The sequence below is a fragment of the Nonomuraea sp. NPDC004354 genome (assembly GCF_053602555.1).
The window spans coordinates 1-56207 of the sequence record NZ_JBSGDV010000021.1; the positions used below are offsets into that span (position 1 = coordinate 1).

The 56207-nt window shown below is 71.9% G+C and carries 50 protein-coding genes, 1 tRNA gene and 1 rRNA gene (1 of these 52 running past the window's edge); 25 read left to right on the forward strand and 27 right to left on the reverse strand.

Annotated elements, in window-relative coordinates:
- Positions 1-84 (forward strand): 5S ribosomal RNA (gene rrf / locus ACWENQ_RS38165); the annotation flags it as partial.
- 200 nt (positions 85-284) lie between these two features.
- Positions 285-1532, forward strand: coding sequence for a trypsin-like peptidase domain-containing protein (locus ACWENQ_RS38170; protein WP_452418616.1), 1248 nt, complete (start codon positions 285-287; stop codon positions 1530-1532).
- A gap of 403 nt (positions 1533-1935) precedes the next feature.
- On the opposite strand, the gene ACWENQ_RS38175 is transcribed toward ACWENQ_RS38170, so the two are convergent.
- Positions 1936-3405, reverse strand: a complete 1470-nt coding sequence (locus ACWENQ_RS38175; protein WP_452418617.1) for a phosphodiester glycosidase family protein — start codon at positions 3403-3405, stop codon at positions 1936-1938.
- 209 nt (positions 3406-3614) lie between these two features.
- Between ACWENQ_RS38175 and ACWENQ_RS38180 the strand changes: the two genes are divergently transcribed.
- Both ACWENQ_RS38180 and trpS read left to right on the forward strand, forming a co-directional pair.
- Positions 3615-3764, forward strand: a complete 150-nt coding sequence (locus ACWENQ_RS38180) for a hypothetical protein (RefSeq protein WP_354922942.1) — start codon at positions 3615-3617, stop codon at positions 3762-3764.
- A 180-nt stretch (positions 3765-3944) separates the two neighbouring features.
- Positions 3945-4907, forward strand: a complete 963-nt coding sequence (trpS, locus tag ACWENQ_RS38185) for a tryptophan--tRNA ligase (protein WP_452418618.1) — start codon at positions 3945-3947, stop codon at positions 4905-4907.
- Between the two features lie 3 nt (positions 4908-4910).
- On the opposite strand, the gene ACWENQ_RS38190 is transcribed toward trpS, so the two are convergent.
- Positions 4911-5228 carry a cupin domain-containing protein gene (locus tag ACWENQ_RS38190; protein ID WP_354922948.1) on the reverse strand — a complete coding sequence of 106 codons (318 nt, stop codon included), beginning with the start codon at positions 5226-5228 and terminating at the stop codon, positions 4911-4913.
- Complete coding sequence (locus ACWENQ_RS38195) at positions 5225-6841, reverse strand: PucR family transcriptional regulator (RefSeq protein WP_449929103.1); 1617 nt, start codon at positions 6839-6841, stop codon at positions 5225-5227. Before ACWENQ_RS38195 ends, ACWENQ_RS38190 begins: the two co-directional genes overlap by 4 nt.
- 441 nt (positions 6842-7282) lie before the next feature.
- Between ACWENQ_RS38195 and ACWENQ_RS38200 the strand changes: the two genes are divergently transcribed.
- Positions 7283-7750, forward strand: a complete 468-nt coding sequence (locus ACWENQ_RS38200; RefSeq protein ID WP_449929105.1) for a spore-associated protein A — start codon at positions 7283-7285, stop codon at positions 7748-7750.
- 308 nt (positions 7751-8058) lie between these two features.
- Here the strand turns inward: ACWENQ_RS38200 and ACWENQ_RS38205 are convergent, their stop codons facing one another.
- The 4 genes from ACWENQ_RS38205 to selD all read right to left on the reverse strand — a co-directional run bounded on the left by ACWENQ_RS38205 (position 8059) and on the right by selD (position 11521).
- Positions 8059-9849: a BTAD domain-containing putative transcriptional regulator gene (locus ACWENQ_RS38205; protein ID WP_452418620.1), complete on the reverse strand. Its 1791-nt coding sequence runs from the start codon at positions 9847-9849 to the stop codon at positions 8059-8061.
- 121 nt (positions 9850-9970) lie between these two features.
- Positions 9971-10402 (reverse strand): rhodanese-like domain-containing protein, encoded by a 432-nt coding sequence (locus tag ACWENQ_RS38210; RefSeq protein ID WP_354922959.1) that lies wholly within the window; start codon positions 10400-10402, stop codon positions 9971-9973.
- A gap of 26 nt (positions 10403-10428) precedes the next feature.
- Positions 10429-10524: transfer RNA gene (locus ACWENQ_RS38215), tRNA-Sec, on the reverse strand.
- Between the two features lie 10 nt (positions 10525-10534).
- Complete coding sequence (selD, locus tag ACWENQ_RS38220; protein WP_449929109.1) at positions 10535-11521, reverse strand: selenide, water dikinase SelD; 987 nt, start codon at positions 11519-11521, stop codon at positions 10535-10537.
- 33 nt (positions 11522-11554) lie between these two features.
- On the opposite strand from selD, the gene selA reads away from it, so the two are divergent.
- Together selA and ACWENQ_RS38230 are read left to right on the forward strand one after the other, a co-directional pair.
- Entirely contained in the window at positions 11555-12841 is a 1287-nt protein-coding gene (gene selA / locus ACWENQ_RS38225) for an L-seryl-tRNA(Sec) selenium transferase (protein WP_449929111.1), read from the forward strand.
- Positions 12832-14700: a SelB domain-containing protein gene (locus ACWENQ_RS38230; protein ID WP_452418621.1), complete on the forward strand. Its 1869-nt coding sequence runs from the start codon at positions 12832-12834 to the stop codon at positions 14698-14700. Before selA ends, ACWENQ_RS38230 begins: the two co-directional genes overlap by 10 nt.
- Positions 14701-14718: 18 nt before the next feature.
- On the opposite strand, the gene ACWENQ_RS38235 is transcribed toward ACWENQ_RS38230, so the two are convergent.
- Complete coding sequence (locus ACWENQ_RS38235) at positions 14719-15426, reverse strand: TetR/AcrR family transcriptional regulator C-terminal domain-containing protein (protein ID WP_449929115.1); 708 nt, start codon at positions 15424-15426, stop codon at positions 14719-14721.
- A gap of 55 nt (positions 15427-15481) precedes the next feature.
- On the opposite strand from ACWENQ_RS38235, the gene ACWENQ_RS38240 reads away from it, so the two are divergent.
- The gene (locus tag ACWENQ_RS38240; RefSeq protein WP_452418623.1) at positions 15482-16933 is read left to right on the forward strand and encodes an MFS transporter; all 1452 of its coding nucleotides are present in this window, start codon (positions 15482-15484) and stop codon (positions 16931-16933) included.
- A gap of 91 nt (positions 16934-17024) precedes the next feature.
- Here the strand turns inward: ACWENQ_RS38240 and ACWENQ_RS38245 are convergent, their stop codons facing one another.
- Positions 17025-17729, reverse strand: a complete 705-nt coding sequence (locus ACWENQ_RS38245; protein WP_449929119.1) for an alternative oxidase — start codon at positions 17727-17729, stop codon at positions 17025-17027.
- 308 nt (positions 17730-18037) lie between these two features.
- On the opposite strand from ACWENQ_RS38245, the gene ACWENQ_RS38250 reads away from it, so the two are divergent.
- The 5 genes from ACWENQ_RS38250 (at position 18038) to ACWENQ_RS38270 (ending at position 24069) form a co-directional block, all read left to right on the forward strand.
- Positions 18038-19312 carry an aspartate aminotransferase family protein gene (locus tag ACWENQ_RS38250; protein WP_452418625.1) on the forward strand — a complete coding sequence of 425 codons (1275 nt, stop codon included), beginning with the start codon at positions 18038-18040 and terminating at the stop codon, positions 19310-19312.
- A complete protein-coding gene (locus ACWENQ_RS38255) occupies positions 19299-20804 on the forward strand; it encodes a CoA-acylating methylmalonate-semialdehyde dehydrogenase (protein ID WP_354917860.1) in 1506 nt (501 codons plus the stop codon). Before ACWENQ_RS38250 ends, ACWENQ_RS38255 begins: the two co-directional genes overlap by 14 nt.
- Positions 20805-20998: 194 nt before the next feature.
- The gene (locus ACWENQ_RS38260) at positions 20999-22183 is read left to right on the forward strand and encodes an extracellular solute-binding protein (RefSeq protein WP_452418626.1); all 1185 of its coding nucleotides are present in this window, start codon (positions 20999-21001) and stop codon (positions 22181-22183) included.
- A gap of 212 nt (positions 22184-22395) precedes the next feature.
- Positions 22396-23484 (forward strand): LLM class flavin-dependent oxidoreductase, encoded by a 1089-nt coding sequence (locus ACWENQ_RS38265; RefSeq protein WP_449929125.1) that lies wholly within the window; start codon positions 22396-22398, stop codon positions 23482-23484.
- Between the two features lie 3 nt (positions 23485-23487).
- Positions 23488-24069, forward strand: coding sequence for an FMN reductase (locus tag ACWENQ_RS38270; protein WP_449929127.1), 582 nt, complete (start codon positions 23488-23490; stop codon positions 24067-24069).
- Positions 24070-24119: 50 nt separating this feature from the next.
- On the opposite strand, the gene ACWENQ_RS38275 is transcribed toward ACWENQ_RS38270, so the two are convergent.
- On the reverse strand, positions 24120-25547 hold the full coding sequence (locus tag ACWENQ_RS38275) for an aldehyde dehydrogenase family protein (RefSeq protein WP_449929129.1): 1428 nt from the start codon (positions 25545-25547) through the stop codon (positions 24120-24122).
- Positions 25548-25761: 214 nt separating this feature from the next.
- On the opposite strand from ACWENQ_RS38275, the gene ACWENQ_RS38280 reads away from it, so the two are divergent.
- Positions 25762-26388 (forward strand): TetR/AcrR family transcriptional regulator, encoded by a 627-nt coding sequence (locus tag ACWENQ_RS38280; protein ID WP_452418627.1) that lies wholly within the window; start codon positions 25762-25764, stop codon positions 26386-26388.
- On the opposite strand, the gene ACWENQ_RS38285 is transcribed toward ACWENQ_RS38280, so the two are convergent.
- Positions 26345-27766, reverse strand: coding sequence for a PucR family transcriptional regulator (locus ACWENQ_RS38285; protein ID WP_354917877.1), 1422 nt, complete (start codon positions 27764-27766; stop codon positions 26345-26347). The two genes, ACWENQ_RS38280 and ACWENQ_RS38285, sit on opposite strands and share 44 nt — an antisense overlap.
- A 125-nt stretch (positions 27767-27891) precedes the next feature.
- Here ACWENQ_RS38285 and gabT point away from each other — a divergent pair, with 125 nt between their 5' ends.
- Together gabT and ACWENQ_RS38295 are read left to right on the forward strand one after the other, a co-directional pair.
- Positions 27892-29238: a 4-aminobutyrate--2-oxoglutarate transaminase gene (gene gabT / locus ACWENQ_RS38290; protein ID WP_449929133.1), complete on the forward strand. Its 1347-nt coding sequence runs from the start codon at positions 27892-27894 to the stop codon at positions 29236-29238.
- Positions 29239-29390: 152 nt separating this feature from the next.
- A complete protein-coding gene (locus ACWENQ_RS38295) occupies positions 29391-29615 on the forward strand; it encodes a hypothetical protein (RefSeq protein WP_354917882.1) in 225 nt (74 codons plus the stop codon).
- Here ACWENQ_RS38295 and ACWENQ_RS38300 read toward each other — a convergent pair.
- The 4 genes from ACWENQ_RS38300 to ACWENQ_RS38315 all read right to left on the reverse strand — a co-directional run bounded on the left by ACWENQ_RS38300 (position 29612) and on the right by ACWENQ_RS38315 (position 33755).
- Entirely contained in the window at positions 29612-30832 is a 1221-nt protein-coding gene (locus ACWENQ_RS38300) for a saccharopine dehydrogenase family protein (protein WP_449929136.1), read from the reverse strand. The genes ACWENQ_RS38295 and ACWENQ_RS38300 overlap by 4 nt on opposite strands.
- A gap of 82 nt (positions 30833-30914) precedes the next feature.
- Entirely contained in the window at positions 30915-31355 is a 441-nt protein-coding gene (locus tag ACWENQ_RS38305) for a GNAT family N-acetyltransferase (protein ID WP_449929138.1), read from the reverse strand.
- Positions 31356-31503: 148 nt separating this feature from the next.
- Positions 31504-32706, reverse strand: a complete 1203-nt coding sequence (locus ACWENQ_RS38310) for a trypsin-like serine peptidase (protein WP_452418629.1) — start codon at positions 32704-32706, stop codon at positions 31504-31506.
- A 56-nt stretch (positions 32707-32762) separates the two neighbouring features.
- Complete coding sequence (locus ACWENQ_RS38315; RefSeq protein WP_452418631.1) at positions 32763-33755, reverse strand: trypsin-like serine peptidase; 993 nt, start codon at positions 33753-33755, stop codon at positions 32763-32765.
- A gap of 156 nt (positions 33756-33911) precedes the next feature.
- Between ACWENQ_RS38315 and dxr the strand changes: the two genes are divergently transcribed.
- From dxr to ACWENQ_RS38340, 5 genes are all read left to right on the forward strand, one after another.
- Positions 33912-35081 (forward strand): 1-deoxy-D-xylulose-5-phosphate reductoisomerase, encoded by a 1170-nt coding sequence (gene dxr, locus ACWENQ_RS38320; protein WP_452418633.1) that lies wholly within the window; start codon positions 33912-33914, stop codon positions 35079-35081.
- 44 nt (positions 35082-35125) lie between these two features.
- Positions 35126-36295: a flavodoxin-dependent (E)-4-hydroxy-3-methylbut-2-enyl-diphosphate synthase gene (ispG, locus tag ACWENQ_RS38325; RefSeq protein ID WP_354917899.1), complete on the forward strand. Its 1170-nt coding sequence runs from the start codon at positions 35126-35128 to the stop codon at positions 36293-36295.
- Positions 36296-37184: 889 nt separating this feature from the next.
- Positions 37185-38588: an MFS transporter gene (locus ACWENQ_RS38330; protein WP_452418634.1), complete on the forward strand. Its 1404-nt coding sequence runs from the start codon at positions 37185-37187 to the stop codon at positions 38586-38588.
- Between the two features lie 82 nt (positions 38589-38670).
- Entirely contained in the window at positions 38671-40287 is a 1617-nt protein-coding gene (locus tag ACWENQ_RS38335; protein ID WP_449929147.1) for an alpha/beta hydrolase, read from the forward strand.
- A 51-nt stretch (positions 40288-40338) separates the two neighbouring features.
- Entirely contained in the window at positions 40339-41181 is an 843-nt protein-coding gene (locus ACWENQ_RS38340) for a GNAT family N-acetyltransferase (RefSeq protein WP_449929272.1), read from the forward strand.
- On the opposite strand, the gene ACWENQ_RS38345 is transcribed toward ACWENQ_RS38340, so the two are convergent.
- A complete protein-coding gene (locus tag ACWENQ_RS38345) occupies positions 41178-41540 on the reverse strand; it encodes an ArsR/SmtB family transcription factor (protein ID WP_354917907.1) in 363 nt (120 codons plus the stop codon). The two genes, ACWENQ_RS38340 and ACWENQ_RS38345, sit on opposite strands and share 4 nt — an antisense overlap.
- A gap of 92 nt (positions 41541-41632) precedes the next feature.
- Between ACWENQ_RS38345 and ACWENQ_RS38350 the strand changes: the two genes are divergently transcribed.
- Entirely contained in the window at positions 41633-42631 is a 999-nt protein-coding gene (locus tag ACWENQ_RS38350; RefSeq protein WP_452418636.1) for a zinc-dependent alcohol dehydrogenase family protein, read from the forward strand.
- Positions 42632-42780: 149 nt separating this feature from the next.
- Here the strand turns inward: ACWENQ_RS38350 and ACWENQ_RS38355 are convergent, their stop codons facing one another.
- The 4 genes from ACWENQ_RS38355 to ACWENQ_RS38370 form a co-directional block, all read right to left on the reverse strand.
- Complete coding sequence (locus ACWENQ_RS38355; RefSeq protein ID WP_449929151.1) at positions 42781-43473, reverse strand: DUF4097 family beta strand repeat-containing protein; 693 nt, start codon at positions 43471-43473, stop codon at positions 42781-42783.
- Between the two features lie 167 nt (positions 43474-43640).
- Positions 43641-45920 carry an ATP-binding cassette domain-containing protein gene (locus ACWENQ_RS38360; RefSeq protein WP_452418638.1) on the reverse strand — a complete coding sequence of 760 codons (2280 nt, stop codon included), beginning with the start codon at positions 45918-45920 and terminating at the stop codon, positions 43641-43643.
- Positions 45917-46738 (reverse strand): ABC transporter permease, encoded by an 822-nt coding sequence (locus tag ACWENQ_RS38365; protein ID WP_449929155.1) that lies wholly within the window; start codon positions 46736-46738, stop codon positions 45917-45919. Before ACWENQ_RS38365 ends, ACWENQ_RS38360 begins: the two co-directional genes overlap by 4 nt.
- Positions 46735-47514, reverse strand: a complete 780-nt coding sequence (locus ACWENQ_RS38370; protein WP_452418639.1) for an ABC transporter ATP-binding protein — start codon at positions 47512-47514, stop codon at positions 46735-46737. Before ACWENQ_RS38370 ends, ACWENQ_RS38365 begins: the two co-directional genes overlap by 4 nt.
- A gap of 70 nt (positions 47515-47584) precedes the next feature.
- Here ACWENQ_RS38370 and ACWENQ_RS38375 point away from each other — a divergent pair, with 70 nt between their 5' ends.
- Positions 47585-48346 (forward strand): TetR/AcrR family transcriptional regulator, encoded by a 762-nt coding sequence (locus ACWENQ_RS38375; protein ID WP_449929159.1) that lies wholly within the window; start codon positions 47585-47587, stop codon positions 48344-48346.
- A gap of 20 nt (positions 48347-48366) precedes the next feature.
- Here ACWENQ_RS38375 and ACWENQ_RS38380 read toward each other — a convergent pair whose 3' ends face one another.
- From ACWENQ_RS38380 to ACWENQ_RS38410, 7 genes are all read right to left on the reverse strand, one after another.
- Complete coding sequence (locus tag ACWENQ_RS38380; protein ID WP_452418641.1) at positions 48367-50190, reverse strand: glycoside hydrolase family 15 protein; 1824 nt, start codon at positions 50188-50190, stop codon at positions 48367-48369.
- A 112-nt stretch (positions 50191-50302) separates the two neighbouring features.
- On the reverse strand, positions 50303-50650 hold the full coding sequence (locus ACWENQ_RS38385; RefSeq protein ID WP_449929163.1) for a VOC family protein: 348 nt from the start codon (positions 50648-50650) through the stop codon (positions 50303-50305).
- 51 nt (positions 50651-50701) lie between these two features.
- Entirely contained in the window at positions 50702-51079 is a 378-nt protein-coding gene (locus ACWENQ_RS38390; protein ID WP_449929165.1) for a DUF3037 domain-containing protein, read from the reverse strand.
- Positions 51079-51888 (reverse strand): HipA family kinase, encoded by an 810-nt coding sequence (locus ACWENQ_RS38395; RefSeq protein WP_449929167.1) that lies wholly within the window; start codon positions 51886-51888, stop codon positions 51079-51081. Before ACWENQ_RS38395 ends, ACWENQ_RS38390 begins: the two co-directional genes overlap by 1 nt.
- A gap of 80 nt (positions 51889-51968) precedes the next feature.
- Entirely contained in the window at positions 51969-52799 is an 831-nt protein-coding gene (locus ACWENQ_RS38400; RefSeq protein ID WP_354917937.1) for a TIGR03619 family F420-dependent LLM class oxidoreductase, read from the reverse strand.
- Positions 52796-54043: an LLM class flavin-dependent oxidoreductase gene (locus ACWENQ_RS38405; RefSeq protein WP_452418642.1), complete on the reverse strand. Its 1248-nt coding sequence runs from the start codon at positions 54041-54043 to the stop codon at positions 52796-52798. The genes ACWENQ_RS38400 and ACWENQ_RS38405 overlap by 4 nt, the downstream gene beginning before the upstream one ends.
- Positions 54040-54813, reverse strand: coding sequence for an alpha/beta fold hydrolase (locus ACWENQ_RS38410; RefSeq protein WP_449929170.1), 774 nt, complete (start codon positions 54811-54813; stop codon positions 54040-54042). The genes ACWENQ_RS38405 and ACWENQ_RS38410 overlap by 4 nt, the downstream gene beginning before the upstream one ends.
- 57 nt (positions 54814-54870) lie before the next feature.
- On the opposite strand from ACWENQ_RS38410, the gene ACWENQ_RS38415 reads away from it, so the two are divergent.
- Positions 54871-55665, forward strand: coding sequence for a TIGR03619 family F420-dependent LLM class oxidoreductase (locus ACWENQ_RS38415; RefSeq protein ID WP_452418644.1), 795 nt, complete (start codon positions 54871-54873; stop codon positions 55663-55665).
- A gap of 8 nt (positions 55666-55673) precedes the next feature.
- A protein-coding gene (locus ACWENQ_RS38420; RefSeq protein WP_452418646.1) for a serine/threonine-protein kinase crosses the window boundary here: on the forward strand, positions 55674-56207 show its beginning. It continues 906 nt past the right edge of the window; 534 of the gene's 1440 nt are visible here — the first part of the coding sequence; its start codon is at positions 55674-55676; its stop codon lies off the right edge, out of view.

A 56207-nucleotide genomic window follows, 5' to 3' on the forward strand; every position in this document is an offset into this window, starting at 1 on the left:
TACATTCCGAACCCGGAAGTTAAGCTTCTCTGCGCCGATGGTACTGCACTCGAAGGGGTGTGGGAGAGTAGGTCGCCGCCGCGCAATCTTTACAGAAAGGGCCATCCCGGTTGGGGTGGCCCTTTCTGCTTTTCCGGGCAGGTGTCGGCGTCGCCCCACGATGGAGGTTCGCAAGGCGGGCGAAACCGGGCTGAAAGCCGCTCGCCAGCGTCTCACCGCACCCTCCTCTCGAGAGCAACCGAGGGGCGGGACGAATGCGCACATCACTGGTAACAACGGCAGCCGTGGGGCTGGCACTGGTCGGCATGACCGCGCTGCAGGGAAGCGCGCTCGCCGAACCCGAACCCAGGGACGTCGCGGCCGGCACGAGGCTGACCGCGCAGACGAACCCGGCGGTCCAGCAGATCTCGATGTCCTACGTCGCGACGGTCGCGTTCCCCGAGCCGGTTCCGACGAAGGCCTTCGAGGCGCTCATGACGAAGGCCGAGCGGCACGCGAAGGCGGGCCGGATTCCCGCCGACCACCAGAGCCAGGTCAAATGGGTGCTCAGGACGGCGGCGCAGGACGTCGGCAGATACCTCCGGCCCGGCAAGGCCGTGCGGAAGGTCGCCGCGTCGGTCGACAGCGTCTGCACCGGCTGGTGGATCACGCCCGACGGCTACATGGTGACCGGCGCGCACTGTGTCAGCACCGGGAAGGCCGAGCTACGGCAGGGGTTCGCCGACAAGACGCTGCCTCCGGTCGTCAACGGTGAGGTGCGCGGCTTCCTCAAGAGCGTCTCCGGTCTCGCGCAGCCCGATGACGGAATGGCGAAGCTCGCCCGGAAGATGTTCACCGCCTACGAGCGCAACACGATGCGGGTACTGCGTGTCAGGAAACAGCTCAGCGTCACGATGCACGACGGCAGGGGCAGGATCACCGCGCAGCCGCTCAACCTGGTCACCAAGGGAGACGACTGGCCGGGTGAGGATTTCGCGCTGGTGAAGATGGCGGGGGCCCGCGCCCTGCCGACCGTGCCGCTGGGCCGCGACGGCGACGTCAGGGTGGGCGACTACGTCTACCTCAGCGGCTTCCCCGTCATCACGCTGGCCAGCGAGGCCCTGGACCGCCGGTCGAAGCTGTACCCGTCGGTGACCGAGGGCGCCTACAACGTCAGGCGCACCAGCGCGCGGGGCGTGCCGTACCTGCAGGTGCAGGCGCCGGCGTACCCGGGCAACTCGGGAGGTCCCGTGTTCGACAAGGACGGCCGGGTGGTCGGGATGACCATCGCGGTGGCGACGACGCTGGACGGGGAGCTCACCGAGGCCGCCACGTTCGTGCTGCCGGTGAGCGTCATCAAGAAGCGGTTGCGGGCCGCGGGGGTGACGCCCGTCGTCTCGGAGACGTCGCGGGTCTACAGCGCTGCGCTGGAGGACTACTTCGCCGGGCACTACGAGGAGGCGCTGGACGGCTTCCGCCGCGTCCGGAAGCTGTACCCGGCTCACCCCTACGTGGGGGCATTCATCACGGACGCGAAGAACGCCCGGCACTGACGGCCGAACGGCCCGCACCCCATCACGGAGGGCGGCCGGACCGGACGGAAGGCCCGCGCCCCCATCACGGAGGCGTGGGTCTTCCCATGGTCAGCAGGAGCCGGACAGCCTCCCGAGACAGCATGCGGTATCTCGACCGCGTGGATCTCCCGGTGCACGTGAGGACGCGGGCTCCGGTTGCCATGGGCCTCCGCACCGCACCGCGCCGCCCGAGGACGCGGTCGGCGACCGTTCGGTCCCGGGTCACGGACGGGTGCGGGCTCGGGTCCCTGTGAACCTTCGCCCAGCCCCGCCCGAGGGCGCGGTCGGCGACCGGTCGGTTTCGGGTCACGGAAGGACGCGGGCTGCGGCCAGGTGCGTCCTCCCGTGCCGCGGGGCGATGCGGGAGCCGTCGTCCCGGGTGTTACGGGAGGATCAGGAGCGCGTCTCCGACCGGGCGTTCCCTGCCGTCCGACGGCTTGTTGACGACCTTGCCGCCCACCATCATCGCCGTGGACCCGCCGCCGTCGAGGTTGATCGCCTGGACGGCGCCCAGCCACTTCATCAGCTGCGCCGCCTCGATCATGTTCGCGCCGACCGTGATGCCCGGCTTGCGCCCGTCGACTGTGGCCAGGACCAGGCCGCCCGAGCGGGTGACGCCGGCAAGTGTGCGCGGGTGCCGGCGCAGGATCATGTTGACCGAGTCGTGGCCGTCGCGCTTGGCCGTGACCCTGATGCGGCCGTTGCGGATGAGGCCGACGCCGCCGCCGATGACGCTCACGTCAGGCGTGAGCACGATCCTGCGTCCGGTGCGCTCGTCGATCACCTGGGTGTCGACGGTGACCGTCCAGCTCTCCCACGCGTGCTCCCACAGCCAGTCGGCCGCGGTGCCCGTGCCGTGCAGGATCCGCGCCCCGGCCGGTACGGCACCGCCGGCCTGGCGCAGCGCGGTGACCTTGCCGGAGGCGTCGATGACGGCCTCGGCGCCGCCGTCGGCGGGGGTCTTGACGCCGTACTCCTCGGTGTAGAGGACCAGCTCGTTGGCGGCGGGCAGCCGGTTGACGCCGTTGACGTCGAGGCGTTGGCCGTCCTGGGAGACGGCCACGACGCTGGTCTTGAGCTCGGTGATGCGGGCCGTGCGCCCCTTGAGGATGAGGGCGGAGCGGCCGGGGACAGCTTCGCTGAGCAGGCGGCCGCGGACCACGGAGATGCCGACGGGCTCGCCGCGCAGGGCGGGAGAGGTGTGGATGTTGAAGAAGCCGCCGTTGACGGCGGCGATCGCCTTCTGCGCCTTGGCCATCGACGAGGTGGTCTCGCGCTTGGCGACGCTGGTGCCGAGGCTGGCGGCGTAGGAGCCGCGGAAGCCGCGCGGGTCGATGGTCAGGACCTGCATCTCCCACGGGCCGGTGGTCTTCACGCCGTCGTCGCCGAGGTAGTCGGCGCGGGCCTTGACGCCCGCGTCGGACAGCTCCTTGGCGGCCTTGTCGGCCTTGGCCTTGTCCTTGAAGGGCCACAGGCCCACGCGGACCATGTAGATCTCCTCCGCGGGGTCGTCGGACACCGCTGGCCTGATGACCTTCTGGACGCTGGCGGTCTGCCCGGCGGCTTCGACCTCGGCGGCCTTGGCTTCGGCGTTCTCGCGGGTGCCGTAGTCGCGGCCGTTCGGCATGAGCACGGTGACGGTGTAGCCGTCGCCTGCGGTGCCGGTCGAGACGCCGTACAGATCGATGCCGCTGGTGACGGTCTTCTGCGTCTTCGTCGGAACGCCGCGTTCGCCGAGGGGGAACCTCGCCGAGGGGAAGGGCGCCGATACCTCCTGTGCGATGACGGGCACCGCGGAGGTGACCGTGAGAGCGGCGGCCATGGCCAGGCCGACGATGGCGCGTCGAGACATGAAAACTCCCCGTAGATCAAAGACAAGCCGGTCCATCCTGGCGAGATCAACTACGGAGAGGGGGCGAAACACGCGAATCAGTTGAAGACAGTTATCCAATTGACACGACAATGCCGGATTCGGCTGCGGAAAGTGACCACTCGGCGTTACCTTTCGGTAGGCCGCACATCAAGGTTTCGCGCGGCACACCATCCCGAGAGGCAGCCGACATGGGGCTGAGCATCCTCCTTGTGATCATCGCGAGCGTGGTGCTGGGGTTCGTCCTCGGCGCGTTCGTGGCGCGTCCCCGCCGGTGGGACCTGTACATCTGCGCGGACGAGACGATCCATGCCGCAGTGACGCGGGATCACCGCGGGTGACCGGACCGGGCGCAAGCCGTGCGGCACCTGGGGCCGGTACGGCTTGCGCCCTATAATGGGGTCATGACTATCAGCATGTGGTGGCGGCCGTTCGACGGCCACTGACCTCCGCATGCGCAAGGGCCGTCCTCGGGCGGCCTTTCGTGGTGTCTGGGGACGCTTTCTCGAAAAGGACCCAAAATGCACCACACCGTACTAACAGGTGACAGGCCGACCGGCGCGCTCCATCTCGGGCACTATTTCGGCACGCTGGCCAACCGGGTGAAGCTGCAGGACGTGCACGAGATGTTCGTGCTGGTCGCCGACTATCAGGTGATCACCGACAGGGACCTGCCGGGTGCGATCCAGGCCAACATCGACGATCTCCTTCTCGACTATCTCGCCGTCGGCCTCGACCCCCGCAAGGTGACGATCTTCCAGCACAGCGCCGTCCCCGAGCTGAACCAGCTGCTGTTGCCGTTCCTGTCGCTGGTCAGCATGGCGGAGCTGCAGCGGAACCCGACGGTGAAGGACGAGATCGCGCACAGCTCGCAGAGCGCGGTCAGCGGCCTGATGTTCACCTATCCCGTCCACCAGGCCGCCGACATCCTGTTCTGCAAGGGCACGCTCGTGCCCGTCGGCAAGGACCAGCTGCCCCACGTCGAGGTGACCAGGCTGGTCGCGCGCCGCTTCAACGAGCGCTACGGCCCGGTCTTCCCCGTGCCCGAGGCGATGATGGGCGCCGCGCCGCTGCTCAACGGCCTGGACGGCGGCAAGATGAGCAAGTCGAGAGGCAACGCGATCGCGCTGAAGGACACCGAGGACCAGACCGCGGCGCTGATCCGCGCGGCCCGCACCGACTCCGACCGCCACATCACCTACGACCCTGAGGGGCGCCCTGAGGTCGCCAACCTCCTGCGGCTGGCGGGCCTCTGCCTCGGCCGCGCCCCCGGCGAGATCGCCGAGGAGATCGGGTACGGCGGCGCGGCACAGCTGAAGCGGGTGCTGACCGAGGCGGTCAACGAGTTCCTCCGCCCGATCCGGGCGCGCAGGAACGCCGTGGACGTGGCTGATGCGCGCCAGGTGCTGGGCGAGGGGAACGCGCGCGCGAGGGAGCGGGCCGTCGAGACGCTGGAGGAGGTGCGGAAGGCGATGGGCTTCTAGCGGTCAGTGCGCCTGGTAGACCTTGCGCAGCGTCTCGTGGACGGTCCAGGTGGTCTTCGCCCCCTCGGGCAGGAGGCAGACGTCGCCTGGGCCGACCTCGACGCTCTCGCCGCCCTCGACGTCGATCGTGGCCCGGCCCGACAGGACCACGAAGATCTCGTCGCGCTCCACGTCGGTCACCACGCCGGGGGTGATCTCCCAGATGCCGCGCCCCTCGTCCAGCTCGGCCACCGAGGTGACGGGCGTGCCGGAGACGATCTGCGCGGGGTCGAGCGGGTCGGGGTCGAGCGGGACGTCGGCGACGTGCATGACGCGGATCAACGGTTCTCCCTACGGAAGGATTCGAGGGCCAGCAGGGCCACGTGGAGCGAGAGGCACGACTCGACGTCGTCCAGGTCGGTGTCGAGGATGCGCTCGAGGCGGCGCAACCGGTCGTAGAAGGCCGGGCGCGACAGGTGCGCCTTCTGGGCGGCGACCGCCTTGTTGCGGCCGGCGTCCAGGTAGATGCGCAGGATCCGGGTGAGGTCGCCGCCGCGCTGGGCGTCGTGCGCCAGCAGCGGGCCGAGCTCGCGCTCGGCGAACGTCTGGATCCTCGCGTCGTCGCGCAGCAGGTGGAGCAGGCCGCGCAGGCGCAGGTCGGGCAGGCGGTAGTAGGCCCGGCCGTCCGGCTGGCGGACCGCCACGTCGGCGACCTGCTCGGCCTCGAGGAAGCTGCGCCGTACGTCGCGGATGGACTCCACCGCCGAGCCCGCGGCGAGCACGAACGCCGAGCCCGGCTTCCACAGGGCGCGCAGCCGCTCGGCGAGCGCGGTCAGGGCGGGCTCGACCGCCGTGCGGGGCGGCAGCGGAAGCAGCACGCCGACGCGGTCCTGGTCGAGCGCGCCCACGAGCGCGGGCAGCTTGGCGTCGCGGCAGACGGCCGCGGTGGCCTCGGCCAGCTCGCCGAGCTGCGCCTGGCCGTCGATCGCCTGGTCGAAGGGCTCGACGAGGCGCAGGACGACACTGACGAGCTTGCGTCCGGTGAGCGGCACGCCGACCGCGCGGGCGCGGGCGGCGGCCTCCTCGGGGTCGGCGTAGGCGTGGGTGAGGATGCCGGTGATGATCGTGCCGTGCGCCTGCCGTTCGAGGGACTCCTGATGGCGTTCCAGTAACCTGCCCAGCGCCAGGGTGGTGGCGGCGCGCTCGGCCAGCACCATCTCGCGCGGGCCCGGCTGCGCGTCACAGATGAGGATGAGCCGTCCCCAGTCCTGCCCGCGGGCGCCGACCGTGGTCACCAGCCAGCCGGCGGCGGGGTCGTAGGCGGTGCGGTCCTGCGGGGAGACCGCGCGTGACCTGGTCTCCCAGCCGGCCAGCAGCGCGCCCGTGTCGCGGCCCGCCGACTCGCAGGCCAGCACCTGGTGGGCGAGGTTCTCCAGCAGCACCGGCCGGCCGGACAGCCTGGCAACCTGGGCCAGGACCTCGGCGGGCGAGGCGCCCTCGACCGACAGCTCGGTGAAGACCTCGTGCAGCTGCTCGGAGGCGCGCAGCTCCTCCAGCTGGATGTCGATGATCCTGGCGTGCACCGACTCGGTGATCTGCACGAACGGCGTCTCGCGGGCCAGCACGATCAAGGGGAAACCGTGGTCCTCGGCCGCCTTGACCACCGCGCGGGGCAGCTCGCGCACGAACCTGCGGCCCAGCTCCACGACCAGGCCCGCCGCGCCGACCGCGGACAGCTCGCCGATGTAGGCGGCCAGCTTCTCGGGGTCCTCGGGCAGGGCGACCCCCGTGGTGAGGACCAGCTCGCCGCCACGCAACAGGTGTGCGATGTCGGCGATCTCGCCGACGTGCACCCACCGCACCTTGCTGTCGAGCCGGTCCGCGCCCGCGACCACGCGGGGGTTGCCCCTGCGAACGGTCTCCAGGGCCAGGACGTCGGCGATTGTGGGCAGCACGCGTGGAGCTTATCCGATCAGGATGTAATTGAGGGCATTCACCCGCTTACAGCCTGTCGATGATTTGTCGATGAATATCGTGATCGAGGAGCGCTGTCCACGAGGGGTTCGACGTCCCCAGGTCCACCGTCTGTGCGGCGACCACCACGATGAGCACCCAGGAGGTCCCCGGCCATCGGGACGGCCTGCCCGTCCGGGCCCCGGCCGGTCGTACGGTCCCGGCGACCTCCGGCCACAACGCCTGCCGTACCGGCCGGGCGGCAGGAGCTGGGCAAGGAAAGTGCGCCCTCGTCGGCTTTCTGTGCCATTTCCGGTGCCTGTCCATGTCGGTCGATGCGCCGATCGTCCGGTTCGGGGATCTTGACCCGTCCCGGTGCCGCGCAAGATCGTCAACGGCGACGGCCGACACGCGGCCACCGTCCCGGAAGGTGCGTGAACCCCATGCCCAGAATCTCGCGAGTCCTGGCGCCCGCGGCGCTGGCCGCGTTGCTGCTGCACACCGCCCCCGCCGCCGCCGACACCGCGCCCGCCGGCCAGTCCTCCGCCGGCGTCGTCGCCGCGGCGACGCCCGAGAGCGTGTGCGGCACCGGCTACCGGATCATCGACTCGATCCCGATCTCCACCCCCAGGCTCTGGGCGACGGTCTACCTGCTCTACAACGGCGGCAACGGCTACAACTGCGTGGTCACCTGGAAGAACGCCAACGTGGGCGTGCGCACCTACACCGAGGCGCGGATCCAGGTACAGGGGTCGAGCACCATCTACCGCAACGGCGGCGACTTCACCACCTACGCGGGCCCGGTCCGGGTCCAGGCGGCGGGCAAGTGCGTCCAGTTCGGCGGTGTCGCCTCCGACGCGCCCGGCGGCCAGCGCTTCCAGTCGCTGAGCCCGTGGGGTCACTGCGGCTGACCGATCCGGGCTCGCCGGTCGAGGCGCTGATCGACGGGCCTCGCCCGCACCCGGGCATCGGGCGGATGATCGCCCGCCGTGAGCGCGGCGAGGCCGCCGCCCGCGCGAGGGCGAGCGGCCACCTCCCTGGTGCCGCCGCGCTCTCGCGTGGGATGGTGGCCTCCGGGTCCGGGTGCCGTCGCGACTCTCCCGTGGGGTGGTGGCCTCCGGGTCCGGGTGCCGTCGCGTTCTCGCGTGCTCGGCACCTCCCGGTCCGGGTCGTCGCACGCTCATCACGCAGAGCGGCGGGCGCCGCGCGGCGGCGGCGCTCACCGGGCGCGGGCGGGCAGGCGCGCCATCGAGAGCCTGCCGATCTTCTGCCGGTAGCGGCGCAGCACCATCGCGCGCACGGGAACGAGCAGCCGGTAGCGGCGGCCAGTGGCGCTCTCGAACGGCAGCACGCAGCCACGGTCCACCAGCGCGGCCAGCACCCCCGGCACGCTCGCGGCGTCCAGCGGCGGTTCGGCGCACTCGCCCATCGCGCAGGGGAGCCCGAAGTCGCCGGGAAAGGCGGCCACCCTGAGCAGCAGCACCCGTTGCAGGCTCGACAGTCCCTGCCAGAGCTGGTCGAGCCCTTCGGCGAAGCGGGCCGCGGCCGGGTTCACGTCGTCGATGAGCGCGCCCAGGTCGTGCTCGGCCTGCTCGGCCAGCACCCGCAGCGGAAAGGCGCGCGTCAGCGAGGCCAGGCTCTCGATGACGGCGGGCACCCCGTCGGCCAGCGCGCCCAGCCGACGCAGCCACGGCAGGTCGTCGGGGCCGAAGTCCAGTCCCGGTACGGCCTCGGCGGCCCTGGCCCGCAGCAGTCGCTCGGCCGCCTCGGCCTCCAGCGGCCCCAGGCTCCAGATGACCTCACCCGACACGCCGAGGGGCCGTCGCGCCGTGACCAGGACGGTGAGGTCGGGTCTGGCCGCCGTCAGCCGCTCGACGGCGGCGCGCACCTCACCCATCCGCTCGTCGCAGCCGTCGGCGACGAGCAGCGCGGGCCCCGCGCCAGGGGGCGGTGCCAGCGGCTCGTGCGGCCGTGCGAGCCGTACGCCGCAGGGAAAGTGACCGGACACCCGCACGGCCAGCTCCGCGCACAGCCGTGACTTGCCGATCCCCGGCGGGCCGATCACGGTGACCAGCCGCCGCCGGCGTACGAGGGCGGCCAGCCCCGTGTGGTCGCGCTCCCTGCCGACGAGCCGGGCCCGTGCCCCTGGGCCCTGATCCTCGTCCTCCCCGTGTCCCCCGCTGTCCCCGTGGTCCCCGCGGTCCCCGTCTTCTCTGTGGTGCCCGTCCGCCGGGCGGGCGGTCTCACCCGTGCCGCCGCTCCTGCCCTGGGTCCCGTCCGGCGGGTCGCTTCCGGTGAGGGCGCGCAGGTGGGACTGGCGTAACAGCGTGCCGGGCTCGATGCCGAGCTCCACCGCCAGGCGCCGCCTGATCCGGTCGAACGTCACCGCCGCGGCCCCCTGCTGTCCGGTGGCGACCAGCCCGTCGATCAGGATCGCGTGCGCCTCCTCGTCCAGCGAGTCGGCCCGGCACAGCCGTTCCACCAGGTCGATGGCCAGCTGTGGCCGCCCCTCGTCGAGCGCCGTCCTGGCCGCGCGTCTGGTGACGGTGTCCTGCTCGGCCAGCAACGACTCGATGATGCGGCTGTCGGCGCGCCGTTCGGGAACGTTGGCGAAGGGGCGCCCGCGCCACAGCGCGAGGGCGGCCGTGAGCGTCTCGCTCGTCGCGTCCGTCCTGGCGACCTCGTGGCGGAACACCTCCAGATCGGTGCGTCCGCCGTTCAGGTCGAGGTGGTAACCGTCCGAGCCGGTGACCACACACAGCCGGGTCTCGCCCGACGCGCTCAGCCAGGCGCGCAGCCTGCAGACGGCCAGATGGAGGGCGCCCTTGGGGTCGCGGGGCGGCTGGTCCTGCCACACGACCCTGATGATCTCGGCCGACGGCACCGGCGTTCCCGCCGAGACTGCCAGCAGACCGAGCAACGCCCGCAGCAACGGGGCGGACGGCGTGAGCACCACGTCGTCGCGGATCAGTCCGGCGGCCCCCAGCACGCCGACCGATGCGTGGTTCATTCCGGTCCGACTTCGCGAACCTGATCAACGTTCATGTCGCTGATCGTGGGACAGGGTGCTTTCCTCGACCTTTCCTCGGCCTTTCGCCCCGCGCCGGGCGGTGGCCGTCTGTGCTCGCGGCTCACCGGACCGGCACCGGGCCCTCGCCGGGGCCCCTCGGCCTGACCGGCACGACGGGGCGGCGGACCGGCAGTCCCGCCTCGATCCACGCCTGGAAGCCCCCGATCACGTCGGTGGCCAGGGACAACCCGATCTCGCGCAGGCTCGCGGCGGCGAGGGTGGAGGAGTAGCCCTCGTCGCACAGCACGATCCACCGCAGGCCGGGTAAGGCGGCCTCGGGGATGCGGGCCGCGCTTCGCGGGTCGAGCCGCCACTCCAGGTGGTTGCGCTCGATCACGATGGCGCCCGGAGCCTCGCCGTCCCTGCGCCGCTGCCACTCGGGACGGGTGTCGGCGAGCAGGCCGTCGCCGGCGCGGGTCAACGCCCATGCCTGCTCGGGGGTCAGCCGCGCAAGCCCGGTACGGGCACGCAGCAGCAGATCGTCGATGCTCACGACGCTCCACAGGAAGGGGGAGGGGTTGGCGGAGGCGGACGGGAATCGAACCCGCCGCGCCGAGATACTCGGCGCCACCGGTTTTGAAGACCGGGAGGGCCACCAGGCACCTGGTCGCCTCCACTCAGCACCCTAGCGGATCATGATCGTGGCGTCTCCCGCCTCCACCAATTCGCCGATCACCGGGGCGCCCGGGATCTCTCCCGCGACCAGCAGCCCGCCGGAGGTCTGCGCGTCGGCCAGCAGCAACAGCGTCTCCTCCGCGGCCGTGCCCGCGTCGAGACGCGGGGCCACCCACTCCAGGTTGCGCCGCGACCCGCCCGGCACGTACCCGTCGCGGACCGCCTCCCGCGCGCCCGCCAGCACCGGTACGGCGGCGGCGTCGACGACCGCGCTCAGCCCCGACGCCCTGGCCATCTTGAACAGGTGCCCCAGCAGCCCGAACCCGGTCACGTCGGTGGCGCAGGTGACGCCCGCGTCGAGCGCCGCCCGCGAGGCCTCGGCGTTGAGCGTCGTCATGATCTCGACCGCCTCGGCGAACACCTCGCCCGTGGCCTTGTGCCGGTTGTTGAGCACGCCGAGACCGAGCGGCTTGGTCAGCGACAGCGGCGCGCCGGCCTTGCCCGCGTCGTTGCGCATCAGCCGGTCGGGGTCGGCCAGCCCGGTCACGGCCATGCCGTACTTGGGCTCGACGTCGGTCACGCTGTGCCCGCCAGCCAGATGGCAGCCGGCCCGCGCGGCGACCTCCGCACCGCCGCGCAGCACCTCCCTGGCCAGCTCGTACGGCAGGCGCTCGCGCGGCCAGCACAGCAGGTTGAGCGCCACCACGGGCCGCCCGCCCATGGCGTACACGTCCGAGAGCGCGTTGGCCGCCGCGATCCGCCCCCAGTCGTAGGGGTCGTCGACCACGGGGGTGAAGAAGTCGGCGGTGCTCACGACCGCCGTGCCGCCCTCGATCCTGACGACCGCGGCGTCGTCGCCGGTCTCCAGGCCGACGACCAGTTCGCCGAGCGGATCGGTGGGCGTCACGCCGAACCCGGTCAGCACCTCCTCCAGCTCACCGGCCGGGATCTTGCACGCACAGCCACCGCCCTGGGCGAATTGCGTCAATCTCACCATGATCAGACTCTAGAGGCATCTATCTTGATCGACATGACCGATCCGCGGCGATTCATCCCACGAACGGATGCCGTGCTCGCCGACCCTCGGCTCCATGAGGCCACGGTACGGCTGGGCCGTACCCGGGTGAAAGCCGCCGTCGCCGAGGCGCAGCGGCGCGCCAGGCAAGGTGACATCGCGCCCGGCGAGGTGGTGGCGGCGGTCCTCGACGAGCTGAGCGGGTCGGGTCCGCGCAGGGTCGTCAACGCCACCGGCGTGCTCCTGCACACCAACCTCGGCAGGGCGCCGCTGTCACCGGCGGCGATCGAGGCCGTGCGGGCCGCCGCCGGCACCACCGACGTGGAGCTGGACCTGGCCACCGGACGCAGGGGACGGCGGGGCAGGGGCGCCTTGGCGGCGCTGGCCAGGGCGGTCCCCGAGGCCGGCGCCGTGCACGTGGTCAACAACAACGCCGCGGCGCTCGTGCTGGCGGCCACGGCGCTGGCCCAGGGGCGCGAGATCGTGGTCAGCAGGGGCGAGCTCGTCGAGATCGGCGACGGTTTCCGGCTGCCCGACCTGCTCGCCTCGACCGGGGCGCGGCTGCGCGAGGTGGGCACCACCAACAGGACGCGCGTCGCCGACTACGCCGACGCCGTCGGCCCCGACACCGGGTTCGTGCTGAAGGTGCACCCGTCCAACTACCGCATCGAGGGTTTCACGGCGACACCGGAGATCGCCGAGCTGGCCGGGCTCGGCGTGCCGCTGGTCGCCGACGCGGGGTCCGGGCTGCTGCGGCCCGAGCCCGCGCTGCCCGGCGAGCCCGACGCGGCCACCTGGCTCGCGCAGGGCGCCGACCTGGTCACCGCCAGCGGCGACAAGCTGCTCGGCGGCCCGCAGTGCGGCCTGCTGCTGGGCCGGGCCGACCTGATCGACCGGCTGCGCCGCCACCCGCTGGCCCGCGCGCTGCGGGTGGACAAGCTCACGCTCGCCGCGCTCGAGGCCACGGTCGAGGGGCCGCCGCCGCCGACGGCGCTGGCCCTGCACGCCGACCCCGCCGACCTGCTGGCCAGGGCCACGACGCTCGCCGTACGGCTGGCCGGCAAGGGGCTGGCGGCCGAGGCCGTGACCAGCGTGGCCCGCGTCGGCGGCGGCGGCGCGCCCGGCGTCGAGCTGCCGAGCGCCGCCGTCGCCCTGGACGAGTGGCTCGCCGAGCCGCTGCGGCTGGGCGAGCCGCCCGTCCTCGGCCGCGTCGAGCGCGGGCGCTGCCTGCTCGACCTGCGGGCGCTGGCCCCTGACGACGACCGGATCCTGTTCGACGCGGTGGTGGACGCATGCGGGTGATCGCCACCGCGGGACACGTCGACCACGGCAAGTCCACGCTGCTGCGCGCGTTGACCGGGATGGAGCCCGACCGCTGGGAGGAGGAGCGCCGGCGCGGGCTGACCATCGACCTCGGTTTCGTGTGGACCGGCGACCTCGCCTTCGTCGACGTGCCGGGCCACGAGCGCTTCCTGACCAACATGCTGGCAGGCGTGGGCCCGGTGCCCGCCGTGCTGTTCGTCGTGGCGGCCGACGAGGGCTGGCGGGTGCAGTCGCAGGAGCACCTCGACGCCGTCACCGCGCTGGGCATCGCGCACGGGGTGCTCGCGATCACCAGGGCTGACCTGGCCGACCCGGCGGCGGCGCTGGCCGAGGCGCGGGCCGGCCTCGAGGGCACCACGCTGGAGGGCGTCCCGGCGGTGGCCGTCAGCGCCCGCACCGGCGCGGGCATGCCGGAGCTGCGCGCCGCCCTCGCGGCGCTGGCGGCGGCGCTGCCCGACCCCGATCCGGCGTCCGACGTGCGGCTGTGGATCGACAGGGTGTTCACGATCTCGGGACGGGGCACCGTCGTCACCGGCACGCTCGGCGCGGGCCGGCTGGCGACCGGCGACACCCTGCGGGCCGGCGGCCGGACCCTGCGGGTGCGCGGCCTGCACAGCCTCGGGCAGGCGTGCGACGAGATCACCGGGCCCGCCCGGGTGGCGGTCAACGTGCGCGGCGCCGCCGCCGACGGTCTGCGGCGCGGCGACGTGCTGGTCACGCCGGGCCGCTGGCTGCCCACCGCGGTCCTGGACGTACGGCTGACGCCGCCGGGGGACACGCCGCGACGACCGCCCCGCCAGGCGGTGTGGCACATCGGATCGGCCGGCGTGCCGGCCACCGTCAGACGGCTGGGGGACGACACGGCCAGGATCGTCCTGGCGCAGTCGCTGCCGCTGCGGATCGGCGACCGGGCCCTGCTGCGCGACCCCGGCAGCCGCCACCTGTGGGGGGCCACGGTCCTCGACGTCCGGCCGCCGGAGCTGCGGCGCCGCGGCGCGGCCGGACAGCGGGCGGCCGAGCTCGCGGCCATGGACGGCCGCGCCGACCTCGCCGCCGAGCTGGCCAGGCGCGCTCTGGCCCGGCGTGACGACCTGGCCGCCATGGGCGTGCCCGGCACCGGCACCCCCGGCATCGGCACCGGCACCCCCGGCATCGGCACCGGCACCGGCACCCCCGCCGACGGCGCCCCCCGCACCGGCACCTCCGGCGCCGACGACCCCGGCGGGGCGGTGGTCGTGGGTGAGTGGCTGGTGGACCCCGCCGCGTGGGCGGCCTGGCGGGACCGGCTGGCCGGGCTCGTCGAGGCGCGGGCCGCGCGCGATCCGCTGGACCCGGGGCTGCCCGTGGAGGCGGCCCGGCAGGCCCTCGGGCTGCCCGACAGGGCGCTGGTGGACGCGCTCGCCGCGCCCCTGCGGCTGAAGAGGGAACGGGGACGGCTGCTGCCGCCGACGGCGGCGCTCCCACCCGCCACCGAGCGGGCGGTCCGCGCGCTGGAGGCCGGATGGGCGGCCGAGCCCTTCGCCGCTCCCGACAGCGACCGGCTGGCCGCCCTCGGCCTGGACGCCCGCGCTCTGGCCGCGGCCGAGGCCGCCGGGCGGCTCACGCGCCTGGCGCCGGGCGTCGTCCTGCCGCCCGACGCCGCCGGACGGGCGGTCGCCGTACTCGCCACCCTGCCCCGCACGTTCACCACGGCGCAGGCCAGGCAGGCGCTCGGCACCTCCCGCCGCGTCGCGATCCCGCTGCTGGAGAGCCTCGACGCGGCGGGGGTCACCCGCAGGGCGTCGGACGGCGAGCGGGAACTCGTGCGGTCCGCACGGCGGCCGGAGGTCGCCGGCTGACCGGTTCGGGCCGCACGATCAGGCGCCGAGCCGCCGCTCCAGGCCGTCGAGCACGCACAGCAGGCCGAAGTCGAAGTTCACCGCGCGGAGGGTGCGCTCGTCGTGCCGGGCGTACTCGTCGGCACGGGCGATGAGTTCGGGATAGCCGGCCGCCGCCTTCCGCACGACCTCCCGCATGCTCTCGGCGTCGTAGGAACCGGACTGCGACAAGGCCTGCCAGGCGACCTCGGGGATGGTCGCGCCCATCACGTACGCGGTGATCGCCGAGCCCGCGTAGTCCTGGTCCATCCCACGGAACCCGGCGAGCCTGAGCGCCGTGCGCAGCATGTCGCCCGCGCGCAGTGACTTGGGGCCGATCGCGGGCATCCGGCCGATCAGGTTCCCGGCCCACGGGTGCGACAGGATCGCCTGCCGGACGCCGTGCGCGAAGGCGGAGGCGGCGTCCTTCCAGCCCACCACCTCGACGTCGAGGTCCGGGACCTCGCCCCAGATCTCGTCGAAGGCCAGCTCGAGCAGTTCGTCCTTGTTGGCCACGTGCCAGTAGAGGCTGGTGGCCCCCGCGCCCAGCTTGGCGCCGAGCTTGCGCATGCTCAGCGCGTCGAGACCGTCGGCGTCGAGCAGTTCCAGGGCGGCCTTGACGATCTGCTCGCGGGTGAGCCCCTGGCCCTGGGGTCTGCTCTGCCGGGGTTCGCGGGCCCACACCGAGGTGAACTGCTTGGTGGTCACGCCCTCAGCATAAAACGACTCGCACACTGTACGAGTCTTGTCGTACGGTGTGCGAGTGAACTCGAACGCTGTACGAGACCCGCGACGCTGGTGGTCTCTCGTCGTCCTGTGCCTTGCCCTCCTGCCGCTGGTCGTGGACAGCACCGTGCTCAACGTGGCGATCCCGACCCTCATGCGGGACCTCGGGGCCAGCCCCTCGGAGATCCAGTGGATCCTCGACTCCTACGTGCTCGTCTTCGCGGGCCTGCTGCTGACCACCGGAAGCCTGTCCGACCGGTACGGCAGGCGCCGCTTCCTCATCATCGGCCTGGCCGTCTTCGGCGGCGCCTCGCTCCTCGCCGTCCTGGCCGCCGAACCGTGGCAGCTCATCGCCGCCCGAGGGCTGATGGGGGTGGGCGGCGCCATCCTCATGCCCTCCACCCTGTCCATCCTGATCACCACCTTCGACGCCGACGAGCGGCGCAAGGCGATGGCCGCGTGGAGCGCCGTCGCGATGCTCGGCGTGATCGCGGGCCCGATCGTGGGCGGCCTCATCATCGCGAACTACTGGTGGGGCTCGGTCTTCCTGCTCAACGCCCCCATCGCGGTGATCGGCATCATCGCCGCCGTCGTCCTCATGCCCGAGACGCGCGGTCCTGCGCGCAGGCTGGACCCGCTGGGCGTCGTGCTGTCGGTCGTCGGGCTGTTCTCGCTGGTCTACGTCGTCATCGAGCGCACGTGGAACCCCGTGATGATCGCCCTGGCCGTGCTGAGCCTGGGCGGCTTCATGCTGTGGGAGCGCAGGTCGGACAGCCCGATGCTGCCGCTCGGCCTGTTCGGGAACCGCAACTTCAGCGGGTCGTCGTTCTCGATCCTGCTGATGTCGTTCGGCTCCGGCGCGGTGATGCTGATGCTCACCCAGTACCTGCAGTTCGTCCTCCAGTACGGCACCGCGCAGCTCGGCGTGGCGCTGCTGCCGTACGCGATCTCGGCGGCCGTCTTCAACGGTGTCGGGGCCGGGCTCGGCCAGAAGGTCGGCAACCGGACGCTGATCGTCACCGGCATGCTGGTGATGGGGCTGTCGTTCGTGGTGATGGCGATGGGCGGCGGCTACTGGTCGATGTTCGCGGCCTTCGTGATCATGGGCGCGGGCGGCGGGATCGCGGGGCCCGCGGCGTACGCGACGCTCATGGGCGCGGTGCCGGTGGAGCACGCCGGTGTCGGTTCGGCGCTGAACGACACCATCCAGCAGGTGGGCATGGCCCTCAGCATCGCCGCCCTGGGCAGCGTGCTGGCGGGGGTGTACACCTCGTCGATGCCCGAGTCGGCGCCCGCCGCGGCGCGGGAGTCGATCGCCCAGGCGGTACAGCTGTCCCCCGAGATCGCCGCGGCCGGCAGGGAGGCGTTCAGCGCGGCGATGACCACGGGCGCCTGGATCGGTGCGGCGTCGTGCCTGGCGGCCGCCCTCCTCGCCCTGGCGGTGCTGCGCCCGGCGGCGCCGGTCGCGCCCGTCCCCGTCGAGGTCTGACCCGCCGTGCTCGCCGGCCGCGGGGAGGGGCCGGGTCCCCGTGACCGTCCCCTCGACCCGCGGCCGGGGCCGAAGGCACCCGCGCGGGATGTCATCGGGCGGAGGAGTAGCGCGGGCTCTTGAGGTTCTCCAGGCTGTCCAGCTTGTGCACGCGCTCGTCGTGCCCGATCTGGCGCAGCAGGTCGGCCACCGACCGGTGGCGCCCGTACTCCGCCGCGTACGTCCCGGGGTCGGGCATGAACTCCAGCTCCGGGTTCTCCGCCACGAACGTCATGTACTCGTGCTCGGCGTGGTCCTCGAACTCGGCGTTGAGCCGGTAGGCGGCCTCGGGCCTGACCAGGAACAGCACCCACGAGACGTGGTAGTAGAAGAACGAGATGAACCAGGGCGCCACCTTGTGCAGCAGCCAGTTCTGCCTCATCCCGTCGCGCTCGATCAGGTCCTGCATGATCAGCAGGTGCCACTGCTCGTTGTCCTGGTCGGAGCGGGCCTCGACGATCCGCTCGAAGACCCGCTTGGCGAGGGCCGACCGGCCGGCGTAGCGGTGCACGGCCCAGTAGCCCACCCGCTCCCACGCCTGGTACGGCACGCGGGCGATGATCTCCAGCATCGCGAACTTGGTGAACGATCCCCGCTTGCCGTACAGGAGGTCGACGGGCTTGAACATCATCCTGGCCAGCAGGCTGTAGGCCATGCGCGGGGTGGCCAGGGTGTCGCGCTGCGCCCTGAGCAGCGCCTCGCGGTCGAGCTTCGGCGGACCGGCGGGGGCCTCGGGACGGTCGATCGTGATGGTCATCTCGGGTCTCCTCTTTCGTCGATGACCCGATGGTGCTCGACCGGAGCCCGCGCGGGCGTCCGCCGCCGGATGGCATTCGGCGTGCCTCTGGCGGTGTAGCGGGTGGAGACGGGGTACGCCGCCAGGCGCACGGGACATCCCCTAGGGGGTGGGGCGGGGCGCGTCACCTGGGGGACGGCGGGCGGACCGGCCGGGCGGGAAGTCACGATGTCCTGACACATTCTGTGTGGGCAGAGTGTAAGCGGAAATTGCGTCATGCCGACACGTTGGCGGTGGGATGTTCAGTGAATAACCGCGATACTCGGAGCATGTCGGACCTTCTCGCGCGCCACAGGGCGGTAATCCCCAACTGGGTGGCCCTCTACTACAACGAGCCCATCGAGATCGTCAGCGGCAAGGGCAACCGTGTCGTCGACGCTTCGGGCAAGAGCTACCTCGACTTCTTCGCAGGAATCCTCACCAACATGATCGGGTACGACGTGCCCGAGGTCCGTGAGGCCGTCGAGCGTCAGCTGGCCACCGGCGTCGTGCACACCAGTACCGTCTACCTGCTGCGCGGCCAGATCGAGCTGGCCGAGAAGATCGCCAGGCTCTCCGGCATCCCCGACGCGAAGGTCTTCTTCACCAACTCGGGCACCGAGGCCAACGAGACGGCCCTGCTGCTGGCCACCTACGCGCGCAAGTCCGACCAGGTGCTGGCCATGCGGCAGAGCTACCACGGCCGTTCCTTCGGCGCGATCGGCGTCACCTCCAACCGCGCGTGGAAGAACAACTCCTACTCGCCGGTCAACGCGACGTTCCTGCACGGCGCCGACCGCCACCTGCCCCAGTTCGCGGGCCTGTCCGACGCCGACTACATCAAGGTCTGCGTCGAGGACCTGCGCCACGTGCTGGCCACCGGCGTCTCCAACGACGTCGCCGCGCTCATCGCCGAGCCGATCCAGGGCGTGGGCGGCTTCACGATGGCCCCCGACGGGCTGTTCGCCGCCTACAAGGAGGTGCTCGACGAGGAGGGGATCCTGTTCATCTCCGACGAGGTGCAGACCGGCTGGGGCCGGACGGGCTCGGCCTTCTTCGGGATCCAGAACCACGGCGTGACCCCCGACATGATGACCTTCGCCAAGGGCCTGGGCAACGGGTTCGCGGTCGGCGGCATCGTGGCCCGCGGCGACCTGCTCGACAACCTGCACGCGGTGGGCCTGGCCACCTTCGGCGGCAACCCGATCTCGATGGCCGCCGCCAACGCCACGCTCGACTACGTCCTCGACCACGACCTGCAGGCCAACGCGGCCAGGACGGGCGCCCTCATCATCGACGGGCTGCGCGAGGCCGCCAAGCGGCTGCCGATCGTCACCTCCGTCCGCGGCAAGGGCCTGATGTTCGCGGTGGAGCTGGCCAGCTCCGAGCTCGCCGCCAGGTTCATGGAGGAGTCCAAGAAGCTCGGTCTGCTCGCGGGCAAGGGCGGCCTGTACGGCACGGCGATCCGCATGGCGCCCCCGCTCACCCTGACGATGGACGAGGCGGCAGAGGGCCTCGGCATCATCGTCAACGCTCTGGAGACCATCAACGATGAAGTTCGTTAACCACTGGATCAACGGCTCTCGGGTCGACGGCGACAGCCGCACGACCGAGATCTTCAACCCGGCGACGGGTGAGGTCAGCGGCAAGGTCGCGATGGCCTCGGCCGCCGACGTGGACGCCGCCGTCGCCGCCGCGGTCGGGGCCTTCCCCGCCTGGCGCGACGCCTCGCTCGTCAAGCGGTCGCAGGTGCTCTTCCGCTTCCGCGAGCTGATGTACGCCCACCGCGACGAGCTCGCCGCGCTGATCTCCGCCGAGCACGGCAAGGTGCACTCCGACGCGCTCGGCGAGGTGGCCAGGGGCCTGGAGGTCGTGGAGTTCGCCTGCGGGATCCCGCACCTGCTCAAGGGCGGCTTCTCGGAAGGGGTCTCGACCCGGGTCGACTCCTACTCCATCCGCCAGCCGCTCGGCGTGGTGGCGGGCATCACGCCGTTCAACTTCCCCGCGATGGTGCCGATGTGGATGTACCCCATCGCCATCGCCTGCGGCAACGCCTTCATCCTCAAGCCGTCGGAGAGGGACCCCTCGGCCTCGCTGCTCATGGCGCGGCTGTGGCAGGAGGCGGGGCTGCCCGACGGCGTCTTCAACGTCGTCCAGGGCGACAAGGTGGCGGTCGACCGCCTGCTGGAGCACGAGGACGTCAAGGCCGTCTCCTTCGTCGGCTCGACCCCGATCGCCCGCTACGTCTACGAGACCGGCACCGCGCACGGCAAGCGGGTCCAGGCGCTCGGCGGCGCGAAGAACCACATGCTGGTCCTGCCCGACGCCGATCTCGACCTGGTCGCCGACTCGGCGGTCTCGGCCGGCTTCGGCTCGGCGGGTGAGCGGTGCATGGCGATCTCGGTCGTCCTGGCCGTCGACCCTGTCGGCGACGAACTGGTGAACAAGATCGTCGAAAGGGTCGCCAAGCTGACCATCGGCCCCGGCGACGACGCGCGCTCCGAGATGGGCCCGCTGGTCACCGAGGCGCACCGCGACAAGGTGGCCTCCTACCTCGACCTGGGCCTGTCCGAGGGCGCCAAGCTCGTGGTGGACGGCAGGGAGACGCCGGTGCTCGGCGGCGGCAAGGCGGCCGACACGCCGGGCTTCTGGCTCGGCCCGACGATCCTCGACCACGTGCCCGCGGGCTCGCGCGTCCACACCGAGGAGATCTTCGGCCCCGTTCTGTCGATCGTGCGCGTCTCCTCCTACGAGGAGGGCGTGAAGCTGATCAACGGCGGCGAGTACGGCAACGGCACCGCCGTCTTCACCAACGACGGCGGCGCCGCCCGGCGCTTCCAGAACGAGGTGGAGGTCGGCATGGTCGGCATCAACGTGCCGATCCCCGTGCCGATGGCCTTCTACAGCTTCGGCGGATGGAAGGCGTCGCTGTTCGGCGACACCCACGTCCACGGTGCCGAGGGCGTGCACTTCTACACGCGCGGCAAGGTCGTCACCTCCCGCTGGCTCGACCCGTCGCACGGCGGCGTGAACCTCGGGTTCCCGACCAACAAGTAGTCAGGGCCGCGCACGGCGCGTCACGCCCCGCGGGCACCGTGCCCGCGGGGCGTTCGCGTGTCCGCGGGCGTCCGGCCGGGGAGGCGCCGGGGTGTCCGCGGCCGTCCGGGCCCGCGGGCGTCACCGGCCTGGTGCGACCGGCGCGCCGCCGCCTGCCGTCCCCGGTAAGCTCCAGGCTGGACAAGGGGGACTTCGTGAAGCACCGCATACCTGCCATGGCGGTCGCCGGCGTGGCGTGCCTGACGTTGATCGGGTGCGCGGACGCGACCGCCGGCCGGACCACCTCGGTGCGGGTCGCCCCCACCGCGAGCCCCACCCCCTCGGCCAAGCCCACACCCACCACCACACCTACCACCACGGCCACCACCACGCCCACGGCCACGGCGAGCGCGCCGCAGAGCGACGGCACCCTGCAGATCCTCACCTACAAGGGGCATGCCGAGTGGGGCGGGGGCGGCAAGAACTGGGTGGCGGAGTTCGAGAGCAGGACGGGCTGCCGCATCGCCAGGCTGGACGTGGTGCAGACCGCGCAGGAGATGCAGGCCAAGGTGGGCGAGCGCGTCTACGACGTGATCTCGGCGGGCCCCGAGGTGGCCGCGAGCCTGATCGCCGCCGGCCAGGTGCAGCCCATCGACACCGCCAAGGTCACCGGGTACGACGAGCTGGCCGAGGAACTGCGCGAGCAGAGCGTGGTCGGTGGCAAGGTGTACGGCGTGCCGTACCTGTGGGGGGTCAACGAGATCGTCTACGACGCCGCGAAGATCAAGCCCCGCGACCGGCTCGCCCTCTACGACAGCCAGCGGTCGGCGGTGCCCGACAGCCCGCTGAGCCTGGCCGACGCGGCGGTGGCGGACGAGGTCGCCCACCCCTACGAGCTGACGACCGAGCAGCTCGACGAGGCCGTGACGCTGCTGGGCAAGAACAAGCACCGGCTCTACTGGCGGGAGCCGATCTCGCTGGTGCGGGCGTTCGCCACGGGCGAGGTCGAGATCGCGCAGGCGACGCCGTACTTCAGGATGCTGTTGCAGAAGGCGGGCAGGGACGTCAGGGCGCTGGGCGCCCCGACCACGGGCTGGGTCGACTCCTGGATGCTGAACGCGAACACGCCCAGCCTCGACTGCGCCTACCGCTGGCTGAGCCTGACGGCCACGGCCGAGACCCAGCGCGACGCCGCGGCGTGGGCGGGCCTGGCCCCCGCCAACCCCGCGGCGTGCAAGGGACGGGCGAAGCGGATCTGCGCGGCCTACGAAGCCGACGACCCGGCGAAGCTGAAAAAGATCATCTTTGCGGTACGCCCACCGGGGGATTGCAAACCCCGGGACGGGGAATGCACTGACTACGCCACCTGGACCAAACGGTGGAGTGAACTGGTGGGTTGATCGGGGGCCTGTCGACCTTCGCTTGACCATGCCGCGGGCGTGCCCGTCCCCCCGCTGGGCGACGCTCGCCAGGGGCGTCCCGGGTGTTTCCCCCGACCCCGGGGCGCTCCTTTCTTTTACCCCCCGTTGCCACGTCCTGCCGGGTGGAATATCCTGCGAGTGGTCACTGTTCATGACGATTGAAACTTCAACATGAAGGAGCGGAGATCGCCATGCAGTTCGGTATCTTCACGGTCAGCGACGTCACCACCGACCCGACCACCGGCAGGACGCCGACCGAGGCCGAGCGGATCAAGGCGATGGTCACGATCGCCCTCAAGGCCGAGGAGGTCGGCCTCGACGTCTTCGCGACCGGTGAGCACCACAACCCGCCGTTCGTCGCCTCGTCGCCCACGACGATGCTCGGCTACATCGCGGCCAGGACCGAGCGGCTCATCCTGTCGACGTCCACGACGCTGATCACCACCAACGACCCGGTGAAGATCGCCGAGGACTTCGCGATGCTGCAGCACCTGTCCGACGGCCGGGTGGACCTCATGATGGGCCGCGGCAACACCGGACCCGTCTACCCCTGGTTCGGCAAGGACATCCGCGACGGCATCCCGCTCGCCATCGAGAACTACTCGCTGCTGCACCGGCTGTGGCGCGAGCCGGTCGTCGACTGGGAGGGCCGCTTCCGCACCCCGCTGCAGGGCTACACCTCGACGCCGGCGCCGCTCGACGGCGTGCCGCCGTTCGTCTGGCACGGCTCCATCCGCAGCCCCGAGATCGCCGAGCAGGCCGCCTACTACGGTGACGGCTTCTTCGCCAACAACATCTTCTGGCCGAAGGAGCACTACCAGCGGCTGATCAGCCTGTACCGGCGGCGTTACGCGCACTACGGCCACGGCCTGCCCGAGGAGGCCATCGTCGGGCTCGGCGGCCAGGTGTTCATGCGGAAGAACTCCCAGGACGCGATCCGCGAGTTCCGCCCGTACTTCGACAACGCCCCCGTGTACGGCCACGGCCCCTCGCTCGAGGAGTTCATGGCCGAGACCCCGCTCACGGTCGGCAGCCCCGACCAGGTCATCGAGCGGACGCTCAAGTTCAGGGAGTACTTCGGCGACTACCAGCGCCAGCTGTTCCTGATGGACCACGCCGGCCTGCCGCTGAAGACCGTGCTGGAGCAGCTCGACATCCTGGGCGAGGAGGTCGTGCCCGTGCTCCGCAAGGAGTTCGCCGTCGGCCGTCCGGCCAACGTGCCCGACGCCCCCACCCACCAGTCGCTGCTGGCCAAGGCCACCGCTGCCGTAGGAGTGTGACCCATGAAGCTCGCCGTCGTCTCGGCCGGTCTCAGCCAGCCGTCCTCGACCCGCCTGCTCGCCGACCGCCTGGCGGCGGCGAGCGCCGCGCGGCTGCCCGGGGCGGAGATCGAGGTCATCGAGCTGCGCGACCTGGCCGTCGACATCGCCAACAACCTGGTCACCGGGTTCCCCGGCGCCAAGCTGCGCCGCGCCGTCGAGGCGGTCACCTCGGCCGACGGCCTGATCGCCGTCACGCCGATCTTCACCGCCTCCTACAGCGGCCTGTTCAAGTCGTTCTTCGACGTGATCGAGAACGACGCCCTCGCCGGCAAGCCGGTGCTGATCGCCGCGACCGGCGGTACGGCCAGGCACTCCCTGGCGCTGGAGCACGCGCTGCGGCCGATGTTCGCCTACCTGCGGGCGATCGTGGTGCCGACGGCCGTCTACGCGGCGTCGGAGGACTGGGGCGCCGAGGGGCTGCCCGAACGCGTCGAGCGCGCGGCCGCCGAACTGGCCGGCCTGGTGGGCGGGGCGCGGCCCGTCATCCGGGAGGACGACGAGGTCGTGCCGTTCGAACAGCAGCTGGCAGCGCTGCGGCCTTGACCAGGCGTCGAGCCTGCGGGACGGCAGCCGTCCCGCAGGCTCGCGAACGGTCAGAGGGACAGGCCCGTGAGGACCATGACCTTCTCGTAGGTGAGGTCCTCCATCGCCGAGCGGACGCCCTCGCGGCCGACACCGGACTCCTTGACGCCGCCGTAGGGCATCTGGTCGGCCCGGTACGACGGGACGTCGCCGATGATCACGCCGCCGACCTCCAGCTCGCGGTTGGCACGGAAGGCCGTGTCGAGCGAGCGGGTGAACACGCCCGCCTGCAGGCCGAACCTGGAGTTGTTGACCTCGGCGAACGCCTCGTCCACCGACGCCACCGACTTGAGGATCATGACCGGGCCGAAGACCTCCTCGCAGGAGACCTTCGAGTCCTCCGCCACGTCGGTGAGGACGGTCGGCGTGACGGTGGCGCCGTCGCGGGTGCCGCCCGCCAGCACGCGGGCGCCGGCGGCGACGGCCTCGTCCACCCACGCGGACACGCGCTCGGCGGCGGCCAGCGAGACCAGCGGTCCCACCTGGGTCTTCTCGTCGAGCGGGTCGCCGGTGACCAGGGTGGAGACCGCCGCGAGCAGCTTCTCCTCGAACGCCTCGCGCACCGACTCCTCGACGATGACCCGCTGGACGGCGATGCAGCTCTGGCCCGCCTGGTAGTTGGAGAACAGCGCCACGCGTGAGGCCGCCCAGTCGAGGTCGGCGTCGGCGAGCACGACGGCCGCGGCGTTGCCGCCGAGCTCCAGCGTCACGTGCTTGCGCGGCACCTGGTCCATGATCGCGAAGCCGACCGGTCCCGATCCGGTGAAGGACACCACGGGCAGGCGCGGGTCCTGCACCAGCGCGGCGGCGCGCTCGTTCTCGACGGGCAGGACCGAGAACATGCCGGCCGGAAGGTCCGTCTCGGCCAGGATCTCGCCCAGCACCAGCGACGACAGCGGCGTGGCGGGGGCGGGCTTGACGATGACGGGGGCGCCGACGGCGATGGCGGGAGCGACCTTGTGCGCGACGAGGTTCAGCGGGAAGTTGAACGGCGTGATCGCCAGCACGGGTCCGCGCGGCTGCCTGGTGACGTAGCCGAGGCGGCCGGTGGCGGCCGGCTCGGTGTCGAGCCGCTGCACGTCGCCCGACCAGCGCCTGGCCTCCTCGGCCGCGAAGCGGAAGGTGGAGATCGCGCGGTTGACCTCGCCGCGCGCCCAGAAGATGGGCTTGCCGTTCTCGCCGGTGATCAGCTGGGCGATCTCCTCGGCCCGCTCGGCCAGCCGCTTGGCCACGTGGGCCAGGGCCTCGGCGCGTACGTGCACCGGCAGCGCCGCGGCCTCCTTCTGTACGGCGGCCGCCGCGGCGATCGCCTCCTCGACCTGAGCCTCGGTGGGCACCGAGTAGATGCCGACCACGCGACCGTCGTGGGAGTTGGTAACGGTGAGCTCGGTGTCCCCCTTGGCGGGGCGTCCAGCGAGCCAGAAGGTGCGCACGTCCATACCTCGACGCTATGCCAGAACCCGAGGCGGGTAAGTTCTCCACGTTGCACAACAGCGAGGAGGGAGCAGGCCGTTACGAACAAACTCTCCTTCCCGATTGTGTAACGGAAGTAGTGCTATTTCGGGATGTTTAGGTTGTCGAGTGGTTTGAGGGATCTCCGTCCTGGCTAAGTCCTCTTGGTGCGGTTCCCCCGAGCGTGAAAGGCCAAGCCCCATGACCTCCACTGCGCCGCTGGGGCTTCAGGGTGCCTATCTGCTGGGCGAGCGGACATCCCACGACGAGCTGCGTGGCCGTCTCCTCGACGTCGCCGCCAACCTGCTGACCGCCGAGGGCGCCGACGGCCTGTCGATGCGCCGGATCGCCACCGAGGCGGGCTGCTCCACCACGGTCGTCTACACCATGTTCGGCAGCAGGGAGGGGCTGGCCGAGGCGCTCTACCTGGAGGGGTTCGAGCGGTTCCGCCGCTTCCTCGAAGCGGTGCCCGCCAGGAAGGACCCCTTCGAGTACCTCAGCGCCCTCGGCCCCGCCTACCGCGAGGCGTGCATGGCCGAGCCGGGCTTCTACCCGCTGATGTTCGAGAAGGCCATCCCGGGCTTCGAGCCCAGCGAGCGCGCCAGGACCCTGGCCCGCGCCGCGCTCAACATCCTCGACAGGGTGATCTCCGACTGCATCTCGGCCGGCTACCTCGTCCCCACCCAGCCGCGCAAGATCGCCGACGCGCTCTGGGCGGCCGCGCAGGGCGCCATCAGCCTCGAGCGCGCCGGCCACCTGCGCGACGGCCGCACCTACGAGGCCGTCACGACCGCGACGATCTCCGGCTACCTGGCCCCGAAGAGTTGAGCGCGACCCACAGCTCCGCGCGCACCCCTGGATCGTCGAGGTCGCGGCCGAGCAGCTCGGACACGCGCTTCATCCGGTAGCGCAGCGTGTGCCGGTGCACGCCGAGCCGTTGCGCCGCCGCGTCCCAGTGGCCGTTGGCCGTCAGGTAGGCCCGCAGCGACTCGATGAGGTCGGCCCGCGAGCCGTACTCGTTGAGCGGCGCGAGCAGAGCCGCGGCGAACGCGCCGGCGGCCGCGGGATCGAGCAGCGCCAGCAGGCCCTGCCCCGCGAGGTCGGCGAACCGCACCGTGCCGCCCGCCTTGCGCGCCGCCTCCAGCGCGCGGCCCGCCTGGTCGATGCCGCTGTCCAGGTCGGCGTACGGCACCGGCGCGCTCACCCCGGCGGGCGCCTCGCCCAGCGGGGGAACCTGCTCGACCAGCGCGATGCCGCCGCTGGTGAACGTGTGCGGCTCCAGCGGCTCCAGGGTCTCCGCGTCGGCCGCCAGCACGGTGAAGGGCTCCTCGGGCAGCACCGCGCCGAGCGGGGCCAGTGCCGCGCGGGCCTGGTCGACCTCGCCGGCCAGCAGCAACGTCAGGACGGCCGCGCGCACCCCGCGCTCGGCCGCCACCAACGTCCGGCCCTGCTCCAGGGCGAGCGTGAGCAGCGAGCCCGCCGCGTTGACGACGGTGTGCGCGACGGGGGAGAAGGGGTGCGGCGCGCCGACGGCGAAGAAGCCCCGGATGCGCCTGGAGGCGCCCCCGATCGGCTGCACGATCACGTGCTCGCCCGGCGACGACAGCGCCACGCTGGCCAGCGGCCGCTCGGCGGGGCCCGCACCGGTCGCACCGTCCTTCGAGGCGCGGCGCAACCGGTGGAGGACCGGCAGGACGGCGCCGAGACGGGCGTCCGGCGTGGCGTGCTCGACGTCGCCCGACTCGCCGAGCAGCACGGCCCAGCCGTCGACCTCCCTGGCCAGCCTGTCGATCACCGCGTGGGTGCCCTCGGGCCGCAGCGCGGCCCGTGTCAGCCTGCCCTGGGCGGCGAACGCCCTGCTGATCTCCTCGTACTGCTCGGCCGCCAGCAGGTCGCTGACCGTCTTGCCGATGGCGATGAACGGCGTCTCGCGCGGTACCTCCAGGAGCGGCAGCCCCGCCGCGGCGGCCGCCTCGACCAGCTCGGCGGGCACGTGCTCGTGGGTCAGCCCGACGGCGAAGCCGAGGCCCGCCACCCCGCGCTCCACCAGCCTGCCGACGTACGGCGCGAAGCCGGTCGTCAGGCGCATCCCCGTGGTGAGCACGAGCTCGCCGCCCTCCAGGAAGGGCGTCGGATCCTCGAGCTCGCTGACCGCGACCCAGCGCACGGGGCGGTCGAGCGAACCGGCCAGCGGGATCAGGCGCATGCGGCGCACCACTGTCTGCAGAGAAGGCGCCATCGAGTGTTTGTCCATTCCGGCAAAGCGAGCTAGGCCCATTGTGCCATCGCGACACATCGGCACACGGCGCCGCCCGCCGTAGCGTCACAAGCATGAGTAACCAGCAGGGAGGTCCGGCGCTTCCGCAGGAACGCCGCCTCGTCACCGAGATCCCAGGCCCGAAGTCGCGGGAGCTGCTCGCGCGCAAGCAGGCGGCCGTCCCGCCCGGCATCGGCACGACGCTGCCGGTCTTCGTGACGCAGGCCGGTGGCGGCGTGGTCGTCGACATCGACGGCAACTCCCTGATCGACTTCGGCTCGGGCATCGCCGTCACCAGCGTGGGCAACTCCGCGCCGCGCGTGGTCGAGCGGGTCGGCAAGCAGGTCGCCGACTTCACCCACACCTGCTTCATGGTCACGCCCTACGAGTCGTACGTCGAGGTGTGCGAGAAGCTCAACAGCCTCACGCCCGGCGACCACGAGAAGCGCTCGTTCCTGGTCAACAGCGGCGCCGAGGCCGTCGAGAACGCGGTCAAGGTCGCGCGCCTGGCCACCGGCAGGCAGGCCGTCGTCGTCTTCGACCACGGCTACCACGGGCGCACGCTGCTGACGATGACGCTCACCGCCAAGAACCTGCCCTACAAGCAGGGCTTCGGGCCGTTCGCGCCCGAGGTCTACCGGGTGCCGCTGGCCTACCCGTACCGCTGGCCGACCGGGCCCGAGAACTGCGCCGAGGAAGCCGCCGCCCAGGCCATCGACGCGATCACCAAGCAGATCGGCGCCAGCAACGTGGCCGCCGTCGTCATCGAGCCGATCGCCGGCGAGGGCGGCTTCATCGAGCCGGCCAAGGGCTTCCTGCCCCGCATCGCCGAGTTCTGCCGCGAGAACGGGATCGTCTTCATCGCCGACGAGGTGCAGACCGGCTTCGCCCGTACGGGACACCTGTTCGCCTGCGAGGACGAGGGCGTCGTGCCCGACATCATCGCCACCGCCAAGGGCATCGCCGGCGGCCTGCCGCTGGCCGCGGTGACCGGCCGCGCCGAGCTGCTGGACAAGGTGCACGTGGGCGGCCTCGGCGGCACCTACGGCGGCAACCCGCTGGCCTGCGAGGCCGCGCTCGGCGTCCTGGAGACCATCGAGGCCGAGGACCTGGTCGGCAAGGCCCGCCGCATCGGCGAGATCATGCTGCCCAGGCTGCGCGCCATGCAGGAGCGCCACGACATCATCGGCGACGTCCGCGGCCGCGGCGCGATGATCGCGATCGAGCTGGTCAAGCCCGGCACCAAGGAGCCGAACCCCGAGGCGGTGGCCGAGGTCGTCCGCAGGTGCCACGCCGAGGGCCTGCTCGTGCTGACCGCGGGCACCTACGGCAACGTGCTGCGCTTCCTGCCGCCGCTCGTCATCCCCGAGCACCTGCTGGAAGAGGGCCTCGGCATCCTCGAAAAGGCGCTGTCCGCATAACGACGCGAAAAACGGGCATCCGGCTTGCGCTGGATGCCCGTTTTTGCGTATGGCCATCGCCGAGTTTTCACTCTCGCTTGGCAACGCGCTAAACGATCACCGAGCTATAACGGTTCCGGTGCACCCCCCAGCGGCGAAGCGCGAGGAGCGTGATGGACTGGCCCGGCTTGGTGACCTTCGACGCCGACGGCATGAGTGAGGCGCAACGCGACGGTGAAGCGTGCGTCGTCTGCCACAAGCGCTGGCCGCGCCCCAGGGTGCATGTCGGCCGGCTCCCCGACGACTCCCGCGTGATGGCGTGCGCCGACTGCGCGGAGGCGTTGTTCCCGATCGTTCCGGCCGAGGTGGTGGCCTTCCCGGGCGCCAGGTACAGCTAGGCGGCCCGGTCCTCCGACTGGTCCCTCATGCCCCACGGCGAGCCGTACTCGCTGAGCAGGTCGAGGAACGGCACGGCGTCGAACGCCTCGGGACCGAGCACCCCCTCGCCCTTCCACACGCCCCGCGCGACGAGTTCCAGGGCGACCACGGGGTGGATGGCGGTCTGCCACACCACGGCCTGCGCGCCGTACTCCCGCATCGACCAGGCGTTGTCGACCACGTGGTACAGGTAGACCTCGCGCGGGCGGCCGTCCTTGCCGACGCCCTTGACCCAAGTGCCCGCGCAGGTCTTGCCGCGCATCCTGTCGCCGAGCGTCGCGGGGTCGGGCAGCCTGGCGGCGACCACGTCGCGCGGCGCCACCTCCTTGTCGCCGACCCTGACCTTGTCGGTGCCGTCGAGGCCGAGCTTGTGGAGCGTCTTCAGCACGCCGATGAACTCCTCGCCCAGGCCGTACTTGAACGTCACCCTCCTGGCGTCAATCCACCGCGGGACCAGCAGGACCTCCTCGTGCTCGACGTTCACGCACTCCACCGGGCCGATGCCCTCGGGGAAGTCGAACACCTCCGGCTCGCTGAACGGCTCGGTCGTGCGCCAGTCGCCGTCCTCCCACACCACCGGCGGGTTGAGGCACTCCTCGATCGTCGTCCAGATGGAGAAGGTCGGCGCGAAGTCGTAGCCCTCGACGACGAGGTTGGAGCCGTCCCTGATGCCCACCTCGTCGATGCTGGAGAACAGGTGGTCGGCGGCGTACCTGGCGAACACGTCCGCCAGGCCGGGCTCCACGCCCATCCCGACCAGCGCGAGCCTGCCGTTCGCGCGCCACTCGGCGTCGCGCGCGAACTGCTCGTCGCCGAGCTTCACGCCCGTCAGCTCGTACGGCCTGCGGGGGTGCGGCCTGGACAGGGACATGGCCATGTCGAGGTAGTGGGCGCCGGCCTCGAGCGCGGCCTCGAACAGGGGCATGGTGAAGCGCGGGTCCACGGCGTTGAACAGCACGTCGCAGCGGTGCTCGCGCAGGGCCGCGGCGACCTGGGCACGGTCGGCGGCGTCGAGCTGGATGGCGCTGAACCGGGGGTCGTTCACCTGGGCGACGGCCTCGGCCGCCCGGTTCTGTTTGGAGTCGGCCACCACGATGTGTTCGAAGAATTGTCGGCGGGCGGCGATGGGCACCACGGCGGAGCCGACGCCGCCGGCTCCCACAAGCAGGATTCTCATGCCGCGAACCCTACCCACTGACTGGTCATTCAGCCAAATATCGAGCGAAAGCCCTGGAGAACAGAGGTGTGGGGGTGTGGTGTCAGACGCTCTTCTCGAAGCAGACGCTCTCGGCGCACTCGGCGTAGGGGCCGAAGCGGGGGATGGGGCGGTAGCCGCAGGAGGTGTAGAGCCCGATCGCCTCGTCGAACAGGCGGCCGGTCTCCAGGCGGAGCGTGCGCATGCCGTACTCGACCGCGAGCTTCTCGATCTCGGTCAGCAGCAGGCGCGCGTGACCGCGCCCGCGGTGGTCCGGGCGGACGTACATGCGCTTCAGCTCGCCCACCCCCGGCTCCAGCGGCTGGAGCCCCGCGCAGCCCGCCACCTCCTCTCCCTCGTGCAGCAGCAGGAAGGAGATGCGGGGGTCGAGGTGCTTGGGCGTGTCGTCGACGACCGCACGCTGCCGCCAGGCCAGCTCGGCCTGCTGCTCGGCGCACAACTCGACGATCCGCGGCGACTCCGCGGGAACTCTGGTGACCTGCATGGACAGGAGGCTAACGGGAGCGGTGTTTCACCCGTGTGTCATCGCTCTCACCGCTCCGCCGCCCTCCTCCGGGCAGGAGCCCGGGCGGCGCGCCGGTCAGGCCCGTTCCGCCGCCCTCCTCCGGGCAGGAGCCCGGGCGCCGCGCCGGTCAGGCCCGTTCCGCGCTCGCGTACAGGGCCTTGGCGGAGTCGCCGAAGTAGGGGCCGTACATGGTGCCGCGGTCGTCGCTGTACTTGAAGCTGCTCACCGAGGTCACCATGCCGCGCCCGGTGACCGCGTCGAACGAGGTCAGCCACGGGCCGCCGCTGGAACCCGCGGTCATGTCGCAACGCAGGCCCTGGTCGCGGGTCTGCCCGTGGGGGTCCTCGGCGACCCGGCCGGCGCAGTAGATGAGCCGCTCGCCGTCGAAGGGCGGGTCGGCGGGGAAGCCGAAGCCGTAGGTCTGCCCGCCGCGGGTGGGATTGAAGGCGATCTCCTGCATGCCGACCGCGTCGGTGACGTGCCGCCCGCCCGCGGTGTTGAGCGCGACCATGCCGAGGTCGTAGCTGTCGTCGCCGGACCGCGACCACGGGCCGGCCACGAACATGCGGCGGGCGGTGAAGGTCCCGTACGGCCGGCCGCCACCGGCCTCGTAGCCCGGCACGAACGTCCAGTTGGCCGCCCAGCTGCCGGTGCCGTCCTTGACGCAGTGGCCGGCGGTGACGACGACGTCCTTGTTGGCGCTCCTGATCGTGCTGGCCGAGCAGACGAAGTCGACGCCGTCCATCGTCAGGAACACCCGCCCCGTCGTGCGGGTGACCGCGCCTCCCGTCATCCACCGGGAGCCGCTGGTGGTCGCGGACGGGCGGCTGTTCTGCCGGCGCGGCGCGGCCACCGAGCCCGTGGCGCCGGACAGGTCGGGGGCGGTGGCCAGGCCCGCCCTGTTGCTGAGCCCGCTGAGCAGCCCGCCGTCCTTGGGCAGCACTCCCTGGGGCAGCACGCCCTTGGGAAGCACCTCCTTGGGAAGCACCTCCTTGGGAAGCACCTCCTTGGGCAGTGCACCCTCCGCCGCCGCGCCCCTGGTGAGCGAGCCCCTGGTCAGCGCGTCCTTGTCGAGCGCGCCCTTGGCCACGCTGTCGAGCAGGCCGATGGGCAGCGCCCGCGACATCCGTTGCGGTGTCCAGTAGTCGAGCACGCGGCGCTGCTCGACGGTGCTGCGCGCGGCCACGTGCTCGACGACGTCCGCCGGCCGTCGCGCGCCGGCGGCGTCCTGCTTCGACGGGTGGTGGACGGGCGCGGCGCCGATCAGTGCCGCGCCCATCATGCCCGCGACGAGCGGCGCGGACGCAAGCAGGGGGAGGCTCGAAGTCATGAGCCCCGAGTCTGCACTACAAGATGTGTCCTTGTGGTTACTTTCGGTAAATCGGCTCAGAGGGCGTCGGTGTTCTGGGCGGCGTTGTAGACGGCCTGCGCCTCGGCGCCGAAATACGGGCCGAACATCCAGTTGGGCGCGAAATTGTACTTGAAGCTGTTCACCGAATTCTGGGTGCCGAGCCCGGTCTTCTCGTCGAAGCCGACGAACCACGGACCGCCGCTCGAGCCGCCGGTCATGTTGCAGGTCAGCCCGTGGTCCTTGGACATCAGGAAGTCGTCGAAGGTCCTGCCGCTGCAGTAGATCAGCCTCGACCCGTCGTACGGCGCGGCGGCCGGGTAGCCGAAGGAGTGCATCTGCTGGCGCCGTCCCTGGTTGAAGGCCACGCCCTGCCCGCCCACGACGTCCGTCAGCGCCCTGCCCTGCAGCGGCGCGACCACGACGGCGGCGACGTCGTGGTTGATGTCCTCGCGGGCGTCCCACTGCGGGGTGGTCAGCAGCTTGGTGGCCACCCACGTGCCGTACGGCCTGGCGCCCTTGTCGTAGCCCGGCACGAACACCCAGTTGGTGTGGAAGGCGCCGCCCATCTTCACGCAGTGCCCGGCGGTCAGCACCACGCTCTTGTTGGCACTGGTCACCGCGTTGCCCGAGCAGGAGGCGTTGCGGCCCTGGTAGGTGAAGAACACCCGGCCGGCGGTCTTGGTGATCGCGCCGCCGCCGGTCCACGCGCTGCCCGAGCTCGCCTGCGCCGCCTGCGGGTCGGTGGGCGCCGCGCTCGTCGGCGGGGCCTCCCACGGGATGCCGGTGGTGGGCTCGCCGGGCACGCCGAACGCGGCGCGCGAGCGGGGGGCGGGCGGGTTGAGCGGCTGGGCGTCCTCCATCTTCTGCGGGGTCCAGTACCGCGCGACCGCCTTCTGCTCGGTCTTGGTCTCGGCGGCCTCCTCGGTAACCGGCTTCGGTCCCGCTCCCGCCTGTGCCGACGCCGCCGGCAGGGCGGTGGCGCCGGCGGCGAGGGTGAGGATGGAAAGCAGAGCGAGTCTGCGGTGCATGCGTACCTCCATTGACCGGAACTGAGGTTGGAAGTTAGCGGCACCAATATCCAGATTTCTCAAGATTTGCTCAGACGGATATAGCGTTATTCGGACATTTATTTACTTGAATTCACCTGGTTAACGGGAGTTGCGGGCATGCGGAACAATGGGGCCGTGGACTCAGACCTCTCCCGCTCCGTGACCGTGCTCGGATCGACCGGATCCATCGGCACCCAGGCCCTCGACGTCATCGACCGCACCCCCGGGCGGTTCGGCGTCACCGCGCTGGCCGCGGGGGGAGGGCGGGTCGACCTGCTGATCGAACAGGCCGTCCGGACCGGGGCCAAGACGGTCGCGGTGGCCGACGCGGCCGCCGTACCCGCTCTCAAGGAAGCGCTGCCGGGGGTCACGGTGCTCGGCGGGCCCGAAGGGGTCGCCGAGGTGGCGGCCATGGAGTCCGACGTCGTGCTGAACGGGATCACCGGCGCGCTCGGGCTGACCTCCACGCTGGCCGCGCTGGAGGCCGGCCGCACGCTCGCCCTGGCCAACAAGGAGTCACTGATCATCGGAGGGCCGCTGGTCAAGCGGCTGGCCAAGCCGGGGCAGCTCCTGCCGGTCGACTCCGAGCACTCGGCGCTGCAGCAGAGCCTGTGGGCGGCGGCTCCGCCGGGAAGCGGCTACGACCCCGAGGTGGTCAGGCGGCTCGTCGTCACCGCCAGCGGCGGGCCGTTCCGCGGGCGCACGCGGTCGGAGCTGGCCGACGTGACGCCCGAGATGGCGATGGCGCACCCCACCTGGTCCATGGGGCCGGTGATCACGATCAACTCGGCCACCCTGGTCAACAAGGGCCTGGAGGTGATCGAGGCGCACCTGCTGTTCGACATCGGCTTCGACAGGATCGAGGTCGTCGTCCACCCGCAGTCGATCATCCACTCCATGGTGGAGTTCGTCGACGGCTCCACGATCGCCCAGGCCAGCCCGCCCGACATGCGGCTGCCCATCGCGCTGGCGCTCGGCCACCCCGGCCGTGTGGCGGGCGCCGCCCCGGCCGTCGACTGGACCAGGGCGCACACCTGGACCTTCGAGCCGCTCGACGACGAGGCCTTCCCCGCGGTCGCCCTCGCCAGGCACGTCGGCGTCGAGGGCGGCACCGCCCCGGCCGTCTACAACGCCGCCAACGAGGTGTGCGTCGAGGCTTTCCAGCAGGGCAGGCTCTCCTTCCTCGGGATCGTCGACACCATCGCGAAGGTGGTCGAACGGCACGTCACGACGCCGGCCACATCCGTGGACGAAGTCCTCGCCGCTGACGCATGGGCGCGGAGTACCGCTAAAGGGATGTTCTGAACCACGGCACCGGCCGGTCCGTATCGCTGCCTAGACTGGGGGACGTGACTTCCGTAGCACTGGGCATTCCGTCGGTCCGTCCCAAGCCGCTGGCCGAGCGGCGCCACTCCCGCCAGATCATGGTCGGCAACGTGCCGGTGGGCGGCGACGCGCCGGTCTCGGTCCAGTCGATGACCACGACGGTGACGGCCGACATCAACGCCACCCTGCAGCAGATCGCCGAGCTGACCGCCTCAGGCTGCCAGATCGTGCGGGTCGCCGTGCCGTCCCAGGACGACGCCGACGCGCTGCCGATCATCGCGAAGAAGTCGCAGATCCCCGTCATCGCCGACATCCACTTCCAGCCGAAGTACGTCTTCGCCGCCATCGAGGCCGGCTGCGCGGCCGTCCGCGTCAACCCGGGCAACATCAAGAAGTTCGACGACAAGGTCGGCGAGATCGCCAGGGCGGCCAAGGACCACGGCGTGCCGATCCGCATCGGCGTCAACGCCGGCTCCCTCGACCCCCGCCTGCTCCAGAAGTACGGCAAGGCCACCCCCGAGGCGCTGGTGGAGTCCGCGCTGTGGGAGTGCTCGCTGTTCGAGGAGCACGACTTCCGCGACATCAAGATCTCGGTCAAGCACAACGACCCGGTCGTGATGATCAACGCCTACCGGCAGCTCGCCCGGCAGTGCGACTACCCGCTCCACCTCGGCGTCACCGAGGCGGGCCCCGCCTTCCAGGGCACCATCAAGTCCGCCGTGGCCTTCGGCGCGCTGCTGGCCGAGGGCATCGGCGACACCATCCGCGTCTCCCTGTCGGCCCCTCCCGTCGAGGAGGTCAAGGTCGGCACCCAGATCCTGGAGTCGCTCGGCCTGCGCGAGCGCGGCCTGGAGATCGTCTCCTGCCCGTCGTGCGGTCGCGCCCAGGTCGACGTCTACACCCTGGCCGAGCAGGTCCAGGCCGGGCTCGAGGGTCTGAAGGTGCCGCTGCGCGTCGCGGTCATGGGCTGCGTCGTCAACGGGCCCGGCGAGGCGCGCGAGGCCGACCTCGGCGTGGCCTCCGGCAACGGCAAGGGGCAGATCTTCGTGAAGGGAGAGGTCATCAAGACCGTCCCCGAGTCGCAGATCGTCGAGACGCTGATCGAGGAGGCGCTGCGCATCGCCGAGGACATGGGCGTGGAGGTCGACCTCGACGACGACGAAGACGCGGGCGTGCGGGTCACCGTCGGCTGACCTCCGGCGTTCCGCCCGCCGTACCGGTCGTACCCGCCATACCCGTCGTCCCGAGCTTGGCGTGCGGCGCGGCTGTGGTGCTTGAATCGCCGCGGGTGCGGCGCATGCCGCGACCGCGGGGCTTGGCGCGTGGCCAGGTACGGACGCCGCGACCGCAGAGCCTGAAGCGCGCCGCGACCGGTGTGGTCCATGCGCGGGGGAACGCCGTCGGGCCGCCCCGGCGGCTTGCTCCCGGCCACCTCGGGATGCCGGTCGGACGCCTGCCTCCGGCGCCCACGGGTCGGGCGGATGGAGGTGCCGCCCGGCGGGGTTGTCGCGCGGTTGGAAGCGCCGTCCGCGGGGTTGTCGCGCGGTTGGAGGTGCCGTCCGCGGAGCTGTCGGGCGGTTGGAGGTGCCGCCCGGTGGGGGGAGGCGCCGCTCGGTGTCACGAAGGCCGGTGGCCGCCGCTCGGTGGCCACTACCGCGCGCCGGGTGCTGCCCGTGAGACCGGGTGTGGTGGGCCGGGTGCTGCCCGTAAGACTGGACGTCGCCTGCGAGGCGAGGCACGGCACCAAGGCAGGGCGGGGCAGCAAGGCAGGGCGGGGCAGCAAGGCAGGGCGGGGCAGCAAGGCAGGGCGGGGCGAGGCGGCAGGGCGAGGCGGCAGGGCGAGGCGGCAGGGCGAGGCGGGGCGCTGGGGCGCCGGGGGTGTCGGGGGTGGCTTCGGTCCGCCGAAAAGGTTTTGACGCGCGACGCGATCATCGGTAGAGATGGACCGTGCCCATCTCGGACAGAGCCCGCCGCCTCTAGCGGCGGCGTCAACCCGTTTCTGAGCCGCCGCATCAGCCCGTCAGTTCGCCGGTGCGGCCGTCAATGCTGCCCCGGCTCCCTTCTTGATCTGCGGAGCGCGCGGTGCGCAAAACCCTTCTCATCGTTCTTGTCTCCTTCCTCACCATCCCCCTGACGATCACCGGGGCCTCGGTCGCGTTGCCCGGCATCAGGGCCGAGCTGGGCGCGGGCCTGGCCGCGACCCAGTGGGTGGTCAACGGCTACAACGCCTGCTTCGCCGCTTTCCTGGTGTTCGCGGGCTCGCTGACGGACGTGCTCGGCAGGCGGCGCGTCTTCGCCTGCGGCGTGGCGCTGTTCGGCGTCAGCAGCCTGGCCGGGGCTCTGGCGGGCGACATCGTCGTCCTCAACCTGGTACGCGCCCTGGGCGGCATCGGCGCCGCGGCGGCCACGACCGGCGGCTCGTCGATCCTGGCCGCGGCCTTCGACGGCCGGGCGCGGGCGCGGGCCTTCGGCCTGCTGGGCACGGTGCTCGGCGCCGGGCTGGCCTTCGGGCCCACGGTCGGCGGGCTGCTGGTGGAGTGGCTGGGCTGGCGGGCGGTTTTCGCCCTGCCCGCGGCGATCTCCGCCGTCGTCCTGTCGCTGGTGCGCGTGCTGCCCAGGTTCGGCGGCGGCGAGGGCCGTACCGTCGACTGGCCGGGCGCGGCGCTGTTCACCACCTCGCTCCTGTTGCTGATCTTCGCCCTCGACGAGGGGCCCGCGCTGGGGTTCGGCAGCCCGCTCGTCGTCGGCGCTCTGGCGGCCGCGGTGCTGCTCGCCTCGCTGTTCGTGGTCGTGGAACGGCGTTCGGCCGACCCCATGGTCCAGCTCGACCTGCTGGCGGACCGCCGCTTCCTGGCGTTCGCGCTGGCGGCGGGGGCGCTCATGGGGATCCTGGTGCCGCTCGTGGTCTACCTGCCCTCCTACCTGATCTCCGTCGTCGGCGTGGAGCCCGGGCAGGCCGGGCTGTGGCTGCTGATGCTCACCGTCCCCGCCGTGGTGCTGCCCCCCGCCGGCGCGGCGCTGGCGCGGGCGTGGCCCGTGACGACCGTGGCGGCCTCCGTGGCGACCAGCGGCCTCGGCGCGCTGTTGATGGTCACCGTGGGACCTGACAGCGCGCCGGTGGGGATGCTGGCGCCGTTCGCGCTCGTCGGGGTCGGGGTCGGGCTGTCGAACGGCGTGCTGGACGGCCTGGCGATCGCGGAGCTGCCGCGCGAGCGGGTCGGCGCGGCGGCCGGGCTGTTCAACACCGCGCGGCTGGCGATCGAGACCGTGATGCTGGCGGGTGCCGGGGCGATGCTGGCCGCGCTCAGCGGCGGGCGGCTGGAGGGGGAGGCCTTCACCGGCGCGCTCCACACGGTGTGCCTGGCGCTGGCCTGTCTCGCCGCCGTCGCGACCGTCTGCGTGATCGTCCTGGCCCGCCCCGCGCCCTCCTCGGAGGCCGCGAGCCCCATGCGTACGGAGAGCAAGAAGAACGTTACAGGTTGGTAATCAATCCTGGATACGCTGCGTGTTCGTCTGGTCGCTCACGGCATCATCGCTTCGTCCCATTGAGCAGAGGGAGTGCAGCCGGGTGAAGCGGGTTGTCGGGATCGGTGCGGTATTGGCGCTGCTGGCCACAGGAGTCAACGGTGCCGCGGACGCCCAGACAAGGGCGATCGCCGGCCAGGTGGTCTGGGGGCCGTGCGGGAAGCAGACCTCGGTCACCGACCGGGTGCTCGGCGGGGTGGGGATCACCCCGCCGGCGGCGGTCGAGCCGGAGCAGCCGGGTGTGGAGTGCGGGCAGGTCAGGGTGCCCCTCGACTACCGCGACCCGTACGGCCAGCACATCACGCTGGCGCTCAACCGGATCAAGGGCTCGGTCTCCCGCGACGCCAACCACCTCGGCGTCCTGCTGGTCAACCCCGGCGGGCCCGGCGCGTCGGGCCAGGACATGGCCAAGCACGTCGCCGCGAGCCTGCCGCCGCAGCTGGCCGGCCGCTTCGACGTCATCGGCTTCGACCCGCGCGGGGTGGGCAAGAGCGAGCCCGCGCTGCGCTGCGTGGACCCGGAGCGCTACTTCGCCGCGCCGCGCCCCGACCAGGTGCCGAGCGGGCCGGCCGCCGAGCAGGCGCTGCTCGGCAGGGCCAAGGACTACGCCGACCGCTGCGGCAACCTGTGGGCCTGGATGCTGCCGTACCTGACCACCGAGAACTCCGCGCGCGACCTCGACCGCATCAGGGCCGCGCTGGACGAGGACCGCATCAGCTACCTCGGCTACTCCTACGGCACCTACCTCGGCGCGGTCTACGCCACCCTGTTCCCCGGCAGGGTCAAGCGCCTGGTCCTCGACAGTTCGGTCGACCCCGGCGGCAACTGGTACCAGACCAACCTCGCCCAGAACACGGCGTTCGAGCGACGCCACCGCGACTTCCTGGACTGGACGGCCAGGCACAACAACGTCTACGGCCTGGGCCGCACGACGAGGCAGACCTCCTTCGCCTACTACTCCATGCGCCGGCGGCTGGCCGCCAGGCCCGCGGGCGGCGTGGTCGGCCCGAGCGAGCTCGACGACCTGTTCACCGTGGGCGGCTACGCCAACGCGGTCTGGCCGCAGCTGGCCGGGGCGTGGTCGCGTTACGTCCGGCAGGGCGACGTGCAGGACCTGGTCGCCGCCTGGCGCCAGCACGCCGTCCAGGACGCCGAGGACGAGAACTCCTACGCGGTCTACCTGGGCGTGCAGTGCCGCGACGCGGCGTGGCCACGCGACTGGTCCAGGTGGCACGCCGACATGACCAGGATGCACCGCGTCGCGCCCTTCATGACCTGGCCGAACGCCTGGTACAACGCGCCGTGCGCGTTCTGGGCCGAGCCGGGGGGCACGCCCGTCACCGTCAAGGCGGACCCCGCGCTGCCGCCGATCCTGATGCTCCAGTCGCGCCGCGACGCGGCCACGCCGTACGAGGGGGCCATGCACCTGCGGCGGCGCTTCCCCAGCGCCCGCATGGTCGTCGAGCCGGGCGGCAACCACGGCGTCTCGCTGGCCGGCAACAGCTGTGTCGACGCGCATCTGGTCCGCTACCTGCAGGACGGCACCCTCCCGGCGGCCGACACCTCCTGCCGGGGCCGCCCCGCGCCGGTCGTCACCAACCGCATGGCGGCGGAGGAGACCGCGCCGGCGCCGCTGCCGGGGCTGCTCGGCGTCCGATAGGTGCGCTGGTTCCTGTCAAAAGGGGGCAGGTCGCGTAGGCTGGCCGGTGTGATGCTGCGGACATCGGCGTCGCGCGTGCTCGATGACAGCGACAGGGACGAAGTGCTCGCACTTCTCGACACCGATCCTGTCGCGAACGTCTTCGTCGCCTCCAGGGTGCGGAGCGTCGGGTTGCACCCGACGCGCCTGGGCGGGCAGATGTGGGGGTTCGGGCCGCGTGGCGCGCTCACCTCGCTCTGCTACGCCGGAGCCAACCTCGTGCCGGTCAACGCCGGCCCCGAGGCCGTGCACGCCTTCGCCGAGCGGGCCCGCAAGCAGGGGCGCAGGTGCTCGTCGATCGTGGGCCCGGCCACCGCGGTCGAGATGTTGTGGGAGCGGCTGGAGCCGTACTGGGGGCAGGCCAGGGCGATCCGCTGGTCGCAGCCGGTGATGGCGACCTCCCAGAAGCCGCCGGTGCCCGCCGACCCGCTGGTACGGCGGGTGCGGCCCGAGGAGTTCGACATCCTGCTGCCGGCCTGCGTGGCGATGTTCACCGAGGAGGTGGGTGTCTCGCCCAACGGCGGCGACGGCGGCGCGCTCTACCGCACGCGGGTGGCCGAGCTGATCCGCATCGGCCGCTCCTACGCCCGCATCGACGACGGCGCGGTGGTCTTCAAGGCCGAGATCGGGGCGGTCACCCCGCAGGCGTGCCAGATCCAGGGCGTGTGGGTCAACCCCGCGCTGCGCGGTCACGGCCACGCCGTGGCGGGGATGGCGGCGGTGGTGGAGGCGGCGCTGTCCTGCTTCGCGCCGGTGGTGTCGCTCTACGTCAACGACTACAACCACGCGGCCCGGGCCGTCTACCGCAAGGTCGGCTTCCGCGAGGTCGACACCTTCATGTCCGTCCTGTTCTAGACGGCTCGCCCGCGGCCGGCGGCATCGTGCGCCGGTGGCGTGGCGGCGCGCTCGGCGGTGACGACGGCGTCGAGCAGGCCGGGGAAGGCCGCGCCGAACTCCTCGCGCCTCAGCGCGTTCATCCGCGAGGTGCCGACGTAGTACTGCCGGATGAGGCCGGCCTCGCGCAGGACCCGGAAGTGGTGTGTGGCCGTGGAATTGCTCACGCGCAGGTCGAACCCGCCGCACCGGACGTCGGTGGTGGCGTCGTGGAGCTGCGTGACGATGCTCCGCCGTACCGGGTCGACGAGGGCCTCGAGGACCTGCTGAAGCGTGATCGTCCGGACGTCGGGGTGCGGTGGGATGCGATCGTCTTCCATGCCCGCCATTGTACGACAGCCATCGAAGTTTGACAGTCGTCGTACTTCCAGGGTTGAGTGGACCATCGTTCCCACGGCGAAAGGATGGCGTGATGGCCAGGACGGTGCTGTTCCACGAGCTCGGCGGCCCCGAGGTGATGCGGCTGGAGGACGTGGAGGCCGGTGAGCCGGGTCCGGGCGAGGTGCGCATCCGGGTGGACGCGATCGGGCTGAACAGGGCCGAGGTGCTGTTCCGCACCGGCCACTACATCGAGCCGGTGCGGCGCTTCCCCGCCAGGCTGGGTTCCGAGGCCGCCGGCGTGATCGAGGCGGTCGGGGAGGGCGTCACCGGGTTCACGCCGGGGCAGCCCGTCAGCACCGTGCCCGCCTTCTCGCAGAACGACTACGGCGTCTACGCCGAGCGGGCGATCGTGCCCGCGTCGGCGGTGGTGTCCCGTCCCGAGGGGCTGGGCGCGGTCGAGGGCGCGGCGGTGTGGATGCCGTACGTGACGGCCTACGGCGCGCTGGTGGAGGTCGGCGGGATGCGGCCCGGCGACACGGTCGTGCTGAACGCCGCGTCCAGCAGCGTGGGGCTGGCCGCCATCCACGTCGCCGAGCGTGTCGGCGCGACGCCCATCGCCCTCACCCGTACCGCCGCCAAGAAGGAGGCCCTGCTGAAGGAGGGCGCGGCGGAGGTGATCGTCACCGAGTCGGAGGACGCGGTCGAGCGGGTGCTGGCAGCCACCGGCGGCCGGGGCGCCGAGTTCGTCTTCGACGCCGTCGCCGGTCCCGGCGTGCGTGACCTGGCCAGGGTGGTCGCCGCCGACGGCACGCTCCTCGTGTACGGGGCGCTGAGCGGCGAGCCGACCCCCTATCCGGCGATCGAGCTCGGCATGCCTGCCGTGAACATGCGTACGTACACCATGCTCGAGACGGCCCGGCAGCCTGAGCGGATGCGCAGGGCGGCGGCCTTCGTGGCCTCCGGGCTGCGTTCGGGCGCCTTCCGGCCCGTCGTGGACCGTACCTTCGAGCTGGGCCAGATCGTCGAGGCCCACCGGTACCTGGAGTCGAACGCGCAGATCGGCAAGATCGTGGTGACCGTCGAGCACTGACCCGCGGCCGGAGCGGGGTTTCCGAGGGCGCCGACGGGCACGAGGGCCAGGCGTACCCCCTCGCCGGTCCCGCGCCGCCGCTGTCCGCCGGTCGGCGGCGGCACCCGTATCGCGCCGGGCGCCGTCGGCGGGCGGTGAGCTGGCGCCCGCTACGGGGTGACGACCTCGACGTCGCCCGAGTCGCTGCGCATGTCGATCACCCGGGTGGCCGACGCGTCGGTCTCGGTGTTCACCTTCTTGTCCCCCGAGCCGGTCTTCGCCATGACCTTGTACGGCCCCTGCGGCACGCGCACCTCGGTCGTCCCTGAGTCCGTCGTCGTCTTGACCCGGTCGGGCTGCGCGGTGAACGCGAGGTTCAGGTCGCCCGAGTCGCTCTCGGCCGTCACGCGCTTGGCCGTCAGGTCGCTGGCCTCGATGGTGCCGGAGTCGCTGGTCGCCTCGACCTCGCCGGACAGCGCGCGCAGCGTCACGTCGCCGGAGTCGACCATGGCCTTGATCTTGAGGCCGCGCGGCACCTCGACCTCGTAGTCGACGTCGCAGCTGATGATCCCGACCGCGGGCGGGCAGGAGAACGTCAGCACCAGCGTGTCGCCCCGCACCGTGTGCGTGGCCGTCGGCTTGGTGTTACGCCACATGAGGGTCTCCGACACGTGGATGCCCTCGCGGTCGGACTCGGTCACCACCACGTTGCCCGCGTCGCCCTCGATCCTGACGCCCGACACCTTGTCGGTGACGTCGTAGGAGGAGTTCTCGCGCTGCTCGGCGCCCACGACGCCGCAGCCTGTCGTCAGCACGCCGAGGCCCAGCAGCCCCGCCATCACGATCATCTTTTTCGTCTTCACGGATCTTACGTTCCTACACCCGCGGGGACTCGCCTTCAGGGACGACCCTGAAACCACCCTGAGAGCCGGTGGGCCTCCCCCGAGGGGTGGCGGGCGCCCGGCCCGCCGGCTCGGCCCGCGGCCGCCGGGCGTGAGCCGGGTCACCCGGTCCCGGCCGCGCCCGGCCCTCAGGCGAGACCGCTGGCCTCCAGGTGCCGGCGCAGGTGCCGGGCGGTGTGGGTCGAGGAGGTGGCGACCATGTCCCGCGGCGTGCCCTCGAAGACGATCCGGCCGCCGTCGTGCCCGGCCTCAGGCCCGAGGTCGATGATCCAGTCGGCGGCGCGGATCACGTCGAGGTTGTGCTCGATCACGACGACGGTCGAGCCGGAGTCCACCATCCGGTCGAGGAGGCCGACGAGCCGTTCGACGTCGGCGATGTGCAGCCCCGTCGTCGGCTCGTCGAGGATGATGGTCCGGCCGGGGGCGGCCAGCTCAGTGGCGAGCTTGAGCCGCTGGCGTTCCCCGCCGGACAGGGAGGTGAGCGGCTGGCCGAGGGTGAGGTAGCCGAGACCGACGGCGTCGAGGCGGTCGAGGACCTCCCTGACGGGTTTCTGGGTGAAGAAGGCCTGGGCGTCGTTGACGCTCATCTCGAAGACGTCGGCGATCGTGCGCCCGTTGACCGCGTGCCGCTGCGCCTCGGCCGTGAAGCGCCTGCCCCGGCAGGACTCGCAGCGGGTGGTGACGCCCTCCATGAACGCCAGGTCGGTGTAGATCAGGCCGGTCCCCTCGCAGGCCGGGCACCCGCCGGTCGAGTTGGGGGTGAACAGGCCGACCGGCCGGCGGGTGGCCCTGGCGAAGATCTGGCGGACGGAGTCCAGCAGCCCGGTGAAGGTCGCCGGGCTGGAGCGGCGGGAGCCGCGGATGGGCCGCTGGTCGATCACGACCGCGTCCGGCTCGGCGGCGGGCAGGTGGCCGAGGACGAGGCTGCTCTTGCCGGACCCGGCGACCCCCGTGACCACCGTCATGACGTCGCGCGGGACGCGCACGGTGACGTCGCGCAGGTTGTTCGAGCGGGCGTGCTCGATCACCGTCCAGCCGGTCGCCGGCCGCGGGTCGCCGCGCTTGGCCCGGTCGGCTCGCAGCCCCGCGCCGGTGGGGGTGTCGGCCCGGCGGAGCTCGGCGTAGGCGCCCTCGAAGACGACGCGGCCGCCCGCGGCCCCCGCTCCCGGCCCCATGTCGACGCAGTGGTCGGCGATCGCCATGACCTCGGGGGCGTGCTCGACGACGATCACCGTGTTGCCGCGGTCGCGCAGGGCGAGGAGCATCTCGCCGAGCGTGTCCACGTCGCGCGGGTGCAGGCCGACGGTGGGTTCGTCGAAGACGTACAGCATGTCGGTGAGGGCGCTGCCGAGATGGCGCACCATCTTGACGCGCTGCGACTCGCCGCCCGAGAGGGTCGAGGTGGCGCGGTCGAGACTGAGGTATCCCAGCCCCAGGGTGACCATGCGGCGCAGGTGCTCGCGCAGCACCGACAGCAGCGGCGCGACCTCGGGGCGGTCGACGGCGCCGATCGTCTCCAGCAGGTCGTCCACCTGCATCGCGTTGCAGTCGGCGATGGAGTGGCCGCCGATGAGGCTGGCGCGGGCGGGCGCGGCCAGGCGGGAGCCGTCGCATTCCGGGCAGCGGCGCCTGGCCACGATCCGCTCGAACGCCTCCCGCTGCGCCCCCTTGAACGACTCGGGTTCCCGTTGCAGGTAGATGCGCGAGAACCGGGACAGCACCCCTTCGTAGGCGGTGCCGACGGCGTCCATGCCCGCGGGCGGTTTCAGCGTGTCGGGGGGAGCGTGCAGGAGGATGTCGCGTTCCTCGGCGGTGTAGTCGCGGATCTTCTTGTCGACGTCGAAGAAGCCCGACCGGGCGTACGCCTTCCACATCCACTGGCCGGGCGCGAACGCCGGGAACGTGATCGCGCCCTCGGCCAGCGACCGGTCGTCGTCGACGAGCTCGGACTCGACGACCGTGGCGGCCACGCCCAGGCCCTGGCAGTTCGGGCACATGCCCGCCGGGTCGTTGAAGCTGTAGGCGTTGGAGTAGCCGGCCGGGGGCTCGCCGAGCCTGGAGAACAGCAGCCGCAGGCGGGCGCCGATGTCGGTCGCGGTGCCCACGGTGGAGCGGGGGCCGCCCGACAGCCGCTTCTGGTCCACGATGATCACCGCGGACAGGTTCTCCAGGTGGTCGACGTCGGGCTGGCCGTAGCTGGGCAGCCGCCCCTGCGCGAAGGCCGTGAAGGTCTCGTTGAGCTGCCGTCCGGACTCGGCCGCGAGCGTGTCGAAGACCAGCGACGACTTGCCCGATCCCGAGACGCCGGTGACGACGGTGAGCCGGCGCTTGGGGATGTCGACATCGACGTTCTTGAGGCTGTTCTCCCGCGCGCCGCGGACGCGGATCACCTCGTCGTAGGGGCTCATCGGCCCAGCCCCTTGAACGCGCGCACCGCCAGGGGCCCGAAGACCGCGGTGAGCAGGAGCGGCGCGGCCAGCGCGATGACGAGCGGGTGCCCGGCCGCCCACGTCAGCCCCGGCTGGTGGACACCGGTGAACAGCTCGCGGACGGCGGTCGCCGTGGCCGACAGCGGGTTCGCCTCGGCGATCGCGCCGAGCCAGACCGGCATCGTGACCGGCTGGACGAACACGGTCGACAGGAAGCCGATCGGCCAGGCCAGCAGCTGCGCGGCGCTCACCGCCTCCGGCGAGCCCACCGTCAGCCCGGCCCACACCCCCACCCACAGCAGGCCGAAGCGCAACCAGAGCAGCAGCCCGTAGGCGGCCAGGGCGGGCAGGACGCCGTTCTCCCACCGCCATCCGAGGGCCAGGCCGGCCAGCGTGATCACGACGACCTCCACGACCGAGGTCAGCATGTCGGCGAGCACGCGGCCGAGCAGGACCGAGCCCCGCGAGATGGGCATGGAGCGGAACCGGTCGGTCACCGTCTTGGCCGCGTCGGTCGTCACCGCGATCATCGTCGTCTCGACGCCGAACAGCATCGTGAACGCCAGGACACCCGGGATGACGAACAGGATGTAGCCCCCCGCGCTTCCCGCGATCGCGCCGCCGAGCAGGCCGCCCATCATGAGGATGACGAGCACGGGGAACAGCAGCTGGACCGCGAAGGCGGCCGGCCTGGCCCGCCAGTGCCTGATGGTACGGCCCGCCAGGATGGTCGCCTCGCGCCACAGGCGCGTCCGCACCGGCGCCGCCGTGGAGCCTGCCAGAGGGATGGTCGTCATGAGGGCGCTCCGGCGGGTGAGGTGGCGTACAGGTGGAGGTAGACGTCTTCGAGGGTCGGCGCGCGCAGCTCCATGCGGGGCTCGCCGACGAGCTTCTTGAGGTCTTCGGGCGTGCCCTGGGCGATGACCCTTCCCTCGCGCAGGATCACCACGTCGTCGGCCAGCGCGTCGGCCTCCTCGAGGTACTGGGTGGTCAGCAGGACGGTGGTGCCCGCCTGGGCGAGGGCGCGCACCGAGCTCCACAGGTCGCGCCGCGCCTGCGGGTCGAGGCCCGTGGTGGGCTCGTCGACGAAGAGCACGCTCGGCGTGGTGATGAGGGAGGTCACCAGGTCGAGGCGCCTGCGCATCCCGCCGGAGAAGGCGCCCACCGCTCGTCCGCCCGCCTCGGTCAGCCCCGCCTTGTCGAGCAGCTCGCCGGCCCGTGCGCGGGCGCGGCGCCGGTCCAGGCCCGCCAGCCTGCCGAACAGTTCGAGGTTCTCCCGGGCGCTCAGCAGCTCGTCCAGCGCCGCGTACTGGCCGACGAGCCCGATCGCGGCCCGCACCCGTGTCGCCGCCTTGTCCACGTCCCAGCCGGCGACGTGGACGGTGCCCGCGTCCGCCCTGGTCAGGGTGGCCAGGATCCTGACCATCGTGGTCTTGCCCGCGCCGTTGCCGCCGAGCAACGCGCAGATCCGGCCCGTCGCCACCGTGAGGTCGACGCCGTCGAGCGCGGGACGTTCGGTGCCGGGGAACCGCTTGCGCACCCCCTTCACCTGGATCGGGGTAGGAACGGTCATTTCGCTGTTCACGTGCCCTCCCATCGTTTCGGACAATGTATAGTACAGCGTAAACCGAAGGGAGTTGACGGTGGCGAAGAGAGCCGAGCGGCCGGGAGACCCGATCAAGCTGATCGGGCTGCTGTGGCGGCCCGCCGAGGCGGTGAGCCGATCAGGGCTCACCCCCAAACGCATCACGGACGCCGCGATCGCCGTGGCCGACCAGGAGGGGCTCGACGCGCTCACCATCCGCAGGGTGGCCGGCGACCTCGGCGTCAGCCCGATGGCCCTCTACCCCTACATCGCGGGCCGCTCGGAACTCATCGAGCTCATGCTCGACGCCGTCGCCGCGGCGGTCTACGCCGAGGGACCGCCGCCCGCGCAGGCCGGACCGTGGCGAGCCAGGGCCGAGCGCATCGCGCAGGCCAACTGGGACCACCACATGGCCCATCCGTGGACGGTGGAGGCCGCGCCCGGCCGTCCGGTGCCAGGCCCCGGGGTGTCCGGCAAGTACGAGGCCGAGCTTTCGGCCCTCGACGGGCTGGGGCTGAGCGACATCGAGATGGACCGGGCGCTCACGGCGATCCTCGGGCTGGTCTCCAGCGCGGCACGCTGGGTGATCTCGCTGCGGCGCATCAGGGAGGAGAGCGCGCTCACCGACGTGCAGTGGTGGGAAGGCGTCGCCCCCGCCCTGGCCGCGGCGACGGCGGGCACCTCCTATCCGGTCGCGCGGCGGGTCTCGACGAGCCTCGGCGAGGCCACCGGCATGGCCAGCGACCCCGAAGGCGCCTTCCGCTTCGGGCTGGACATGCTGCTGGACGGCCTGGCCCGGCAGATCGACGCCCGCCCCTAGCCGCGAGGCGCACGGCGGCCCTACTGGTGCGCGCGGTCGAGCTCCTCGTCCAGGGCCATGGCCGCGGCGACGAGCGCCAGATGGGTGAAGGCCTGCGGGAAGTTGCCGAGCTGCTCGCCCGACGGGCCGATCTCCTCGGCGAACAGGCCGACGTGGTTGGCGTAGGTGAGCATCTTGTCGAAGGCGTAGCGGGCCTGCCGCAGCCGCCCTGAGCGGGCCAGGGCCTCCACGTAGAGGAAGCTGCACAGGTTGAAGGTGCCCTCCGAGCCGCGCAGCCCGTCAGGGGAGGCGGCCGGGTCGTAGCGGTAGACGAGGCTGTCGCTGACCAGCTCCCTGTCCATGGCGTCGAGAGTGCTCAGCCAGTCGGGGTCACGGGGATCGAGGAACCCGACGCGCGGCATGAGCAGGAGCGAGGCGTCCAGGACGTCGGTGGCGTAGTGCTGGACGAACGCCCGCCGGTCCGCGTTCCAGCCGCGCGTGACGATCTGGTCGAAGACGGCGTCGCGGGCGTTCAGCCAGCGGGCCAGGCCGGCCGGGCGGGAGTGCGTGGTGGCCATGCGGATGCCGCGGTCGAAGGCGACCCACGTCATCAGGCGGCTGAAGGTGAACTCCTGCTGCCCGCCGCGGGTCTCCCAGATCCCCTCGTCGGGGCGGTCCCAGTTGTCGGACAGCCAGTCGAGCAGCCCCGCGAGGGCCTGCCAGCCGCGGATGCCCCCCACGTTACGGGTCTGCGCCAGGGCGTCGGCGGCCTCGCCGTAGATGTCGAGCTGGATCTGGCCGGCGGCGGCGTTGCCGGCCCGGACCGGCGCCGACTTCCGGTAGCCCTCCAGGTGGGGCAGGATCTCCTCGGTCAGGTGCGGGTCGCCGTCGATCCGATACATGATCTGCAGCGGCTCGCCCGAGGTGGTGCCGCCGTCGAGCAGACGGTCACGCAGCCACCGGCGGAAGGCGTGGGCCTCCTCGACGAAGCCGAGGTCGATCAGCGCCCTGACCGACAGAGAGGCGTCACGGACCCAGGTGTAGCGGTAGTCCCAGTTGCGCTCGCCGCCGATCTGCTCGGGCAGGCCCATGGTGGCCGCGGCGATCGGCGCGCCGGTGGGCGCGTAGGTGAGCAGCTTGAGAGTGATCGCCGCCCGGTTCACCATGTCCTGCCAGCGGCCGCGGTAGCGCGACGCGCGCAGCCAGCCGAGCCAGAAGCCCGTGCAGGCCTCGAAACTGCGAAGGACGTCGTCGCCGGTCAGCGGGGTCGTGGGCCGGCCGCTGCGGTCGCTCGTCAGCGTGATGGCGACCACGTCGCCGGCCTGGAGGGTGAAGCGGGCGGTGACGTCGTTGCCGTCCGGATGCAGGGTGAGAGGGAAGCTGGCCTGCAGGTGGAGGTCCGTGCCAGGACCGTGGAAGAGAGCCGACCCGTCGTCGAGGAAGGCGAGGGTGTGCTGCGTCCGGCCGTAGTCGAAGCGGGGACGGCAGACCAGCTCGAAGGGCAGGCTGCCGCGAACCATCCGGATCGCCCGCACCAGGCGGTGCCGGTCGGACGGGGTGGCGGAGGTGTCCGGCTCCATGAAGTCGGCGACCTCCCCGACCCCGCCGGGCGCCATGAAGCGGGTGACCAGGACCGCGGTGTCCGGCAGATAGAGCTGCCGGACCGTCGCCTCGGAGACGCCGTCCAGGTCGGCGGCGAGCCGGCAGTGCCCCCCGCGATCGCTGTCCAGGATGGAGGCGAACAGGCTCGGGGAGTCGAAGCGGGGCGTGCACCACCAGTCGATGGTGCCCGTGCCGGAGACGAGGGCGGCGGTTTGCAGATCCCCGACTATGCCGTGGTCCGCGATCGGCGGGTAGTCGTTCATGGGCACCTCCGGCGCTGTCGAGCGCACCGATCGGCCACCGCTGGGGGACGGAGCAGTCTTTCTTCAACGGTAACGCTCCGGCGACCCGGCGGACCAGCCCCCGCCCGCCCGGCTAGCGGTGGCCCAGGACGTTGATCACGCGGCCGCCGGGGTCGCGGACGAAGAACCGGCGCACGCCCCACTCCTCGTCGCTCAGCGGGTGCACGATCTCGGCGCCGCTCTTCACCACGGCCGCGTAGGCGGCGTCCACGTCGTCGACCTCGACGCTCAGGTCCGGGTTCACCGGACCCGTCAGGTCGGTGGTCATGACGCTGATCTGGGCGGTGGGCTGACCGGGGGAGGCGAGGGTCATGATCCAGCCGTGGTTCATCACCTCCTCGAAGCCGAGCAGCCGGTAGAAGTCCCTGCTGTCGTCGAAGGCGGCGGAGGTCAGGTTGGGCACGACGCGGCGAACGGTCATCGAGGGCTCCTCATGGTCGGTGTCGTGAGCCTGGCGTCCGGCCCGCCGCCCTCAGAGGCGGACGAGACGGTCGAACAGGCGGGTGAGCTCGCCCTCCGGGTCCGTGGTCAGCCCCGCGTGGACCGGGGAGGTCTGGACGACCGTGCTGCGGGGCGCGGTCAGCCAGCGGAACCTGCTGCCCAGCGACTCGCGCTCCAACGGCCCCGCCGCCTCACCGCAGGCCAGCTCGTAGCCCGCCAGCGCGAGCCGTACCTCGCCGGGGTCGGCGGAGGGGTCGAGGGCGCGCAGGCGGTCCTCGTCGAGCTCCACGCGGGCGCACAGGTAGTCGCGCGGCTGGCAGTACAGCAGGATCCCGACGTTGATCTGCTCGCCGCGCTCCATCTGCGGGATGACACGGATGACGGCGTACTCGTAGACGTCGCGTCCCATCACTTGTCTCCCTGCTTCCAGAAAGCGCCGACCGAGCCCGGCCCGCTCTTCGGCGCGGCCTTCGCCGCGACCGTCAGCCACTCGCGCGGGCCGTGGGCGCGGGCCAGCAGGTGGTCGACATACGCGTCGCGTACGGCCTGCGCCGACTCGAAGCCCTGCTCGCCCTCCAGCCACTCGTCGGGCACGAGCGCGGTCACCTCGGCCAGCAGCTCCCTGGTGATCTTCGCGGCGAGCCGGTCGCCCGCCAGGGACACGTCGGCCGCGAACGGCGCCAGGACATGGTCCGCGGCGTCGAAGGGCCGCTGCGGGTCGGCGCTCTTCCAGCTGTAGTGGAACCACAACGCCGCGCCGTGGTCGATGAGCCAGGTGTCGTGGTGCCAGACCAGCAGGTTGGGGTTGCGCCACGTCCTGTCGACGTTGTGGATCAGGCCGTCGAACCACAGCACCTCGGCGGCGAAGCCCGCGTCGGGACGCCAGGACAGGGGGTCGAAGCCGAGGGCGCCGGGCAGGAAGTCGATCGCGACGTTACGCCCGGCGCTGGCCTGCAGCAGCGCCTGGATCTCGAAGTCAGGCTCGCGCAGGCCGATCTGCGGGTCGAGGTCGACGAGCTTGAGCTCGGGGGTGCGCAGGCCGAGCCGCCTGGCCAGCTCGGCGCAGATGATCTCGGCGACGAGCACCTTGGGCCCCTGCCCGGCGCCACGGAACTTCACGACGTAGGTGCCGAGGTCGTCGGCCTCGACCACCCCCGGCAGCGACCCACCCTCCCGCAACGGGGTCACATAGCGGGTCGCCATGATCTCTTCCAGCATGCGTCGAGGCTATCGGCCCCGCGCCGCCCGCCCGACCACGCCCCCGGGACGCCCGCCGCCGACCGGGCCCCCGGCACGTCTCACATCCTGGCGATGACCTCCTCGGCGAAGCGCTCCATCGTGTCGACCTTGGGCTCTTCGGGCGACAGCCACCACGGCGCGGCCATCGTGCCGGTGATGCCCTTGTCGGCGAAGCGCCGGTAGGTGGCCGCCTCCGGGAGCACCGCCAGCGGGGCGATGATCTCGAGCGCGTCCTCCTGCCTGCCGTACTCCTTCAGGTAGCGGCGCAGGTCGGCGAGGACGGCGTCGATCTGCTCCTCGGTGTAGATCCGGTTGCCGATCCAGCCGTCACCGACCCTGGCCGCCCTGCGCAGCGCCGCCTCGCTGTCGCCGCCGACGTAGATCGGGACGGGCGCGGCGGGCACGGGCGACATCGACAGCGGCGGCAACCCCGGCAGGTCCACCTGCTCGCCCGACCACAGCTCCCGCAGGCGGGGGATCATCTCGTCCAGCCTGCGCCCGCGCGTGTGGAAGTCCTGTCCGGTGGCGACGAACTCCTCCTTGCACCAGCCGACGCCCACCCCGAAGCTCACCCGGTCGCCGGACAGGACGGCGGCCGTCGACACCTGCTTGGCCACGGTGATCAGGTCGCGCGCCGGCGCGATGTAGACGTTGGGCGAGAAGCGCAGCCGCGTGGTCACCGCCGCCATCGCGCCGATCGTCACCCACACGTCCGGCCAGTGCGTCTCTGCCGTCCAGCGCATCCTGCCGTAGGGGTACGGCGTGCTGAAGTCGGCGAAGAACAGGTGGTCCGACAGCGTGAAGGTGTCGAACCCGCAGCGTTCGGCGGCCACCGCCAGGTCGAGGAACTCGGAGGTGTCGCAGAAGGAGGCGCCGAGCCAGAACTTCACTGAAACTCCGGGATGACCTTGGTGGCGAACAGTTCGAGGTTGCGCTTGACCGTGTCGAGTGGGAGCACGCCCTGCTGGCCCTGCATGTACAGGCCGAACCACTCCAGGTCGGGCATGCGGTCGAGCATGCGCTGGATGCCGCGCTTGACGTCGTCGGGTGAGCCGAACAGCGCCATCTCGACGTCGTTCATCCGCCGCACGTCGCCCTTCTCCGGCGAGATCGGCCGGTGCTTGTCGTCCTCCTTCTTGCGCAGCACCTCGAGGTAGCCGAACGGTCCGAAGAAGGCGGCGAAGTCCTTGGGGATGTTCCTGCCGTAGGTGTTGATCGCCTCCTCGGTGGTGTCCGCGATCCCGACGATCTTGAGGATGCCGGTGTGCTCGCCCAGCTTGTAGTGACGGCCCTGCTTGGCCGACTCCTCCTGGTAGAGCTTGGCCTTCGCGGCGTGGTCGTCGGGGTTGGGGGTGAACATCCACGGCAGGATGTCCTCCTGCGCCGCCCTGATGACCGAGCGGTCGGAGATCGTGAACGGCTGCCACAGCTCGGGGTGCGGGTTCTGGTACGGCCGGGGGCAGACGCTGACCGCCTGGACCCGGTCCTCGTCGTCGAGCTCGCCGGGCGCGCCGAAGGTCCGCGTCCACTCCGTGGCGGGCCACCCCTCGATCCCTTCGAAGGGATACGGCACCTGGTAGTCGAGGACGTCGGACTTGTAGCGGAGGGTCTCCTGCGTCCAGGCCATCTTCATGATCTTGAGGATCTCGCCGAAGACGTCGAAGTTGCGGTTGTCGCTCGACGAGCCGTCCGACCTGGCCGCCGCCGCGTGCCAGCGCTGGCCCAGGACGTTCATCCACCGGTTCTGGTAGCCGCGCGCCACGCCCAGCCGCAGCCGTCCCTTGGAGAACTGGTCGAGCAGCGCCACGTCCTCCGCCGCCCTGATCGGATCCCAGGCGGGCAGCACGAGTCCGAGCGGCGCCAGCAGGATGCGCTCGGTTCGCGCGGCCAGGTCGGTCAGGAACATCAGCGGGTTGACCGAGAACTCCATCCCTTCCGAGTGGAAGTGGTGCTCGGTCATCATGAGCGCGTCGAAGCCGATCCGGTCGGCGTGCACCGCGATCTCCCGCACCTCGTGCAGCAGCCTCTGGTACGACTCGGTGTCCCGTCCGATCGGCCGCTTGGCCCGCGCGTTCTCCTCGGCCGCGTACCCCGAGCCGGGGATCTGGGGGTTCAGAAAGATGGCGAACTTCACCGGGAGATCTCCTTCAGCCATTGGTTGACCACGAGCAAGAACTCGGCGGGCCGCTCCTCGTGCAGCCGGTGTCCGCTGCCCTGCCAGCAGACCGTGCGCGAGGCGGGGTGGGTGAACAGGCCCGTCTCCCACGCCGCCTGCGCGGGGTCGGTCCAGAACGTGAGCACGGGGCAGGTCCGGCGAGACAGGTACGGCTCGGCCGCGCCGCGCGAGCCGATCGCCTCCTCTCCCGACCACAGCCCGTCGTACGCCTCGGCCAGCACGTGCGGCGGTGTCGCCAGCAGCCGCCGCCGGTGCCACTCGCGCAGCCAGCCGGGGGAGGCGGGGGTGTAGCACCACTGGTCGATCTGGACGGCCGGGGCCTCCCGCATCGCGACCGCCATGGCCACGACCTCGTCGGGACGTCCGTAGCCGGGGTCCACGCCGATGACGGCGGTGACGCGCGCGGGGTGCTCGACGGCCAGGCGGGAGGCGATCACCGCGCCCATGGAGTGGCCGACGATCACGCACCGCTCGACGTCGAGCAGGTCGAGCAGGTCGACGAGGTCCTCGCTCATGCGGACGGGGTTGTTGCCCTTGTCCTCCGCCGAAGAGTAGCCGTGCCCGCGCAGGTCAACCGCGATGACCCGGTGCCTGCCGGCGAGGGTGGGGATGTGTCGCGCCCACTGATGGGAGTCGGCGCCCCAGCCGTGGACGAGCAGCAGCGTCGTGTCGCCTGAGCCGTCGTCGGTGTAGAACAGCCGCACGCCCGCGACCGCAGCGAATCCCATGAGCGGCAAGCTACTCTAAGAACCGGTCCCGAGCAATCGCTTGGTTAAGGAGCGGTCATGCGGCTTGGCGTCACGATGTTCAGCACCGACCTGGCGATGCCCGTCGCCGACCTGGCCAGGGCGGCTGAGGAACGCGGCTTCTCCTCCCTCTACCTGCCCGAGCACACCCACATCCCGGTGTCCCGCCGCACCCCGCCGCCCACCGGTACGCCGCAGCTCGCCGAGGAGTACCGGCGCACGCTCGACCCCCTGGTCGCCCTCGCGTCGGCGGCGGCCGTGACCTCGACGATCACGCTCGGCACCGGCATCCTGCTGGCCGCCCAGCGCGAGCCCATCGTCACCGCCAAGGCGATCGCCACGCTGGACCACCTGTCGGGCGGGCGCGTGGTGATCGGCGTCGGCTTCGGCTGGAACGTGGAGGAGATCGAGAACCACGGCGTGCCGTACCGGGAGCGGCGGCAGGTGGCCAGGCGCCACGTGCTGGCGATGAAGGCCCTGTGGAGCCGGGAGGTGGCGGCCTTCGACGGCGTCGAGCCGTCGTGGTCGTGGCCCAAGCCGGCCTCGGGGCCGCCGGTCTACGTGGGCGGAGCCGCGGGACCCACCCTGTTCGCGCACGTCGCCGAGTACGCCGACGGCTGGATGCCGATCGGCGGCAAGGGCATCAAGGCGGCGCTGCCTGCGTTGCGGGAGGCGTCGGCGACGGCGAAGGTGATCCCGTTCGGCACCCTGCCCACCCGCGGCAAGCTCGACTACTACGCCGCGCTCGGCATCGAGGAGACCGTGCTGTCGCTGCCCAGCGGGACGGCCGACGAGGTGCTGCCGGTTCTCGACCGGTACGCCGCCTTCCTATAGTTGTCGGCATGCCGTTGAGCCCCCTCCAACCGGGCGATCCGCAGGACCTTCAGGGATACCGCGTCCTCGCCCGGCTCGGCCAGGGCGGCCAGGGCGTGGTCTACGAGGCGCTGTCGCCCGGCGGGAAGCGCGTGGCGGTCAAGTGGCTGCACGCCCGCTCCGACGACGCGCAGGGCCTGCGCACCGAGCGGCGGCTGCGGGCGGAGCTCGAGAGCATCCGCAGGGTGGCCCCGTTCTGCACGGCGCAGGTGCTCGACGCGGGGGTGACGGACGGCAGGCCGTACGTCGTCAGCGAGCTGGTCGAAGGCGAGTCGCTGCACGTGCTCGTCACACGGGAGGGGCCGCGCACGGGCGGCGCCCTCGACCGGCTCGCGGTGGGCACGATGACCGCGCTGGCGGCGATCCACCGTGCGGGCGTGGTCCACCGCGACTTCAAGCCGCAGAACGTGCTGCTCGGCCCGGAGGGGCCACGGGTGATCGACTTCGGGATCGCGCGGCTGATCGACTCCACCAGCACCGTCGGCGCCCAACCGGTCGGCACG

Bases quoted from the DNA above. Each gene is read 5' to 3' on its own strand.
- ACWENQ_RS38295 (WP_354917882.1), top strand. From the start codon at position 29,391: ATGGACTGGCCCGGCTTGGTGACCTTCGACGCCGACGGCATGAGTGAG.
- ACWENQ_RS38310 (WP_452418629.1), bottom strand. From the start codon at position 32,706: ATGACTTCGAGCCTCCCCCTGCTTGCGTCCGCGCCGCTCGTCGCGGGC.
- selD (WP_449929109.1), bottom strand. From the start codon at position 11,521: ATGGTGAGATTGACGCAATTCGCCCAGGGCGGTGGCTGTGCGTGCAAG.
- ACWENQ_RS38280 (WP_452418627.1), top strand. From the start codon at position 25,762: ATGACCTCCACTGCGCCGCTGGGGCTTCAGGGTGCCTATCTGCTGGGC.
- ACWENQ_RS38385 (WP_449929163.1), bottom strand. From the start codon at position 50,650: ATGACCGTTCGCCGCGTCGTGCCCAACCTGACCTCCGCCGCCTTCGAC.
- ACWENQ_RS38350 (WP_452418636.1), top strand. From the start codon at position 41,633: ATGGCCAGGACGGTGCTGTTCCACGAGCTCGGCGGCCCCGAGGTGATG.
- selA (WP_449929111.1), top strand. From the start codon at position 11,555: ATGACCGATCCGCGGCGATTCATCCCACGAACGGATGCCGTGCTCGCC.
- ACWENQ_RS38200 (WP_449929105.1), top strand. From the start codon at position 7,283: ATGCCCAGAATCTCGCGAGTCCTGGCGCCCGCGGCGCTGGCCGCGTTG.
- ACWENQ_RS38270 (WP_449929127.1), top strand. From the start codon at position 23,488: ATGAAGCTCGCCGTCGTCTCGGCCGGTCTCAGCCAGCCGTCCTCGACC.
- ACWENQ_RS38300 (WP_449929136.1), bottom strand. From the start codon at position 30,832: ATGAGAATCCTGCTTGTGGGAGCCGGCGGCGTCGGCTCCGCCGTGGTG.
- ACWENQ_RS38230 (WP_452418621.1), top strand. From the start codon at position 12,832: ATGCGGGTGATCGCCACCGCGGGACACGTCGACCACGGCAAGTCCACG.
- ACWENQ_RS38250 (WP_452418625.1), top strand. From the start codon at position 18,038: ATGTCGGACCTTCTCGCGCGCCACAGGGCGGTAATCCCCAACTGGGTG.
- gabT (WP_449929133.1), top strand. From the start codon at position 27,892: ATGAGTAACCAGCAGGGAGGTCCGGCGCTTCCGCAGGAACGCCGCCTC.
- ACWENQ_RS38345 (WP_354917907.1), bottom strand. From the start codon at position 41,540: ATGGAAGACGATCGCATCCCACCGCACCCCGACGTCCGGACGATCACG.
- ACWENQ_RS38315 (WP_452418631.1), bottom strand. From the start codon at position 33,755: ATGCACCGCAGACTCGCTCTGCTTTCCATCCTCACCCTCGCCGCCGGC.
- ACWENQ_RS38245 (WP_449929119.1), bottom strand. From the start codon at position 17,729: ATGACCATCACGATCGACCGTCCCGAGGCCCCCGCCGGTCCGCCGAAG.
- ACWENQ_RS38305 (WP_449929138.1), bottom strand. From the start codon at position 31,355: ATGCAGGTCACCAGAGTTCCCGCGGAGTCGCCGCGGATCGTCGAGTTG.
- ACWENQ_RS38365 (WP_449929155.1), bottom strand. From the start codon at position 46,738: ATGACGACCATCCCTCTGGCAGGCTCCACGGCGGCGCCGGTGCGGACG.
- ACWENQ_RS38255 (WP_354917860.1), top strand. From the start codon at position 19,299: ATGAAGTTCGTTAACCACTGGATCAACGGCTCTCGGGTCGACGGCGAC.
- ACWENQ_RS38390 (WP_449929165.1), bottom strand. From the start codon at position 51,079: ATGGGACGCGACGTCTACGAGTACGCCGTCATCCGTGTCATCCCGCAG.
- ACWENQ_RS38410 (WP_449929170.1), bottom strand. From the start codon at position 54,813: ATGGGATTCGCTGCGGTCGCGGGCGTGCGGCTGTTCTACACCGACGAC.
- ACWENQ_RS38340 (WP_449929272.1), top strand. From the start codon at position 40,339: ATGCTGCGGACATCGGCGTCGCGCGTGCTCGATGACAGCGACAGGGAC.
- ACWENQ_RS38415 (WP_452418644.1), top strand. From the start codon at position 54,871: ATGCGGCTTGGCGTCACGATGTTCAGCACCGACCTGGCGATGCCCGTC.
- ACWENQ_RS38360 (WP_452418638.1), bottom strand. From the start codon at position 45,920: ATGAGCCCCTACGACGAGGTGATCCGCGTCCGCGGCGCGCGGGAGAAC.
- ACWENQ_RS38370 (WP_452418639.1), bottom strand. From the start codon at position 47,514: ATGACCGTTCCTACCCCGATCCAGGTGAAGGGGGTGCGCAAGCGGTTC.
- ACWENQ_RS38205 (WP_452418620.1), bottom strand. From the start codon at position 9,849: ATGAACCACGCATCGGTCGGCGTGCTGGGGGCCGCCGGACTGATCCGC.
- ACWENQ_RS38265 (WP_449929125.1), top strand. From the start codon at position 22,396: ATGCAGTTCGGTATCTTCACGGTCAGCGACGTCACCACCGACCCGACC.
- ACWENQ_RS38395 (WP_449929167.1), bottom strand. From the start codon at position 51,888: ATGCTGGAAGAGATCATGGCGACCCGCTATGTGACCCCGTTGCGGGAG.
- ACWENQ_RS38380 (WP_452418641.1), bottom strand. From the start codon at position 50,190: ATGAACGACTACCCGCCGATCGCGGACCACGGCATAGTCGGGGATCTG.
- ACWENQ_RS38275 (WP_449929129.1), bottom strand. From the start codon at position 25,547: ATGGACGTGCGCACCTTCTGGCTCGCTGGACGCCCCGCCAAGGGGGAC.
- trpS (WP_452418618.1), top strand. From the start codon at position 3,945: ATGCACCACACCGTACTAACAGGTGACAGGCCGACCGGCGCGCTCCAT.
- ACWENQ_RS38175 (WP_452418617.1), bottom strand. From the start codon at position 3,405: ATGTCTCGACGCGCCATCGTCGGCCTGGCCATGGCCGCCGCTCTCACG.
- ACWENQ_RS38180 (WP_354922942.1), top strand. From the start codon at position 3,615: ATGGGGCTGAGCATCCTCCTTGTGATCATCGCGAGCGTGGTGCTGGGG.
- ACWENQ_RS38285 (WP_354917877.1), bottom strand. From the start codon at position 27,766: ATGCGCCTGATCCCGCTGGCCGGTTCGCTCGACCGCCCCGTGCGCTGG.